The 54,550-nt window shown below is 72.0% G+C and carries 53 protein-coding genes and 2 pseudogenes (1 of these 55 cut by a window edge); 20 read left to right on the top strand and 35 right to left on the bottom strand.

Annotation, left to right across the window (positions count from 1 at the left end; genetic code table 11):
• Together ACTWPW_RS32745 and ACTWPW_RS32740 are read right to left on the bottom strand one after the other, a co-directional pair.
• Nucleotides 1-1,007: the 5' portion of an alpha/beta fold hydrolase gene (locus tag ACTWPW_RS32745; protein WP_443170876.1), read on the bottom strand. It extends 487 nt beyond the left edge of the window; only the first 1,007 of its 1,494 coding nucleotides appear in the window; its start codon is at nt 1,005-1,007; its stop codon lies off the left edge, out of view.
• 115 nt (nt 1,008-1,122) lie between these two features.
• Nucleotides 1,123-1,946 (bottom strand): annotated as a pseudogene (locus tag ACTWPW_RS32740) (SDR family NAD(P)-dependent oxidoreductase).
• Nucleotides 1,947-2,028: 82 nt separating this feature from the next.
• Here ACTWPW_RS32740 and ACTWPW_RS32735 point away from each other — a divergent pair.
• On the top strand, nt 2,029-3,594 hold the full coding sequence (locus tag ACTWPW_RS32735; protein WP_443170875.1) for a hypothetical protein: 1,566 nt from the start codon (nt 2,029-2,031) through the stop codon (nt 3,592-3,594).
• A 142-nt stretch (nt 3,595-3,736) separates the two neighbouring features.
• Here ACTWPW_RS32735 and ACTWPW_RS32730 read toward each other — a convergent pair whose 3' ends face one another.
• Nucleotides 3,737-4,618 carry an arginase family protein gene (locus tag ACTWPW_RS32730; protein ID WP_443170874.1) on the bottom strand — a complete coding sequence of 294 codons (882 nt, stop codon included), beginning with the start codon at nt 4,616-4,618 and terminating at the stop codon, nt 3,737-3,739.
• 28 nt (nt 4,619-4,646) lie between these two features.
• Between ACTWPW_RS32730 and ACTWPW_RS32725 the strand changes: the two genes are divergently transcribed.
• The 5 genes from ACTWPW_RS32725 (at nt 4,647) to ACTWPW_RS32705 (ending at nt 7,871) form a co-directional block, all read left to right on the top strand.
• A complete protein-coding gene (locus ACTWPW_RS32725) occupies nt 4,647-5,405 on the top strand; it encodes a CGNR zinc finger domain-containing protein (RefSeq protein WP_443170873.1) in 759 nt (252 codons plus the stop codon).
• An 88-nt stretch (nt 5,406-5,493) separates the two neighbouring features.
• A complete protein-coding gene (locus tag ACTWPW_RS32720) occupies nt 5,494-5,904 on the top strand; it encodes a hypothetical protein (RefSeq protein WP_443170872.1) in 411 nt (136 codons plus the stop codon).
• A 125-nt stretch (nt 5,905-6,029) separates the two neighbouring features.
• Nucleotides 6,030-6,254, top strand: coding sequence for a hypothetical protein (locus ACTWPW_RS32715; RefSeq protein WP_375113092.1), 225 nt, complete (start codon nt 6,030-6,032; stop codon nt 6,252-6,254).
• A 79-nt stretch (nt 6,255-6,333) separates the two neighbouring features.
• Nucleotides 6,334-6,630 carry a hypothetical protein gene (locus ACTWPW_RS32710; protein ID WP_443170871.1) on the top strand — a complete coding sequence of 99 codons (297 nt, stop codon included), beginning with the start codon at nt 6,334-6,336 and terminating at the stop codon, nt 6,628-6,630.
• Nucleotides 6,630-7,871, top strand: a complete 1,242-nt coding sequence (locus ACTWPW_RS32705; protein WP_443170870.1) for a DUF6745 domain-containing protein — start codon at nt 6,630-6,632, stop codon at nt 7,869-7,871. The genes ACTWPW_RS32710 and ACTWPW_RS32705 overlap by 1 nt, the downstream gene beginning before the upstream one ends.
• A gap of 62 nt (nt 7,872-7,933) precedes the next feature.
• On the opposite strand, the gene ACTWPW_RS32700 is transcribed toward ACTWPW_RS32705, so the two are convergent.
• The 13 genes from ACTWPW_RS32700 to ACTWPW_RS32640 all read right to left on the bottom strand — a co-directional run bounded on the left by ACTWPW_RS32700 (nt 7,934) and on the right by ACTWPW_RS32640 (nt 21,892).
• Complete coding sequence (locus tag ACTWPW_RS32700; protein ID WP_443170869.1) at nt 7,934-8,761, bottom strand: STM4011 family radical SAM protein; 828 nt, start codon at nt 8,759-8,761, stop codon at nt 7,934-7,936.
• Complete coding sequence (locus tag ACTWPW_RS32695; RefSeq protein WP_443170868.1) at nt 8,755-10,020, bottom strand: STM4012 family radical SAM protein; 1,266 nt, start codon at nt 10,018-10,020, stop codon at nt 8,755-8,757. The genes ACTWPW_RS32700 and ACTWPW_RS32695 overlap by 7 nt, the downstream gene beginning before the upstream one ends.
• On the bottom strand, nt 10,007-10,822 hold the full coding sequence (locus tag ACTWPW_RS32690; protein ID WP_443170867.1) for an STM4013/SEN3800 family hydrolase: 816 nt from the start codon (nt 10,820-10,822) through the stop codon (nt 10,007-10,009). Before ACTWPW_RS32690 ends, ACTWPW_RS32695 begins: the two co-directional genes overlap by 14 nt.
• On the bottom strand, nt 10,809-11,870 hold the full coding sequence (locus ACTWPW_RS32685) for an STM4014 family protein (protein WP_375113098.1): 1,062 nt from the start codon (nt 11,868-11,870) through the stop codon (nt 10,809-10,811). The genes ACTWPW_RS32690 and ACTWPW_RS32685 overlap by 14 nt, the downstream gene beginning before the upstream one ends.
• Nucleotides 11,871-11,895: 25 nt before the next feature.
• Nucleotides 11,896-12,879 carry an STM4015 family protein gene (locus tag ACTWPW_RS32680; RefSeq protein ID WP_443170866.1) on the bottom strand — a complete coding sequence of 328 codons (984 nt, stop codon included), beginning with the start codon at nt 12,877-12,879 and terminating at the stop codon, nt 11,896-11,898.
• 1 nt (nt 12,880) lies between these two features.
• Nucleotides 12,881-13,837, bottom strand: a complete 957-nt coding sequence (locus tag ACTWPW_RS32675) for an STM4015 family protein (RefSeq protein ID WP_443170865.1) — start codon at nt 13,835-13,837, stop codon at nt 12,881-12,883.
• Nucleotides 13,838-13,963: 126 nt separating this feature from the next.
• The gene (gene efeB, locus ACTWPW_RS32670) at nt 13,964-15,355 is read right to left on the bottom strand and encodes an iron uptake transporter deferrochelatase/peroxidase subunit (protein WP_443170864.1); all 1,392 of its coding nucleotides are present in this window, start codon (nt 15,353-15,355) and stop codon (nt 13,964-13,966) included.
• Between the two features lie 15 nt (nt 15,356-15,370).
• Entirely contained in the window at nt 15,371-16,501 is a 1,131-nt protein-coding gene (gene efeO, locus ACTWPW_RS32665; protein WP_443170863.1) for an iron uptake system protein EfeO, read from the bottom strand.
• Nucleotides 16,502-16,512: 11 nt separating this feature from the next.
• Nucleotides 16,513-17,337, bottom strand: a complete 825-nt coding sequence (gene efeU / locus ACTWPW_RS32660; RefSeq protein ID WP_443170862.1) for an iron uptake transporter permease EfeU — start codon at nt 17,335-17,337, stop codon at nt 16,513-16,515.
• Between the two features lie 95 nt (nt 17,338-17,432).
• Nucleotides 17,433-18,800 carry a glycoside hydrolase family 5 protein gene (locus tag ACTWPW_RS32655; protein WP_375113104.1) on the bottom strand — a complete coding sequence of 456 codons (1,368 nt, stop codon included), beginning with the start codon at nt 18,798-18,800 and terminating at the stop codon, nt 17,433-17,435.
• Nucleotides 18,801-18,804: 4 nt separating this feature from the next.
• On the bottom strand, nt 18,805-19,653 hold the full coding sequence (locus tag ACTWPW_RS32650) for a carbohydrate ABC transporter permease (RefSeq protein ID WP_364120674.1): 849 nt from the start codon (nt 19,651-19,653) through the stop codon (nt 18,805-18,807).
• A complete protein-coding gene (locus tag ACTWPW_RS32645) occupies nt 19,650-20,609 on the bottom strand; it encodes a carbohydrate ABC transporter permease (protein WP_375113105.1) in 960 nt (319 codons plus the stop codon). The genes ACTWPW_RS32650 and ACTWPW_RS32645 overlap by 4 nt, the downstream gene beginning before the upstream one ends.
• On the bottom strand, nt 20,606-21,892 hold the full coding sequence (locus ACTWPW_RS32640; protein WP_364120669.1) for an extracellular solute-binding protein: 1,287 nt from the start codon (nt 21,890-21,892) through the stop codon (nt 20,606-20,608). Before ACTWPW_RS32640 ends, ACTWPW_RS32645 begins: the two co-directional genes overlap by 4 nt.
• Nucleotides 21,893-22,038: 146 nt before the next feature.
• On the opposite strand from ACTWPW_RS32640, the gene ACTWPW_RS32635 reads away from it, so the two are divergent.
• A complete protein-coding gene (locus ACTWPW_RS32635; RefSeq protein WP_443170861.1) occupies nt 22,039-23,049 on the top strand; it encodes a LacI family DNA-binding transcriptional regulator in 1,011 nt (336 codons plus the stop codon).
• Between the two features lie 15 nt (nt 23,050-23,064).
• Here ACTWPW_RS32635 and ACTWPW_RS32630 read toward each other — a convergent pair whose 3' ends face one another.
• From ACTWPW_RS32630 to ACTWPW_RS32620, 3 genes are read right to left on the bottom strand one after another with little or no spacing between them, the layout of a single operon-like run.
• On the bottom strand, nt 23,065-24,582 hold the full coding sequence (locus ACTWPW_RS32630) for a protein kinase domain-containing protein (RefSeq protein ID WP_443170860.1): 1,518 nt from the start codon (nt 24,580-24,582) through the stop codon (nt 23,065-23,067).
• A gap of 28 nt (nt 24,583-24,610) precedes the next feature.
• Complete coding sequence (locus ACTWPW_RS32625) at nt 24,611-25,423, bottom strand: alpha/beta fold hydrolase (RefSeq protein WP_375113109.1); 813 nt, start codon at nt 25,421-25,423, stop codon at nt 24,611-24,613.
• A gap of 45 nt (nt 25,424-25,468) precedes the next feature.
• Nucleotides 25,469-25,909, bottom strand: a complete 441-nt coding sequence (locus tag ACTWPW_RS32620; RefSeq protein WP_375113110.1) for a MarR family transcriptional regulator — start codon at nt 25,907-25,909, stop codon at nt 25,469-25,471.
• Nucleotides 25,910-25,950: 41 nt separating this feature from the next.
• Here ACTWPW_RS32620 and ACTWPW_RS32615 point away from each other — a divergent pair, with 41 nt between their 5' ends.
• Complete coding sequence (locus ACTWPW_RS32615; RefSeq protein WP_364120658.1) at nt 25,951-26,304, top strand: nucleotide pyrophosphohydrolase; 354 nt, start codon at nt 25,951-25,953, stop codon at nt 26,302-26,304.
• Between the two features lie 99 nt (nt 26,305-26,403).
• Here the strand turns inward: ACTWPW_RS32615 and ACTWPW_RS32610 are convergent, their stop codons facing one another.
• A complete protein-coding gene (locus tag ACTWPW_RS32610) occupies nt 26,404-27,906 on the bottom strand; it encodes an MFS transporter (protein WP_443170859.1) in 1,503 nt (500 codons plus the stop codon).
• Nucleotides 27,907-28,000: 94 nt separating this feature from the next.
• On the opposite strand from ACTWPW_RS32610, the gene ACTWPW_RS32605 reads away from it, so the two are divergent.
• Complete coding sequence (locus tag ACTWPW_RS32605; protein ID WP_443170858.1) at nt 28,001-31,198, top strand: BTAD domain-containing putative transcriptional regulator; 3,198 nt, start codon at nt 28,001-28,003, stop codon at nt 31,196-31,198.
• 24 nt (nt 31,199-31,222) lie between these two features.
• Here ACTWPW_RS32605 and ACTWPW_RS32600 read toward each other — a convergent pair whose 3' ends face one another.
• The gene (locus tag ACTWPW_RS32600) at nt 31,223-31,681 is read right to left on the bottom strand and encodes an SRPBCC family protein (protein WP_443170857.1); all 459 of its coding nucleotides are present in this window, start codon (nt 31,679-31,681) and stop codon (nt 31,223-31,225) included.
• 103 nt (nt 31,682-31,784) lie between these two features.
• Here ACTWPW_RS32600 and ACTWPW_RS32595 point away from each other — a divergent pair, with 103 nt between their 5' ends.
• The 4 genes from ACTWPW_RS32595 to ACTWPW_RS32580 all read left to right on the top strand — a co-directional run bounded on the left by ACTWPW_RS32595 (nt 31,785) and on the right by ACTWPW_RS32580 (nt 35,449).
• A complete protein-coding gene (locus ACTWPW_RS32595; RefSeq protein ID WP_375113114.1) occupies nt 31,785-32,999 on the top strand; it encodes an amidohydrolase family protein in 1,215 nt (404 codons plus the stop codon).
• A 22-nt stretch (nt 33,000-33,021) separates the two neighbouring features.
• On the top strand, nt 33,022-34,053 hold the full coding sequence (locus tag ACTWPW_RS32590; protein WP_443170856.1) for an alpha/beta hydrolase-fold protein: 1,032 nt from the start codon (nt 33,022-33,024) through the stop codon (nt 34,051-34,053).
• 85 nt (nt 34,054-34,138) lie between these two features.
• Nucleotides 34,139-34,753, top strand: a complete 615-nt coding sequence (locus ACTWPW_RS32585; RefSeq protein WP_375113117.1) for a hypothetical protein — start codon at nt 34,139-34,141, stop codon at nt 34,751-34,753.
• A 15-nt stretch (nt 34,754-34,768) separates the two neighbouring features.
• Nucleotides 34,769-35,449 (top strand): helix-turn-helix domain-containing protein, encoded by a 681-nt coding sequence (locus ACTWPW_RS32580; protein ID WP_443170855.1) that lies wholly within the window; start codon nt 34,769-34,771, stop codon nt 35,447-35,449.
• Here ACTWPW_RS32580 and ACTWPW_RS32575 read toward each other — a convergent pair.
• From ACTWPW_RS32575 to ACTWPW_RS32565, 3 genes are read right to left on the bottom strand one after another with little or no spacing between them, the layout of a single operon-like run.
• Nucleotides 35,433-36,092 (bottom strand): alpha-ketoglutarate-dependent dioxygenase AlkB family protein, encoded by a 660-nt coding sequence (locus ACTWPW_RS32575; RefSeq protein ID WP_443170854.1) that lies wholly within the window; start codon nt 36,090-36,092, stop codon nt 35,433-35,435. The two genes, ACTWPW_RS32580 and ACTWPW_RS32575, sit on opposite strands and share 17 nt — an antisense overlap.
• 4 nt (nt 36,093-36,096) lie before the next feature.
• A complete protein-coding gene (locus ACTWPW_RS32570) occupies nt 36,097-36,810 on the bottom strand; it encodes a 2OG-Fe(II) oxygenase (RefSeq protein ID WP_375113120.1) in 714 nt (237 codons plus the stop codon).
• Nucleotides 36,807-37,298, bottom strand: a complete 492-nt coding sequence (locus tag ACTWPW_RS32565; RefSeq protein ID WP_443170853.1) for a methylated-DNA--[protein]-cysteine S-methyltransferase — start codon at nt 37,296-37,298, stop codon at nt 36,807-36,809. The genes ACTWPW_RS32570 and ACTWPW_RS32565 overlap by 4 nt, the downstream gene beginning before the upstream one ends.
• Nucleotides 37,299-37,428: 130 nt before the next feature.
• Here ACTWPW_RS32565 and ACTWPW_RS32560 point away from each other — a divergent pair, with 130 nt between their 5' ends.
• A complete protein-coding gene (locus ACTWPW_RS32560) occupies nt 37,429-38,241 on the top strand; it encodes a lysophospholipase (protein ID WP_443170852.1) in 813 nt (270 codons plus the stop codon).
• Nucleotides 38,242-38,254: 13 nt separating this feature from the next.
• Here ACTWPW_RS32560 and ACTWPW_RS32555 read toward each other — a convergent pair whose 3' ends face one another.
• Nucleotides 38,255-38,566, bottom strand: a complete 312-nt coding sequence (locus tag ACTWPW_RS32555) for a hypothetical protein (RefSeq protein ID WP_375113123.1) — start codon at nt 38,564-38,566, stop codon at nt 38,255-38,257.
• 303 nt (nt 38,567-38,869) lie between these two features.
• Nucleotides 38,870-40,504, bottom strand: coding sequence for a CocE/NonD family hydrolase (locus ACTWPW_RS32550; protein WP_443170851.1), 1,635 nt, complete (start codon nt 40,502-40,504; stop codon nt 38,870-38,872).
• Between the two features lie 146 nt (nt 40,505-40,650).
• Between ACTWPW_RS32550 and ACTWPW_RS32545 the strand changes: the two genes are divergently transcribed.
• Nucleotides 40,651-41,754: a maleylpyruvate isomerase N-terminal domain-containing protein gene (locus tag ACTWPW_RS32545; protein ID WP_443170850.1), complete on the top strand. Its 1,104-nt coding sequence runs from the start codon at nt 40,651-40,653 to the stop codon at nt 41,752-41,754.
• Between the two features lie 366 nt (nt 41,755-42,120).
• On the opposite strand, the gene recQ is transcribed toward ACTWPW_RS32545, so the two are convergent.
• The gene (gene recQ, locus ACTWPW_RS32540; protein ID WP_443170849.1) at nt 42,121-43,941 is read right to left on the bottom strand and encodes a DNA helicase RecQ; all 1,821 of its coding nucleotides are present in this window, start codon (nt 43,939-43,941) and stop codon (nt 42,121-42,123) included.
• 207 nt (nt 43,942-44,148) lie between these two features.
• Nucleotides 44,149-45,348, bottom strand: a complete 1,200-nt coding sequence (locus ACTWPW_RS32535) for an MFS transporter (RefSeq protein ID WP_443170848.1) — start codon at nt 45,346-45,348, stop codon at nt 44,149-44,151.
• 69 nt (nt 45,349-45,417) lie between these two features.
• Between ACTWPW_RS32535 and ACTWPW_RS32530 the strand changes: the two genes are divergently transcribed.
• The 3 genes from ACTWPW_RS32530 to ACTWPW_RS32520 are packed head-to-tail and all read left to right on the top strand — an operon-like array spanning nt 45,418 to nt 47,410.
• Nucleotides 45,418-46,182, top strand: a complete 765-nt coding sequence (locus ACTWPW_RS32530) for an SDR family NAD(P)-dependent oxidoreductase (protein ID WP_375113128.1) — start codon at nt 45,418-45,420, stop codon at nt 46,180-46,182.
• 28 nt (nt 46,183-46,210) lie between these two features.
• Nucleotides 46,211-46,459 carry a type B 50S ribosomal protein L31 gene (locus tag ACTWPW_RS32525; protein WP_375113129.1) on the top strand — a complete coding sequence of 83 codons (249 nt, stop codon included), beginning with the start codon at nt 46,211-46,213 and terminating at the stop codon, nt 46,457-46,459.
• Between the two features lie 3 nt (nt 46,460-46,462).
• On the top strand, nt 46,463-47,410 hold the full coding sequence (locus ACTWPW_RS32520; RefSeq protein WP_375113130.1) for a DUF1152 domain-containing protein: 948 nt from the start codon (nt 46,463-46,465) through the stop codon (nt 47,408-47,410).
• 8 nt (nt 47,411-47,418) lie between these two features.
• Here ACTWPW_RS32520 and ACTWPW_RS32515 read toward each other — a convergent pair whose 3' ends face one another.
• Nucleotides 47,419-48,111: a TetR-like C-terminal domain-containing protein gene (locus ACTWPW_RS32515; RefSeq protein WP_443170847.1), complete on the bottom strand. Its 693-nt coding sequence runs from the start codon at nt 48,109-48,111 to the stop codon at nt 47,419-47,421.
• A 132-nt stretch (nt 48,112-48,243) separates the two neighbouring features.
• Here ACTWPW_RS32515 and ACTWPW_RS32510 point away from each other — a divergent pair, with 132 nt between their 5' ends.
• Nucleotides 48,244-48,483, top strand: coding sequence for a DUF3040 domain-containing protein (locus tag ACTWPW_RS32510; protein ID WP_375113132.1), 240 nt, complete (start codon nt 48,244-48,246; stop codon nt 48,481-48,483).
• Here the strand turns inward: ACTWPW_RS32510 and ACTWPW_RS32505 are convergent.
• The 4 genes from ACTWPW_RS32505 to ACTWPW_RS32490 form a co-directional block, all read right to left on the bottom strand.
• Complete coding sequence (locus ACTWPW_RS32505) at nt 48,454-48,711, bottom strand: DUF6343 family protein (RefSeq protein ID WP_375113133.1); 258 nt, start codon at nt 48,709-48,711, stop codon at nt 48,454-48,456. The genes ACTWPW_RS32510 and ACTWPW_RS32505 overlap by 30 nt on opposite strands.
• A gap of 13 nt (nt 48,712-48,724) precedes the next feature.
• Nucleotides 48,725-49,429 carry a maleylpyruvate isomerase family mycothiol-dependent enzyme gene (locus tag ACTWPW_RS32500; RefSeq protein ID WP_443170846.1) on the bottom strand — a complete coding sequence of 235 codons (705 nt, stop codon included), beginning with the start codon at nt 49,427-49,429 and terminating at the stop codon, nt 48,725-48,727.
• Nucleotides 49,430-49,446: 17 nt separating this feature from the next.
• Nucleotides 49,447-50,151: a DUF4344 domain-containing metallopeptidase gene (locus ACTWPW_RS32495; RefSeq protein ID WP_443170845.1), complete on the bottom strand. Its 705-nt coding sequence runs from the start codon at nt 50,149-50,151 to the stop codon at nt 49,447-49,449.
• A gap of 143 nt (nt 50,152-50,294) precedes the next feature.
• Nucleotides 50,295-50,987 carry a hypothetical protein gene (locus ACTWPW_RS32490; protein WP_443170844.1) on the bottom strand — a complete coding sequence of 231 codons (693 nt, stop codon included), beginning with the start codon at nt 50,985-50,987 and terminating at the stop codon, nt 50,295-50,297.
• A 236-nt stretch (nt 50,988-51,223) separates the two neighbouring features.
• Between ACTWPW_RS32490 and ACTWPW_RS32485 the strand changes: the two genes are divergently transcribed.
• Complete coding sequence (locus ACTWPW_RS32485; protein WP_443170843.1) at nt 51,224-52,096, top strand: sugar kinase; 873 nt, start codon at nt 51,224-51,226, stop codon at nt 52,094-52,096.
• On the opposite strand, the gene ACTWPW_RS32480 is transcribed toward ACTWPW_RS32485, so the two are convergent.
• Together ACTWPW_RS32480 and ACTWPW_RS32475 are read right to left on the bottom strand one after the other, a co-directional pair.
• Complete coding sequence (locus ACTWPW_RS32480; RefSeq protein ID WP_443170887.1) at nt 52,093-53,220, bottom strand: hypothetical protein; 1,128 nt, start codon at nt 53,218-53,220, stop codon at nt 52,093-52,095. The genes ACTWPW_RS32485 and ACTWPW_RS32480 overlap by 4 nt on opposite strands.
• A gap of 123 nt (nt 53,221-53,343) precedes the next feature.
• A pseudogene (locus ACTWPW_RS32475) lies at nt 53,344-54,398 on the bottom strand (CARDB domain-containing protein); the annotation flags it as partial.
• Nucleotides 54,399-54,550 lie beyond the last annotated feature (152 nt).

The following is a 54,550-nucleotide window of genomic DNA, read 5'->3' as shown; positions in this document are numbered from 1 at the left end:
GCGTCCACCAGCTCCTTCAGCACCTCGGTCACGTCCGGCCAGGCCACGCTCGGCTGTCCGGCGGCCTCCGCGATCATCCGGCCGTCGATGGTGACGTCGATGTCGGTGAAGGTCAACGGGTCGGCGTCGTACTTCTCGCGCAGCCGCGTCAGCGCCGAGACCACCTCCTCCTCGGTCGAGCCGAACCCGTACGTGTCGTCGCGCCCGGCGATCCACGCGGCCATCCGCCGGAAGTCGCGGTCGGTGGCCATGGCGCGTACCTCGGTGAAGACGTCCATCCTGGGCACGGGCAGCGCCTGGCTGTCCAGCCACATGCGCCGCACCTTCCCGGGGAACAGGCTGCGGTAGACCGTCCCCAGCCAGGTGCCCCACGAGACGCCCAGGAAGCTGAGCCGCGGCTCGCCCAGCGCGGCGCGGATCCGGTCGAGGTCGCGGGCCACGTTCGCGGTCGTGAGCTGGCCGACGAAGCCGGGGTCCGACTTGCCGCACTCCTGGTTGCCCTTGACGGTCTCGGCGTAGACCCTCCTGGCCTCCTCCTCGGTGACGGGGCCCGGACCCGGCGGCCTCTGCGGGCCCACCGCGCACTTGACCTTGGTGCTGTAGCCGACGCCCCGCGGGTCGAACCCGATCAGGTCGTGGCGGTCGTTCAGCTTCGCGCCGCCCATGACGAGCTCGATGGGCATCAGGTAGCCGCTGCCGCCCGGCCCGCCGGGGTTGACCGCCAGGCTGCCCACCCGCCGCTTCCGGTCGGTGGCCTTGAGCCTGGTCAGGGCGATGGTGATCTGCTTGCCGCCCGGGTCCGCGTAGTTCTGGGGGACCTTGAGCGTGCCGCATTCCGTACGGCCGAACAGGCGCCGGAACTCGGGGAAGTCCTTCTCGGCGAGCCCGCTCCAGCGCAGCACGTCGTCGGAGTAGGCCGGGCAGTCCCGCCACGTGATCGCCGGTGGCGCGGGGACGGCCAGGGCGCCGAGCGCCACGGCGCCCGCGATGAGAGTGTGAAGGATCATGCCCTCAGGCTGACCGCGGGCCGGGCCGGTCACATCCCCCGGCAGTGGGAGCCCGTGGCTCTCCTTCAGGGGAGGATCGCGCTCAGGGGAGGCTCTCCTTCAGAGGGTGTCGCGTTCAGGGAAGGATCGAGTCCACGTAGCCGCCGTCCACCCGCACCGCCGCGCCCGTCGTCGCGGAGGCGAAGGGCGAGCTCAGGTAGACCACCATGTTCGCGATCTCCTCGGGCTCGATCAGCCGCTGGAGCAGCGACTGCGGGCGGTGCCGCCGCATGAACTCCCGCTGCGCCCGATCCCAGGGCAGGTCCCGGTCCACCAGCTGGTAGACGAACTCCTCCACGCCCCGGTGTGCGTCGGCCCCGCGATCACGGAGTTGACCGTCACCCCGCTGCCCGCCGCCTCCTTGGCGAACCCACGGGAGACCGCCAGCAGCGCGGTCTTCGTCATGCCGTAGTGGATCATCTCCTGGGGGATGACGACGGCGGAGTCGCTCGCGATGTACTGGATCCGGCCCCAGCCGCGCTCGGTCATGGCGGGCAGGTAGGCCCGGGTGAGGCGGACCGCGGCCAGCACGTTGACCTCGAAGTAGCGCCGCCACTCGTCGTCGCCGATCTCCAGCGCCGGCTTGGCCCCGAAGATGCCCAGGTTGTTGACCAGGATGTCCACGTGGGGGAGCATGCTCACCACCCGCTCGCAGCCCTCGTCCGTCGAGACGTCGCCCGGCGCCGCGACCAGGTCGTAGCGCGGCAGCGCGCCGACGGTCCGCTCGGCCTCGATGCGCTCGTCGTCCATCCGCTCGATGGCCGCCGCGACCGAGCCCTCGCCGCGGCCGTTGATGCCCACCCGGGCCCCGGCCTGGGCCAGCCCGGTGGCGATGGCCGCCCCGATCCCCTGGGTCGAGCCGGTGACCAGCGCGGTCCTGCCACTGAGATCGATCCGCACGATGTCCCACCCCCTGCCGCCATTCTCCGCGATCACTCGACGGCGGCTCGCACCGGGGGTGTGATGCGTAGGCTGGGGGCGCGTGGAAGGGGCGTGGGTGCACCGGATCCTGTGGCTGGTCGTGGCGGTCGCCTTTGTGGTGGGCATGGTCATACCGGACGATCCGGAGACGGAGGAATGCCCGCCCCGCGACACCCGGGTGGCGGCCCCCTACGCGGTCACCGGCTACTGGGTCATGCCGCGGGCCGACAGGTGCGTCACGCAGCGCATGGTCGAGGCGATCCACACCATCGGCGGCGACACGCTGATCACGTTCGGGCCCCGGTTCGACACCCGGCCCGATCCCGACTTCGACGCCTGCCTCGTGGACGGCAGGCCGTGCGCCGAGGTGCCGGGCAAGCGGGTCCGCCAGGTCTACACGTACGCGACCAGCGAGGAGTTCGGGCCGGGCATGCTGCGCTGCCCCGGGCTCGACCGGCGGATCGAGAGCCGGGGGCGGATCTTCTACCGGCTGTCGCTGGCCGCCTCCTGCGCCGAAGCCGTGCACGACCTCGTGCTCGTCACCACCGACGGCGACGGGCTGGGGAACCTGATGCGCGAGGCGACCGCGTACGGCATGACGGTCTTCCCCGGGCTGCCCGCGGCGCCCCAGCGGGAGGGCAAGCCGTGGGAGCCCGACCACGCGCACACCGCGGCGCTCAACGCCTTCACGGCGCGGGTGCTGGCCGACTACCGGGAGCGGTTCACGGGGCTGTCGGCGTTCGGCGGGGTGTACCAGTCGTTCGAGCTGGCCGTGCGGGCGCGGGCGGACAAGGACCCGATCGTCTCGCTGTACGCGGCCCAGCACGCGGTCGTCGCCGCCGCGCTGCCCGGGAAGAAGATCGTGGTCAGCCCGTACATCGACGCGCGCAGGGGCCGCGGGTTCCCGCCGTCGCAGGTGGAGGAGGGCCTCGCGGACCTCGCCGGCACCCGGGCGGGGCTGCCGATGGCGATCGCCGTGCAGGACGGGCGGGGGACGGGCAAGGTCCCGGTGTACGGCGCGCACGAGGCCGCCGCGAAGGTGGCGCCCCGGCTGGTGCCGGTCGTGGGAGACGTGAGCAACGCGCAGGCGTACTACGGCTCCACCAGCGACTACGTCGAGGCGGCGGCCCGGCGCGTCCCGGAGGGCGTGGAGCTGTGGGTCAACGTGGAGGGCTTCGAACCCTTCCCGGCGGCGGGGGAGTGCGGGCGGGTGGACCCGCTGCCGCTGCGCGGGCGGACCACGAAGAGCCGGCTCGACCAGCAGGTCATGGCGGCGGGGCGGCATGCCGTCAAGGTCATCTCTTACGGGTGGGACCCCTTCTTCACCTGCCAGGCCCGCTACGACACGCCGTCGCTCGCCGACGACATCGCGGCCGGGTGGCAGCAGCCGATCATCGTCGCCGCGTACCGGAAGGAGCTGAACGGGCGGCCCGGGATCCTCGTCGAGGGCCACAACCTGCACGGCGGCACGCTGCGCTTCGGCGACGTGGTGGTGAAGCAGGAATGGTACGGGCGGGAGCGGCTCGAGTCGGCCTGGGCACCGTACGCGCCCTCGGGCGCCTGGACCGCCATCACGGCCACCAACGCGGCCGGCCACTCCAGCACCAGCGCTTACGTGATCCGCTGACCCCGCCCTCATCGGAACCCGCCCTCATCGGGACCCGCCCTCATCGGGACCGCGCTTGTCACGAGCGGCGCTTGTCACGAGCGGGCCGAAACTGGGAGGCCAGGAGCGGCGACGTGCGGAGGACGGGGTCGGGGGTCGGGGGTCAGGTGAGGGCGGCCACCAGGATGTCGGCCAGCAGGGCCGCCTGGGTGCCGTCCGGGTCGAGGTCGGGGTCGAGGATCGTCACCTCCAGCCCGGCGGCTCCCGGCAGGCCCGCCAGCCCGCGCAGCAGCCCGGTGAGCCGGCCGGCGTCGAGCCCGCCAGGAGTCGGGGAGTCCACGGCGGACAGCACGGACGGGTCGAGCACGTCCGCGTCCACGTGGATCCAGAACCCGTCGAGCTCGTCCCGCACCAACACCTCCCTGGCCCGGTCGAGGGGGATGTCGTTCCCGGGCACGTACGACAGCCCGCTGTCGGCGATGTCCCGCAGGTCCTCCTCGTCCCGCACCCCGAGCACGATCACGTCCTCGTCCTTGACGTACGGCCGCAGCCCGCCGATGTCCGTCAGGTAGTCGTCACCCCGCCCGGTGACCAGAGCCAGATCCTCACCGGCCGCCGCGCCGACGTGCGGCGAGTTGCCCAGGTGCCGGAAGTCGGCATGCGCGTCCAGGTACGCCAGCCCGTACCGCCCCTCCTCGCGCAGGGCCAGGGCGGGCCCGAGCACGATCGAGCAGTCACCACCCAGCAGGATCGGGAACCCGCCGTCCCGCCTGATCACGCTCACCCGGTCGGCCAGGGCACGGGCGTAGGCCGCGATGGCGGGCCCGTTGCGCACGCCATCGCCCGGCTTCCAGGTGGTCACGTAGCGGGGCGGGACGAGCGCGCCCGCGTCGGTCGCGCCGAGACGCCCCACAAGTCCGGCGTTCCGCAGCGCCCAGGGGGCCTTGTAGCAGCCGGGGATCGTGCCGGGGGCCGGTGGGCGCAGGCCGAGGTTGGAGGGGGCGTCGAGGACCGTCAAGACTCTGTCAGGGGTTATTATGCTCATAGTCCTGACGGTAACAGGAGGGGTGCGGATGCGCCAGTTCGGTGAGACGGGGCTCGTGGCGATCGACCTGGCCAACACGTGGGACGAATACCTGGACGACCCGGAGCGGCTCCCGGACGTGGCGGCGTTGCGACGCTTCTGCGCGGAACTGGACGTGCCGGGCGCACCCGGCGGCGATGAGCGAGAGTCGGTCACCCCAAGTGCGTCCGACGGCGGCCGGGACGGCGCGGGCTCGGCGGGTGGGTCGGGCGGTGGCCGGGGCGATGCGGGCTCGGCGGGTGCGTCGGGCGGTGGCCAGGGTGGTGCGGGTTCGGCGGGTGGGTCCGGCGGGGGCCGGGGCGAAGCGGGCGAAGCGGGCTCGGTGGAGGAGGCTGGTGGCGGTCGGCGGGAGGGGGGTGAGGCGGGGGAGCTCGAGGCCGTCCGGGGGGTGCGGGGGCGGCTCCGGGAGGTCCTGAGCGGCGCGGACGCGCAGGCGCGGACGCGGGCCCTGGCCCGCTGGGCGGCCGAGCTGCCGCTGCGCGCGACCGTGGTCGACTCGGACGGCACCCCGGTCCTGCGGCTCGCCGCCCCCGAGGGCGCCCCGCTGGGCGAGAGGCTCGCGGTGCGGGCGGTGACGGAACTGCTGGACCTCGCGGTGACCGGCGACTGGGAACGGCTGCGCCTATGCGCGGCCCGCCCGTGCCAGGACGCCTTCGTCGACCGGAGCCGCCCGGGCCGGCGCCAGTTCTGCTCGACCCGCTGCGCCAACCGCGCCCACGCCGCCGCCTCCCGCGCCCGCCACCGCTGAGCTGCTTATCTGAACTACTTCAGATAAGCTGGTGGCCATGGTGACGAAGAGCTTTCCGTACAGCGCGTTCCTCCGAGGACCCTCAGAGGTGCTGCCCACGCTGGACAACGCCGACGTCATCCTCGAACGCCGCGACGACGAGAACCTCATTCTGATGCGCGCGGAACGGTTCGAAGCGGGGGCGTCCAGCCTGCGCATCGCCGCCCGAGCGCTCGCCATCGTGGCTCGCCGCAACGGCGATCTCGCGGAGGAAGTGCTGGCAGAGGAGCTTCCCTGGCTCACCTGGCTGCCCGATGCGGAGCGGCATGAGTGCGTGCGTGAGCTCCTCAACCACCTGATCGCCGGTGCGGACACGGGAGAGCTGCTCCCGTTCGCGCGGGCGCTGACGTCGTGGCGATCGACCGCGGTGGTCTGGAGCGATCCCCGGCTCGCCCGCGAACTGCAGGGGCCCTTCCCCGGCGACGGCGGAGAGGTAACGCGCCCGAACGGCGACGTCTGATGTCAGGGCGTGGCGACGACGTGCCGCGGCCTCATCCATGGCGCGTCCGCTTCGCCGACAGGCGCGCGGCTGAGGGCTGGCGGCACCTTCTCGCCCAAGCGCCGGAGAACCTCGACCGGGCATGGGTGGCCATCACCGCGGACCCGCGACGGGTGGACTGCCGCCAGCACCCGCTCAAGGGTGCGCTCGGTGTGGTCAAGGTAGGCGGCCAATCGCTGGAACAGTGGCAGTACGAAGCCACGTCCGGCGGTCGGTTGTGGTACGCGATCGACGATGAGGAGCGCACCTTGTGGATCACGCGCGCCGGCGCCGGTCATCCGAAGCAGACCGACCAGCGGCGTGGCCGGTAGGGCGGCGCGGGTGAGACCGGGAATTGTCGGTGGGCCCGGTTAGCTTTCGATCATCCCCCCGATCGATGGAGGTTGGTCGATGTACCGACAGGGCGACATCCTGCTCGTGCCCGTTCCCGAGGAGTCCGCGCCCGGCGTGGCGCGTCCCGAGCCGAGGGATGCCCGTGGGCGGCTCGTGCTGGCGCACGGTGAGGCCACCGGGCACTGTCACGCCATCCCCGGTCCCGGCACGTTGGCCCGGGGCTTTCTGCACCTGCCCGAGGGCGGGCGGCTCGTGCATGAGGAGCATGAGGCGATCTCGTTGCCGAAGGGCTGGTATCGCGTGGTCCGGCAGCGTGAATACGTGCCCGGCTCCTACCGGGTGGTGGCCGACTGATGGCGACCTTGACGTGGGAGCGGGTCGCCCTCGCCACCGGGCCGGGGGAGGATGCCGAGGAGGCTGTGCGGCAGGCGTACCGGGAGGCGGGGCTGGCCGAGCCCGAGCTGGTCGTGGTGCTGCCGTCGCCCGCCGCCGGAGCCGAACTGGCGGCTCGCCTGGCCGGAGGTGCGGAGGCCGGTTCCGGGCAGGGAAGCGACGGTCCCGATGGGAGCGACGGTCCCGACGGGCAGGGGGGCGACGGTCCCGGCGGGGTGGGAAGTGCCGGTCCCGGCGCGCTGGGAAGTGCCGGTTCCGGGGTGGGGAGTGGTGGTCTCGGGCTGGGGGGCGGTGGGGCCGGGCGGTGTGTGCGGGATGAGTTGCGTACCAGGCCCTGGGAGCGGGCCAGGGCGGCGGCGTACGGCGAACTGGGGCCTGTCGGGTGGGCGGAGCTGTGGGCCGAGACGGGTGGGCGGCTCTGGCCGCAGGTCGATCGGCTCGTCGGTGACCTGCGGCGGGCGATCGCCGACCGGGGCGGCGAGAGCTTGCGGCAGGTGACCCTCGACGCCGTGCTCGGGCAGCACGACGCGCCCTGGCTCTCGGCGTTCGACGCGCTCGACGCGCCCGGGCCGGCGGCGCTGGGCGGGCTCGACGGGCTGGGCGGGCTTGACAGGCTCGACGCGCCCGGGTCGGCGGCGCTGGGCGGGCTCGATGGGCTTGACGGGCTTGACGGGCTCAAGCGGGTCGCCGAGCGCGCGGGGTGGTGGTGGCCGTACGAACGGGTCGCCATCGTCACGGAACGGCCCGTCGAGCTGCACCTCGACGACCAGGGGCGGCTGCACCGCGCGGACGGGCCGGCCATGGTCTACGCCGACGGGTTCGCCCTGCACGCCTGGCACGGCATGCCCGTCCCGGCCGGCTTCGGCGCCGCGATGACCGGGCTCACCCCCGAGCGCATCCGCTCCGAGGAGAACGCCGAGTTGCGCCGCGTCATGCTGGAGCACTTCGGGTTCGACCGCTACCTGGCCGAGTCGGGCGCGAAGCCGGTGCACTCCGACGAGACCGGCGTCCTGTGGCGGGTCGAGCTGGCCGATGACGAGCCGCTGGTCATGGTGGAGGTGGTCAACTCCACGCCCGAGCCCGACGGCACCCGCCGCACCTACTTCCTGCGGGTGCCGCCGTGGACCGAGCGCGCCCGCCAGGGGGTCGCGTGGACGTTCGGGCTCGCCGAGGACGCCTACCTCCCGCAGCGTGAGACCTGAGGTCATGGCGCCCCGGAAGGGCCGGGCGGTCATGGTCCGGTACGGCGGTTCGCTCGCCGAGGCTAGAAGGTGGTGGGGATGCGTTCGAGCACCCCGCCGGTGAAGACGTCGTAGAGACCGAGCGGCTCCAGGTGGACATACCCGATATGGCAGTCGCAGGCCGTGGCGGGGCACCCTCGGGGCCGCAGCGCGCCCCGGTACGAGCCGTCATACAGGTTGCCCAGCACCTCCGGCACGAAGTGGCAGCGGCGCACGGTGCCGTCGCCGTTCACCGAGATCACGCTGTCTCCCGTGCGGCAGGGCAGCCCCGCGCTGGCGTGCGGGAAGCGGCTGTGGTGGAAGAGCGGGTCGACGGCCGACCACTCGGCGGCCTCGGCGTCGGTGTAGAGGCGACCCTCCTCGGCGTTGACCCACACGTACGTCTCGGGCGGCAGGTCGGCCCGGAGCCTCCTCGCGTACGACAGGTGCGCCGGGTCGCCGACGATGCCGACGCTGTGGCGCACCGGCAACGAGCGGACCTTGGCCAGGAACCGCTCGTACGGCACCTGCGTCGGGTGGTAGGTCACCCACAGCGCGGCCCGCTCCGACGCCTCCGACAACCACCCCGTACGGCAGCTCAGATTCGTCTGGATGGCGACCTTCGCGACGTTCGGCAGCCAGGACAGCTCCACGAGGGCCCGCCGGTACCAGGACCTGACCAGGCCCTCACCCCACGGCGTGAACAGCACCGAGACCTCGAACGCCTGCTCCGCGACCCACCCGGCGAACCGCTCCAGCGCGGCCCTGTCGGCGCGCAACTGCTCGGGCGTGTCCCGGCGCTTGGCGAACGGGCAGTAGGCGCAGTCGTAGTCGCAGCTGGCGAGTGGGCCCCGGTAGAGGATGGTCAGCATGCCTCGTACCCGTCCATGAGCCGCCGCACCTCGGGCGAGAACAGGGCGGGGCCGACCGCGTCCGAGTGGGCCAGGCCCTCCGGGGTGAGCGTGATCGTCTCGTCCGTGATCGTGAGCCAGTGGCCGAGCCCGTCCATGGGGAAGTCGTCCAGGACGTCGATGCCGAACCGGTCCGTGTAGAGCCGCCGGGACATGCCCTCCGCCCGCAGCAGCGACTGGATGAGGTGCCGCCGCCTGCGCTCGTCCGGCGAGAGCGCGAAGCCCACGTTCGCCACGTCGAAGTCGGCCCTGGCCACGTAGTCGTCGATGATCGAGCGCACGTGCCGGGCGCCGACGGCGTACTCGAAGGAGTAGTGCAGGCCGCTCGTGTACGACCGTGCGCCGCAGCCCAGGCCCACCATGCCGTCGGTCTGGCAGCAGTAGTCCGCCTCCGCACCGGAACCGGGGAGCCGGAACATGCGCATGGACACCTGCTCGTACCCGGCCGCCAGCAAATGGTCGCGCCCGGCCCGGTAGAGCTCCAGGCGCTGGTCGTCCCATGCCCGCCCCTGCTTGCCCAGCCCGGTCAGCGGCCGGACGTAGAGCGGGTAGAGGTACAGCTCCTCCGGCCGCCACCCGAGTGCCGTGTCCAGCGAGTACCGCCACGACCGGGGCGTCTGCCCGTCGATGCCGTAGATCAGGTCGATGTTCAGCACCGGCACGCCCGACGCCCTGATCGCGTCCAGCGCCGCGTCCACCTCGGCGCGCTTCTGCGGGCGCACCGCCGAGCGGGCCTCCTCCGGCACGAAGCTCTGCACGCCGATGGAGATCCGCGACGTGCCGCGCTCGGCGAGCACGGACAGGCGGTCGGGCGTGGCGGTGGCGGGGGAGGTCTCCACCGACAGCGGGATCCGCGCCAGGTCCACGCCCATCGTCCGCTCCGTCAGGTCGAACAGCCGGTCCAGCTCGCGGGCGCTGAGGTACGTCGGCGTGCCCCCGCCGAAGGCCGCCGTGCCGAAGGAGGTCTCCTCCAGCGCGTCGCGTACCTGCCCGGCCTGGCGTTCGAGGGCGTCCAGGTAGGCCGTGACCAGCTCCTCCGGCGCGCCGGTGCGGGTGAACAGGTTGCAGAAGCCGCAGCGCATCTCGCAGAACGGGATGTGCACGTACAGCGCTCCCGGCCGTTCCCCGGCCCAGACCTCCTTGAGGTGCGGGCGCGGGTCGAGCGGCCGGTACGCGGTCTTGTGCGGGTAGGCGTAGACGTAACTCTCATACGGCCGCATGGTTCTCCAGGACGAAATGGGTGTAGGGGACCGTCCAGACCACCTCGTGGCCGATGCGGTGGCCGACGTGCCCGTCCTCGCCGTACGCCGTGCCGTGGTCGGAGCACACGATCGCCAGGCAGGGCCGGCGGCGGCTCATGAGCGCGTAGAGCCGGCCGATGTGCTGGTCGACGTAGCGCAGGGCGGCGGCGTGGCTGTCCAGGGAGTCGCCGGTGGTGCCGGGCAGGTAGAAGTGGTTCGGCTGGTGCAGGGCCGAGACGTTGAGGAAGAGGAAGACCGGCCCGCGCGCGTCCCGCAGCACCTCGGCGGCGCGGTCGATCTGGCGCTCCAGCGAGGCGGGGTTCGTCACGCCGAACTCCGGCTCCCAGTGGCTCTCGGCGAACAGGCCCGGCAGCGCCGACCCGAGCGGGGTGAGCTTGTTGAAGAACCCGACGCCGCCGACGCACACCGTGTGGTAGCCGGCCCGCGCCAGACCCGTGGGCAGGTCGGGAGCGTCGAACACCCACGTCCCCGCCGCCGTGCTCTCGCTCCCGGGGAACGTGGCCGCGAACAACCGGGGATGCGGGCCGGGGGTGACCGGCGTGGGCAGGAAGCCGGCGAACATGGCGGCGTGGGCGGCGTACGTGAAGCTGCCCGGGCTGTGCCGCCGCTCCCAGCGCGCGCCGGGCGGCAGCAGGTTCGGCAGTAGCCCCGCCTCGGCCTGGGCGGCGGCCACGTCGTAGCGCAGCGTGTCGAGCGTGACCAGGAGGACGTCGTGGCTGCCGATGATCGCGTTCATGTCGAGCCCGTCACCAGCGGCCATCGATGACCGCCTCGACCTGCTCGGCATAGGTGTCCCGCCCATGTCCTGAAAAATCCCCCAGCCCCGGCAGCAGGTCCCCGAACGCGTTGACCTCCGCCACCGCCACCGACCGCCAGTCCGCCCCGACCATCACGTCCACGCCCGTGCTCAGGCTGCCCGGGAAACACGCGGCCGCCCGGGCACACACCTCCAGCACCCGCTCCCACAGCCCGGCCCGGCCGCGCACCGTCTCCAGGTCGCCGCGCGAGCCGCCGAGGTGCAGGTTCGTCATGGGGCTGCGGCTCGTACGTACGACGGCGTGCGTCGGAGCCCCGGCCACGGTCACCACCCGCAGGTCGAACACCCGCCCGCCGCTCGACGCCTTCGGGAACCACCGCTCCACGTGCAACCCGTCGGCCGCCAGGAAGTCCACCAGCCGCCGCGCCTCCGCCTCCTCCGTCACGGTCCTGACCCGCAGCGAGTTGCACAGCACCCCGCCGATCCAGGTGGCCGAGGTGACCGCCCGCACGCGGCCGGCGTGGGCCTGGAAGGCGATCACGCCGGAGGCCGAGGAGCCGTGGGCGGGTTTCACGAACACCCTGGCCCAGCCGCGCCGCGCCATCTCCTCGCGCAACTCCTCGTACGACCCGGCCTCGAACGCGCCCGGCACCGGCACCCCGGCCCCCGCCAGCACCGCATGGCAGCGCCGCTTGTCGAACATCACCCCGATCTCGCCCACGTCCCCCAGCAGCCGCACGCCGGGGATCGCCGCGACCCGCTCCAGCCCGGCGGTGAACGCCTTGTGCCAGGCGGCGCCCCCGCCCACCCGCGCCGGATCGCCCGGCCCGCGCAGCAGCTCGTCGGCCCGAGCGTCCTCCCCGGGGGAGTCGACGCGCAGCAGCGACCCCTCGGGCGCGCCGACCTCGCGCCCGGCCAGCACGTCCGGCCACGAGATCACGTACGGCTCCGCGAGCCCCCGCCCGACCACGGCGTCCCGGAACATGGTGACCCGCCGATCCCCGGGCGTTCCGACCACGCCGAACCGCACCGGCGTCCCCGACGTCGTCACCCGCCCACCGTCACCTTCGGGGCCGTCACTCGGCCACCGCCACGTACATCCAGTCGTCGACCTCGGGAACCCGTCTCTCGTGGAGGTCGACGATGCCGGGCAGCGCCGCCCGCATCCGGGAGATCATGGCGTCGCGGAGGAAGTGGTGCCGCAGGTCCAGGACGCGCAGGTGGGTCAGGGGCTGCCCGCTGAGCAGCGCCTCCGCGCCCCGGTCCGTGAGCAGCCCCATGCCCAGGCTGAGCTCCTCCAGCCGGGCCACCACGGGCGCGGCGGCCACGGCGGCGGCCACCTCGTCCTGCCGCTCGCTGTCGCGCAGCCCGAGCCGCCTGAGCGCGGGCAGCCGCACGCCCGACAGGACGCCCTCCAGGTCGGCGATCGTCGCGTCGCCGCCGTAGTCCTCGACGCCGAGCCACAGCTCCAGGTGCTCCAGCGCCGGGAACGTGCTCGCACTGACCGCCCGGACCACCTCGCCCGGCAGCCCGCCGCACTCGAACCGCAGCACCCTGAGGTGCTCGTGCTCGACCGGCCGCAGCACGAGCCCCTCAGACCCGCGCACCTCCAGCCGCTCCAACTCCGGGTACGCCGCCAGCAGCGGCGTGATGTCGCCCTGCCGGATCCAGGAGATCTCCCACGTCTCGGTCTCGGTGAACCCGAGGAACACCGAGCGCAGCGCGGGCAGCCGGTCGGCGTACGCCGCGAGCACCCCGGGCGCGTTGGTCGAGCCGTAGCCGGTGACCGCGAGGGCCTCCACCCGGCCGGGGTCCACGCTCGCCAGCAGGCCGTCGAGCTCGTCGGCCAGGCTCGTCTCGTTCCTGTCCGCGTCGTGGTGGCCCTCGTCGTACACGAGCCAGGCGACCCGCTCGGACGGGTCCGCGCCCTGGCCCGGAGCCCTGACCGGCAGACCGGCGAAGTGCTCGCGGCTCAGGCCGAAGGAGTGGTCGTGGTGGGCCGGGTCGCCGGGCCGGAACGTGTCGCCGGGATCGGCGAACGCCACCTCGTACCGGTCCATGTCACTCGCTCACCTGGACGTAGCGCCAGTCCTCGTCGCGGCTTCGCGGCTCGGACAGCCGTACCTCGACCCCGGGCAGCGCCTCGGTGAGGCGGGCCATCATCGCCCTGCTCATGTAGTGGTGTTCGAGGTCGAAGCGGCGCAGGTGGGTGAGCGGCTGGCCGCTGAGCAGCGCCGCCGCGCCCTCGTCGCCGAGCGAGCCCATCGACAGGCTCAACGACTCCAGCCGGGCCACGACGGGCGCGGCCGCCAGCCCGGCGGCCAGCTCGTCCGCGAACGGGCAGTTCTGCAGGCCCAGGTGGCGCAGCGCGGGCAGCCGCTCGCCGCTCAGGATCCCCGCCACGTCGGCCGCCGTCGCGTCGCCGCCGTACTCATCGACGCCGAACCACAACTCCAGGTGCTCCAGCGCCGGCAGGTCGCTGCCGCCGACCCCGCGCACGACCTGCGCGGGCAGGCCGCCGGTCTCGAACCTGAGCACCCGCAGCGCCTCGTGCCGCACCGGCGCCAGCGCGAGCCCCGTCCCGCCCCGCACCTCCAGCCGCTCCAGCTTCGGGTACGCCTCCAGCAGCGGCGTGATGTCCGACTGCTGGATCCAGGAGATCTCGGCCTGCTCCGGCGAGATCGCGCCCAGGAACAGGGAACGCAGCTCGGGCAGGCGGCCGGCGTTCTCGGCGAGGCGGGCGATGACGGGCGCGTTGTCGGTGTCGTAGCACTCCTCCCACTCCCCGATCACGATGGCCTGGACCTTCGCGGTGTCGGCATTTTCGAGAAACCAGTCGAAACTTTCGGAGATCTGGTCGGGGGCGTCGTCGTCCCACTCGCTCGCCTCGATCCGCCAGGCGACGGCGGACAGGTCCGGTCCCGGCTCCCCGTCCTCCGGGGCGGCCGCATAGGCCAGGGGGTACCCGGCGTAGGCGTCGAGGTAGCGCTCGTAGTGGGTCGGCTGGTCATCGGTCACGGGGCGGTCCTAGGTCATGGGGGGATACGGCTGTCCTGTCCTACCAGACCAACCTGACATTTCCGCCAACCTTTCGTGCCCTGGAAGCACAGCTCCCGCGGCTGCGACTCCCGGCCGCCCGGGGACTCAGGTTTCGAAGAGGGTGCGGCCCCAGTAGTCCCCGGCGTCCCGGACGCCCGGTGGGCAGGCGAAGAGGGCGCTGGAGACGTGCTTGATGTACTCGTTGAGCGGATCGGTGCGCGCCAGGCTCATCTGCACCGGTACGAACTGCTTGCGGGGATCCCGCTGGTAGGCGATGAAGAACAGCCCCGCGTCCAGGCGGCCGAGCCCGTCCGAGCCGTCCACGAAGTTGTAGCCCCGCCGCAGCAGGTGCGCGTTGCCGTGCGAGCTCGGGTGTGCCAGCCGTACGTGGGCGTCCGCCTTGATGTACGGCTGCCCGTCCGGCCCCTTGGCCGCGAAGTCCAGCGGGTCGAACTCGGCCTTCTTGCCCAGCGGCGCACCCTCGCCCTTGTCCCGGCCGAAGATCTGCTCCTGTTCGGCCAGCGACGTGCGGTCCCAGGTCTCGATGGTCATGCGGATCTTGCGGGTGACCAGGTAGCTGCCGCCCGCCATCCAGGCGCTGCCGTCCTCGGCGGAGGCCCAGAGCTGGTCGCGCAGCAGGTCGGAGTCCTCCAGCTTGAGGTTGTTCGTGCCGTCCTTGAAGCCCATGAGGTTGCGCGGGGTGGTCTGGGAGCGGGAGGTGGACGACGTACGGCCGAAGCCGAGCTGCGACCAGCGTACGGAGACCTTGCCGAAGCCGATCCTGGCCAGGTTGCGGATGGCGTGCACGGCGACCTGGGGGTCGTGGGCGCACGCCTGCACGCAGAGGTCACCTCCGGAAATTTCCGGAATGAGCTGCTCTCCCGGAAATTTCGGCAAGTCGGCGAGAGCGGCCGGACGCTTCCCCGCCAGCCCGAACCGCTCGTCGAACAACGACGCCCCGAACCCGACCGTCAGCGTCAGCCCCGACGCCGGCAGCCCGAGCGCCTCACCCGTGTCGTCGGGCGCGGCCTCGGGAGCGCCGCCCACCGCGCCGAACGAGCCCGCCTCCTTGCCCTGGGTCAGCCGCGCCGCCGCGGCCGTCCACTCCTGCAGCAGCTCCATAAGCTCGGCCCGCTTGTCCGTCGTGACGTCGAAGGACACGAAGTGCAGCCGGTCCTGCGCGGGCGTGACGATCCCGGCCTGGTGCTCGCCGTAGAAGGGGAACGGGTCGGAGGTGGAGGAGGCGTGCGCCCGGGGCGGCTCGTCCAGCAGCGACCGCGCCGCCACCGCCCCGGTGCCCAGCACGGCGGCCCCCGCCGCGCCGAGACCGAACAGCTTCCTCCTGCTCACCCGAGCCTCCCGCCCCTTAGCGGGCGACCCCGTGGTGTCGGGCCCGGTGGCGGGCCCATCGGCGGGGGCGTCCGCGGCGCCCTGCCCGCCGGCCGGGACGGGCGTACGCTCCCGGTCGTCCGCGGCGCCCTGTCCGTTGGTCGCCATCGTGCCCACCTCCCGCTACTTCGCCACGATCGGGGCGATCTTGCTGATCGGCTCGCCCAGGGCGTTGATCGAGTCGGACAGCGCCTTCAGCTCGGCCTTCGACAGCTCGTTGTGCAGCTGCCAGCCGTCGCCCTTCTGGTGCACGGCGAGCGCCGCCTCGGCCGCCGCGAACTTCTCGTCCAGCGTCTTGACCAGGTCGGGAGCCCGCTCCTCCAGCACCGGCCGGAGCGCCTGCACGGCCGCCTTGGAGCCTTCGAGGTTGGCGTCGAAGTCCCAGAGGTCGGTGTGCGACCAGATGTCCTCCTCGCCGGTGATCTTCCCGGTGGCCACCTCGTCGAGCAGTTCCTTGGCGCCGTTGGCCAGGTTCAGCGGAGTCAGCTCGGTGGCGTTGGCCTTGGCCACGATGGTCTTGATGTCGGCGATCAGCTTGTCGGCCATGGGGCCGCTCTTGCTGATGTCCTTGTGGATCCACAGATCCTTCTCGATCTTGTGGAAGCCGGTCCACTCCTCGCCCTCGGCCAGGTCGGCCTCGCGGCCGTCGATCGCGGGGTCGAGGTCGCCGAAGATCTCCGCGACCGGCTCGATGCGCTCCCAGTACGTACGCGCCACCGGGAACAGCTCCTTGCCCTTCTCGATGTCGCCCGCCTTGACCGCGTCCACGAACTCCTGGGTCTTGACCAGCAGCGTGTCGGTCTGCGACTTGACGTAGCGCTGGTAGCTCCTGGTGGCCTCGGCCAGCTTGGCGTCGGCGTTGAGCGGTTTGTGCTGGCCGGTCACCTTGAGCGCGTTGCGGATGCCCTTGCCGACCATGCCGGGCTTGCAGGCGGTCTCGTACGCTCCGGCCGGCAGCTCGGCGATGAGTTCCCTGGTCAGGCCGGGCACGATGTTCTCCACCTCGGCCATGACCCGGTCGCCCGGCGCGTACACGTAGAACTCGGTGACCTTGGTGCCGCCGTTCGTGATCGCGAACGTGGTGGTGCCCGCCGCGACCTCGGTGGCGGCGACCTTGCACTCGGTGTCGTTCGCGGCCACGGCGACCTTGCCGGGTCCGGCGGAGCCGGAGGGGGCGGGGGTGCCCCCCGAGCCGCAGGCGGCCAGCGCCGCCAGGGCGAGCGCGCCGGCGGACATGCTGATGGCGGTACGCATGATGCTCCTGTTCACGCGGCCGAGGGCGCGGTGGACTTGGCCTGCTGCGGGCGCAGGAAGAGGAAGAGGGTGGGAACGAGGTACGCGGCCCAGGCCACGACCTCCAGAACGCTGGGCTGCGGGGTGATGTTCAGCATCCCCGCCAGCACGGCGCCGTGCGGGGAGTCGGCGGGCAGGACGGCGCTGATGTCGAAGGCCTGGGTGTTCAGGCCGGGAAGCACGCCGGCCTCCTGGAAGTCGTGCACGGCGTACTTGAGGATGCCGGCGGCCACCAGGATCAGCAGCCCGCCGGTCCAGGCGAAGAACTTCGTCAGGTTGATCGTCAGGGCGCTGCGGTAGATGCCCCAGCCGATCAGTACCGCCGTGAGCAGCCCCAGGCAGATGCCGATCAACGGTTCTGCCGAAGCGATGGCGCCCTGCACGGAGGCGAAGAACAGCAGCGCCGTCTCCAGCCCCTCGCGCGCGACGGCCAGGAACGCCATCACGACCACCGCGATCGACCCCAGCTCCAGCGCCTCGGAGAGCTTGCCGCGCAGCTCCTTGGAGAGCGCGCGGGCCGCCCGGCGCATCCAGAAGATCATCCAGGTCACGAACACGACGGCGAGCAGCGAGGTGATCGCCTCGAACAGCTCCTGCCCGGTGTAGCTGAGGCGGGCGGCGGTGAAGGTCAGCAGCGCCCCGAACGCCACCGACAGCACGACGGCCGCGCCGACCCCGCTCCAGACCTGAGGGAGCTTGTCCTTGCGGTCACTCTTGACCAGGAAGGCGATGAGGACCGAGACGACGAGCGCCGCCTCGAGTCCTTCACGCAATCCGATGAGGTAACTGGCGAACACGATTGCCTACCGCCACTCGCTGAGGGAAGCCTTGCCTAAATTAGGGCAGGCGAAGCATACCTACGCAAGCATCCGGAACGACAGGGACCCCCCACTCACCTCTTGAGGTTGTCGGCCAGCAGATCGAGCAGGGGTTCGCGGCGTACGCACCGCTCCAGGCGGAACGAGTCCGCCAGCGCGACCAGGTCGTCGTCGCCGAGCCCGCGGAACAGCTCCGCGTACTCGGGGAGCAGTGCCTGGGCCAGCAGGATGTGCCTGATCAGGTCGTCGGCCTGGTAGCGGGCGCCCCACGGGTACGGGTCCCAGCCGGGGAACTCGGTCTCGACCAGCGCGTGCAGCGGGGCCAGCACGTCCGTCGACTCCTCCATCGTCGAGCCCCAGCGATCGGCGCCGAGCCGCCGCTTCTTGGCGATGAAGTCGCCGAACCGGTCGAGGTAGGCCCCCGAGGCGTGCACCAGCCCCTGCAACCCCACGTCCTTGTACGTCCACAGCGACCAGCCCGCGCCGTGCTCGTCGTAGATCGCGAGCTGGTCGCGCAGGATCTGGTAGCGCTGCCCGTCCACGACGGGGTCCCCGGTGTAGACGGGCCCGAACTCGCCCACCCACAGCGGCGTGCCCGTCTCGCGCTGGAAGCGGGAGCGCTTGTCGAACGTCCGCTCCAGCTGGTTGCGGTCGCACCACTCGCCGCGGGTGTACCCGGGGTACGGGCCGCCGTGGGCGAAACCGGCCAGCGCGTAGTCGTGAAGGACGAAGACCGTGTTCTCATACACCTCCCGAAATATCGAGAAATCGGTGGAGTAGGTGTTGCCGTCGAGGAACAGGACGTGGCGCGGGTCGGCGGCCCTGATCGCCTTCACCAGGCGGTCGTAGAACGGGCCGATCACCTTGCCCGACACGTCGCCCGGCTCGTTGACCGGGTTGTATCCGGCCACCCAGGGATTGTCGCGGTAGTGGTCCGCGATGACCTCCCACAGGTGCACCGCCCGGTCCTGGAAGTGCCGGTGCTGCCAGAACGCGGCCACGTGGGTGGGATTGTCGGAGTGCCAGTGCTGGTTCTGCGAGCCGGGCAGCGCGTGCAGGTCGATCACGCTGTGGATGCCGTGCGCGCCCAGCAGGCCGATCACCCGGTCCAGGTGGCGGAAGCCGCGCTGGTCGATCTCCAGGGGGCGCTCGTCGGACTCCCAGTGGCGGTAGTTGACCGGGATGCGGACGCAGTTCATGCCCAGCCCGGCCAGCAGGGCCGCGTCCTGTTCGGTGAAGAACGAGGTCAGCAGCCGGTCGAAGAACAGCTCCGCCCGGTCGTCGCCCAGCACGGTGCGTACGGCGTGCCGCATGGAGGACTCGTTCGCCGGGTAGCCGGTGATGAAGTTCTCCATGTTCATCCAGCCCCCGAGACCCACCCCCCGCAGGCGTACCGGCGTGTCGTCGTCCGTGAGGAGATGGGTTCCGGACACGTGCAGCATGAAGTCACCCCTTCGTGGCACCCGCGGTGAGGCCACCGACCAGGTGTCGTTCCGCTATGGCGTAGAACCCGAGCGCGGGCACCATGGCCAGGATCAGATAGGCCAGGATGCGGGCGGTGTCGGAGGCGTACTGGCCCTGGAACTGCTGGATGCCGAGCGGCAGCGTCCAGCTCACCTCCTCGCTGAACACCACCAGCGGCAGCATGAAGTTGTTCCAGCTCCCGACGATGGCCAGGACCGAGACGGTGGCGATCGCGGGCCGGGCCATCGGCAGCAGGATCCGCCAGAAGAACCCGAACGGCGTGCACCCGTCGATGGTGGCCGCCTCCTCGATCTCGCCCGGGATGCTGCGGAAGAAGCCGCGCAGGATGATGATCGTCAGCGGCAGCCCGAAGGCGGCCTGCGTCAGGATCACGCCGAGCGGGTTGTCCAGCAGCCCGAACGTGCGCAGCAGCACGAAGATGGGCAGGATGGCCACCGCGAACGGGAACATCAGCCCGGCGGTGAACATCGTGAAGAACAGCTCCCTGCCGCGGAAGGCGAACCTGGCGAAGACGAACCCCGCCAGCGCCGACAGCGCGACGGTCAGCACGGTCGTGGCCACGGCGATGAACATGCTGTTCCACATCTGCCGCCAGAACGACCCGGAGCCCAGCACGTCGGTGTAGTTGGCCGTCACCCACGTCTCGGGCAGGCCGAAGGGGTTGGCGGACAGCTCGCTGTTCTCCTTGAAACCGCCGATCAGCGCGTAGACCACCGGGATGACCATGAACGCGCCCACGATCAACGCGATCACGTGCAGGGGCAGCGTCTTGCGCCGCCGCCTGGCCGGCTTGATCTTCCCGTGGTTCATCTGCGGCCTCCCAGGGAGGTCGTCGCGCCCTCCAGGTCACGGCGCATGACGAAACGCTGGTAGATGAGGGCGAAGACGAGGCTGAGCGCGAACATCACGACGCTGATCGCGCTGGCGTAGCCGACCTGGGAGCGCTTGAACCCCCAGTCCATCATGGTGACCGCCATCGTCTCCGAGGAGTGCGAGGGCCCGCCGCCGGTGAGGATCCAGACCAGGTCGAAGAGCTGGATCGTGTAGATCACGGACAGGAAGATGCTGATCCGGATCGTCGGGCCGAGCAGCGGCAGCGTGACGTACCTGAACGTCTTCCACCCCGTGGCCCCGTCGATCTGGGCGGCCTCGATGAGCTCGTTCGGGATGTTCTGCCGCCCGGCGAGATAGATCATCATGTGGAAGCCGAAGTACTTCCAGGTCATGACCAGGAAGAGCGACGGCATCACGGTGTCGGGATTGGCCAGCCACTCCGACTCGAACCCGACGATCGACAGGAGCTGGTTCGCCATGCCCGCGTCAGGGGCGAGGATCAGCGAGAACAGCACGCCCGTGATGACCTCGGACAGCACGTACGGGGCGAAGAACAGCACCCGGTACAACGCCCGCCCGCGCATGCGCTGGTTCAGCAGCATGGCGATGGCCAGCGAGAACGGCAGCTGCACGAAGATCGACAGCAGGACGAGGACCAGCAGGTGCCACAGGTCCTGCGCGAAGATCTCGCTGCTGAACAGCCGGGTGAAGTTGTCCATCCCGATGAAGTTGGTCGGCAGGCCGCCGAAGCCGTTCCACCTGAACACGCTCGAATAGAGGGCCACCAGCATGGGGGCCACGACCAGCATCAGGAAGAGCACCATGGCGGGCAGCAGGAACAGGGCGATGGTCACCCAGCGACCGCGACGCCTGCCGACAGGGGTGGGGGCCGGAAGCTGGACCGCCTCCGGCCCTCTCGTGAGTGTCGTCATCCCTCGCTCTTGGCCACTTCTGTGATGTCCGCGCCGACCTCTTCCGGTGTCTTCGTACCGGCGATCAGCTCGGCCACGCTGTCGTTGACCTGCTGGCCGACGGCCGGCGGGTAGGCCTGGTCCAGGTAGAGCTGGTAGCCGCTGGCACCGGCCAGCAGCGTCGCCACCTGCTTGAGGTTGGGGTCCTTGACCGCGCTCTCCTCGCCCTTGAGCACCGGCAGCACGCCACCGGACTCGACGGCCTTGGAGTGGTTGCCCATCTCGGTCATGAACTTGACGAAGTCCAGGGCCTCCTTCGGCGCGTCCGCGCCCACGGCCAGCCCGCCGCCGCCGCCGAAGGCGTCACCGGCCGAGCCCTTGCCGCCCTCGACGGCCGGGAAGGGGAAGAACCCGAGATCGTCGCCGAGACCCTTGCCCGAGTCGGCCTGCACGCTCGGCGCCCACTGGCCCATCAGCTCCATGGCCGCCTTGCCGTTGCTCACGGTGGCGGACTGGCCGTCAGGGGTGGAGTACGCCGCGCCCAGGAAGCCCTTCTGGAACGGCTGGAGGTCCGCCAGCGCCTTCACCTGCTGGCCGGCCGCCACGAAGTCGGGCTTGGTGAAGTCGTGGTCGGTGGCCGCCTGCTTGAGCGCGTCCAGGCCGGCGATGCGCAGGGCGAGGTAGGCCCAGTAGTAGTGGCCGGGCCACTTCTCCTTGCCGGCCAGGGCGATCGGGGTGACCCCCGCGGCCTTGAGCTTCTTGACGTCCTCGAGGAACGCCGACCAGGTGGCCGGCGGCTCGGTGATGCCTGCCTTTTCGAAAAGTTTCTTGTTGTACCAGAAACCCACCAAGCCGATGTCGGTCGGCAGACCGTACGTCTTGCCGTCGATCTGGTACGCGCTGAGCGCCGCCGGCGTGAAGGTGGGCAGCACGTCCGCGACGTCGCCGGAGATGTCCTTGACCAGTCCCGCGTCGATCTGCTGCTTGAGCACGCCGCCGCCCCACGAGGCGAACACGTCCGGCGCGTTGCCCGACTGCGTGATCGTGGTGAGCTTGGCCTTGTACGCGTCGTTCTCCAGAACCGTCGCCTTGATCGTGACGTGCGGGTTCTTCGCCTCGAACTCCTTGGCGCGCTGTGCCCAGAGGGACTTGAGCGGCTCGGCGGTCGACAGGTGCCACCACTCCAGCGTGACCTTGGCGGGGGAGCCGCCGCCGCTCTGCTGTGGGGCCGTCTCCCCGCCGCCGCCACCTCCGCAACCGGCCACGAGCACGGCGATGGCGACTAACACCAGACTGCGTTTCATAGGGGTCCCTTCCTCAGCGATTGACGAAAGTTTCGTGAACCCCCCGATAATTTCTTTGCCGTGATCGTAGGTAAACGCCATGTAAAGCGTCAACACCTCCAGGGCGAGCGATCCCAAACCGAAACTTTCGGATACACTCCCGATTTGTGTCAGCGAAGAGGCGGGTCACGATCGCACTGATCGCGGAGGAGGCCGGGGTCTCCATCCCGACGGTCTCGAAGGTCATCAACGGGCGTCCGGAGGTCGCGCCGGCGACCCGCCACAGGGTGGAGCGGCTCCTGCAGGAGCACGGCTACCAGCGGCGCATCAGCCAGGACGACACGCCGGCCGGCCTGGTGGACCTCGTCTTCGCGGAGATCGAGTCGCCCTGGGCCATGGAGATCGTCCGCGGTGCGGAGAGCGCCGCCCACGATGCCGGGGCCAGCGTCGTCATCTCGGTCCTGCACACGCACGCGGGCCCCGGCCGTGACTGGCTGGAGCGCCTGGCGGCCAGGCGGACGGACGGCGTCGTGATAGTGGCCTCGCGGCTCTCGACCGGCATCCAGGCCCAGCTCAGCGCCCGCTCCCTGCCGTTCGCGGTGGTGGACCCGGAGGGCGAGCCCGCGCCTGGGGTCGTCTCGGTCGGGGCGACCAACTGGAACGGCGGCCTGGCGGCGACCCGGCACCTCCTGGAGCTCGGGCACCGGCGGATCGGCATGATCAGCGGCCCGGCGGACATGTTGTGCAGCCAGGCCCGGATAGACGGTTACCGGGCGGCGCTGGAGACGGCTGGGGTGCCCGTGGTGCCCGACCTGATCAGGCGCGGCACGTTCCTCGTCGACTCGGGCCACGACCAGGGCCACGCCCTGCTCTCCCTCGCCGACCCGCCCACGGCCATCTTCGCCGGGAGCGACCTGATGGCGTTCGGCGTGTTCGAGGCGGCCCGGCAGCGCGGGCTCCGGGTCCCGGAGGACCTGAGCGTGGTGGGCTTCGACGACCTGCCGCTGGCGAAGTCGGCCTGGCCCCCGCTGACGACGGTACGCCAGCCGCTCCAGGAGATGGCGGCGCTGGCCACCCGTACGGTGCTGGCGATGGGCCACGGCGACGTCCCGGAGACCAAGCGCGTGGAACTGTCGACGGAGCTGATCGTCCGGGAGAGCACCGCCCGCCACGTGTAGGCCGCGCCCAGCCGGTCAGTGGAAGAAGGACCTGCGGGGTTCCTGGCCGTTCAGGCCGGCGACGCAGCGGTAGAAGCGCACCCCGTCCTCGAACTGGGCCTGGGACGGCGGCATGACATCGGCCCGCCACCGGGTCGCGCCGATGGTCCTGGCCGTGCCGGTCCGGGTGGCCAGCAGGACCGAGCGGCTGCAGACGCGCTTCACCGTCGGGTGCTTGGCGAGGTCCTGCTGGACGTACGTCTCGGCGTCCTGCGGGATCGGGGCGACCGCGAACGTCTCCCACGCATGCGTCTCCTCGCACCCGAGCCGCCTGGCCTTCGTGTCGCCCGTGATGATGACCAGGCCACTCCAGCACTCCGACTCCCGCACGCAGGCCGCCCCGCCGCCGCGTACCTTGGCCGCCGGGCAGTTCTCGGTGTAGGTGTCGAGCCCTTGGAAAGCGCCGGCCTCCTTGGGCTTCGTGGTGCCGGTGTCCGGTGCGGCCTGCCTGGTCTCCGGGGTCCGGGTGACCTGGCCGTGGATGAACACCCCGGCGCCGGTCGCGATCACCAGGGTCAGGGCGGCGATGATCGCGAGCAGGGCCTTGTTGACCCCGCGCGGCGCGGGCGGCCTGGTGTCCGTCGGGGTGCCGGGCGGCGGGTTCGTGGCCTGCGGGGGGAAGGCGGGCCGCTGAGGGCTCACGTGGGAAGGGACGGGCGCGGCCACGTGGCTTCCGGAGGGCTGCTCGGGGGAGCGCGCCAGGGGGACGGCGGCGAGGGCGTCGCGGAGGGCGGCCGCGCTCGGGGTGCGCTCCCGGAGGTCGGTGGCCAGGGCCCGCCGGAGCACGGCGGTCAGGTCCGGTGGCACGCCGGGGATGTCCGGGACGGGGAGGCGGTGCAGGGCGAGGATCATCGCCACGTTGGGCACGCCGCTCTCCGGGAAGCGGGGCGGGCGGCCGGACAGCAGCGCGTAGACGGTGGCCGCCAGCGCGTACACGTCCGCGGCCGGCGACGGCTCGGCCAGTTCGAACGCCTCGGGCGGGGCGTAGGAGGGGGTGAGCGACTCGCGGGTCACCGAGGCGTCGGGGCCGGAGGCCGGCATGGTGGCCAGCCCGAAGTCGGACAGCGCCACCTGGCCGTACCGGTTGAGCAGGATGTTGCCCGGCTTCACGTCGCGGTGCAGCACCCCCTGAGCGTGCGCGGCCGCGAGCGCGTCGGCGATGCGCACGCCCACGTCGCGCGCCTCGGCCGGGGAGAGGCGCCGCCCGGCCAGCGAGCCCCCGGGGCACAGCTCCAGCACCATGTACGGCCGCCCGTCCGGCAGCAGCCCGGCGTCATAGACGGGCACCACGTGCGGATGGCCGGACAGCGCGCCCGCCGCCGTGACCTCGCGCATGAACCGGCGCCGGTCGCGGTCGGACAGCAGCACCCGGTTGTCGACCTTGAGCGCGACCTCGCGGCCGACGGCCGACTGCAGGGCGAGGTAGACCACACCGAAGCCGCCCTGACCGAGCACGCCCTTGATCTCGTAACCGGGCACGGATAAGTCGGACACGCGTCGGAAGCGTACACGGTGGGTGCGCCTAGGCGGCGGACTGGACGACCTCGCGCAGGCGGGCGGCGTACGCGCGCGGATGGCTGAGGTTGCCGTTGTGCCCGCCGGGGAACTCGGCGACCTCGGTGCCCAGCAGCCGCGCCAGCTCGACCGCGCACCGGTGGTCGAAGACGGTGCGCGGCGTGGCCCGGCCGGCCGCCGGCACGATGCGAACCTGGCGGCCCGGCAGGTCGAGGTCGTCCTCCATGACCGCGCGGAAGTCGTGGCGGATGAAGAAGTCGAAGCCGGCCCGCCGCTGGGGCGTCATGGGCTGCGGGGTCAGGCCGGGCTCGGCGTCGTCGCCGGTGATGCCGAGGACCCGCGCGATCTCCGCGAGCGCGGCCGGGAGACCGGCTGCGAGGTAGAGGTCGCGGAGCTCGGCCAGCTCCGCCACGTGCCGCGCCCGCTCGGCGGCCGGGAGCAGCCAGGGCGAGACGGGCTCGTGGGCGACGAGCAGGCTGAGCTGCTCGGGGTGGCGGGCGGCCAGGTGGAGGCCGATCGAGGCGCCCATGCTCTGGCCGAGCATGATGACGGGCCGGTCGGTGAGGTGGGCCAGCAGCCGGTGCACGTCGTCGGCGTGCTGCCGCACGCTCACGCCCGGGTGGGGGGCGTCGATCGTGCTGCGGTTAAGCCCGCGCCGGTCGTAGGTGATGACGGTGTGGTCGTCCGCGAGCCGGTCCACCAGATCCACGCTCCGGCCGGCGTCGCCCTCGCCGCTCTGCGAGATGAGCAGGTACGGCCCGGTGCCGCGCGTCTCGTAGTAGAGGCTGGCTCCGGGCACGCGCAAGATGTCGGCGTTCATGCCGACAATCTAATCCATCATTTTCGATGTATCAAGTTTGATGGATTAGTCCCGTAGCTTCGGGATGAGCTGATCCGCCAGCTCCTCCAGCGCCGCCACGGCCCGGCCCACCCGCTCCGGGTCGTCCGTGCCCAGCGCGGCGGCCAGCGCGGCGTCGATCGGGGTGTCGCGGACCCGGGTCACCCGCTCCGACACGGCGGGCGCCTCGCGGATGATCGTGCGCCGGCGGTCCCGGGGGTCGGTCTCGGCCGTCACGGCGCCCGCCGTGCGCAGCCGCGCGATGGCGGCGGACACGGCGCTCTGCGGCAGGCCCGTACGGGCGGCGATCTCGCCCACCGTGGTGTCGGGGTGCCCGCGCAGGTCGCTCACCACGATCAGGACCGTACGCACGCTCGCCGAGTGCTCGCCGATGCCCTCGGTCGGCATCGCCTCCTCGCCGATCTTCATCAGCGTCCGGCCCAGCAGGAACAGTTCGACCCCATTCACGAGCAGCAACATACAGGCGCGGGTCGGTAGGGTCCTGTGGCGTGACGACGGAGTTGGAGTGCCTTGCCGAGCGGCTGCGCGAGTTCGCGCGGGTCAGGGAGTGGGAGCGGTTCCACACGCCGAAGAACCTGGCGATGGCGCTGGCCGGGGAGGTCGGGGAGCTGGTGGCGGAGTTCCAGTGGCTCACGGCCGAGGAGTCCGCGGACCCCGATCCGGAGACGCTGGCCAGGATGCGTACGGAGCTGGGCGACGTGACCCTCTACCTGGTGCGGCTGGCCGACGTCCTGGGGGTGGACCTGGTGGCGGCGGCGCGGGCCAAGCTCGACGACAACGACCGCCGCTACGACGCCGAGCGCTACCGCGGGTCGGCCAGGAAGGCGCCGCCGTCCCCGTGACCCAGGTGCAGGAAGGCGCCACCGTCCACCTGACGCAGGTGCAGGAAGGCGCCGCCGTCCACCTGACGCAGGTGCAGGAAGGCGCCGCCGTCCCCTGACTCAGGCGGCGGTGTCGTGTCGCCGGAGGATCACGAAGGCGGCGGCGGCCAGGACGAGGAAGGTGAGCGCGCTGATCGCGGCCACCGTGTTCAGGCCGGTCGTGAAGGCGGCACGGGCCACTTCGAGCAGGCCGGGCAGGTCCTCGGCGGCACTCACCGCGGCCGTGATGCTCTCGCGGGCCGCCTCCACCGGCAGGTGCTCGGGCAGCTCGCCCCGGTAGACGGCGGTGCCCAGGCTGCCCATCGCGGCCACGCCCACCGCCACGCCGAACTCGCCGCTCGTCTCCGTCACCGACGCCGCCGACCCGGCCTTCTCCGGCGGCGCGGCCATCATGATGATGCCGTTGCCCACGCCCATCGGCAGCGCGATGCCCGCCGAGGCCAGGACCAGCCCCGCCACCACCAGGCCGGTGCCGCCGACGCTCGGGACCTGGGTGTGCAGGAACAGCCCCGCCGCGCCCAGCGTCAGGCCGGCGGCCATCACGTACGCGGCGCCGACCCGGCGGGCGATCGCCGGGGCCAGGGCCAGGGCGGCGATCATGGCCAGGTTCTGCGGGACCAGCCACAGCCCGGTCGCCAGCGGTGACAGCGCCTCGACGGTCTGCAGGTACTGGGTGGTCATCAGCGTCGTACCGGACATGACGACCCCGCCCAGCAGCATGATCCCCAGCGTGGCGGAGAAGGCCCGGTGGGCGAACAGGCTCAGGTCCAGCAGCGGGTCGGCGAGGCGGCGCTGGCGCCGGACGAACAGCGCGCCGAACGCCAGCCCGGCCACGATCGCCGCGACCGGCACCGGGTCCCAGCCGCCCCTGGCGACCTCCTTGAGGCCGTAGATGACCGGCAGGATGGTGGCGAGGGACAGCGCGACGCTGGCCGGGTCGAGCCGGCCGGTGGCGGGCTCGCGGTGCTCCGGCAGCAGCGTACGCGCCGCGACCAGCACCACCACCATGACCGGCACGCTCAGCAGGAACACCGACCCCCACCAGAAGTGCTCCAGCAGCACCCCGCCCACCAGCGGGCCGACCGTCATGCCGAGCATGAAGCAGCCGTACCAGAGCCCGATCGCCGTGCCCGCCTGCCCGGCGTCCCGGAACATGTTCCTGATCAGCGCCAGCGACGACGGCAGCAGCGTGGCCCCGGCGATCCCCAGCAGCGCCCGCGTGGCGATCAGCATCTCGGCGCTCACCGAGTACGCGGCCAGCACGGACGCCACCCCGAACGCCACGGCGCCGATCATCAGGAGCCGCCGCCGGCCGATCCGGTCGCCCAGCGTGCCCATGGTCACCAGGAATCCGGCCAGCATGAACGAGTAGATGTCCACGATCCAGAGCTGCTGCGGCCCGCTCGCCCCGAGCTCGGCGCTGAGGTGCGGGAGCGCCAGGTAGAGGACGCTGCCGTCGATGGAGAGCAGCAGGGCCACGGCGGCCAGGACCGCCAGCCCGATCCATTCGCGCCGCCCGGCAGCCGGTTCGGCAGCCGGCCCAGCGGTGGTTGCGGTGTTCATGTCGTGCCCCTTTCGGTTCCGGTGGCTCCACGGTGCGGGAAGGGGCTTCAGGAGCGCTTCTCGCGGGCTTACGACCGCGCATAAGGTGACGAGCATGCGATTTGGGGTGCTTGGGCCGCTGGCCGTCTGGACGGACGCCGGGGAGGCCGTCACGATTCCGGGTCTCAAGGTCCGGGCGCTGCTCGTGGACCTGCTCGTCCACGAGGGCCATCCGGTGTCCGTGGACCGGCTGGTCGACGACCTGTGGGGGGAGGACCCGCCGGCCAACCCGGCGGGCGCGCTGCAGGTGCGCGTCTCGCAGCTGCGCAAGGCGTTCGAGGACGCCGAGTCCGGCGGGAAGAACCTCGTCGTCTCCAGGGCCCCTGGCTACCTGCTGCGTACCGACGACGGCGCGGTGGACGCCATGCGCTTCGCGGAGCTGCTGGCCCGGGCCGAGGCCGCCGACAGCCCCAGGACCAGGGCGGGGCTGCTGGCCCGGGCCGAGGCCGCCGACAGCCCCAGGACCAGGGCGGGGCTGCTGTCGGACGCGCTGGCGCTGTGGCGTGGCCCCGCGTACGCGGACTTCGCCGACGAGGAGTACACCCGGTCGGCCGTCCACCGCCTGGAGGAGCAGCGGCTCTCGGCGCTGGAGCAGCACGCCGAGACCCGGCTGGAGCTCGGCGAGCACGGGCTGCTGGTGGGCGAGCTGGGCGACCTGGTGGCCCGGCATCCGCTCAGGGAGCGGCTGCGCGCCGTCCACATGCGGGTCCTGTACCGGGCGGGGCGGCAGAGCGAGGCGCTGGCCAGCTACGGCGAGCTGCGCGAGCGGCTGGCCGACGAGCTCGGTCTCGACCCCGGGCCGGAGCTGGTCGCGCTCCACCAGGCGATCCTCGGCCAGGACCCGGCGCTGAGCGTGCCCGCCGAGCGGCCCGTGACGAACCTGCCCGCCTCCGTCAGCAAGCTGATCGGCCGGGACGAGGCCCTGGCCGAGATCCGCGGGCTGGTCGAGGAGGAGCGGCTGGTGACGCTCACCGGCAGCGGCGGTGTCGGCAAGACCAGGCTGGCGGTGGAGGTCGCGAACCGGCTGGTGGACGGGTTCGCGGACGGGGCCTGGCTGGTCGCGCTGGACCAGGCGTCCCGCTCGCCCGCCGAGGCGATCCTGGCGGCCCTGGACATCAGGGAGGACGCCGCCCCGAAGGGGCCCGCCGACGGCGATCCGGCCGCGCAGCTGGCGGTCGTGCTCAAGCCCAGGCGGATGCTGCTCGTGCTGGACAACTGCGAGCACGTGGTCGAGCAGGTCGCCGAGCTGGCCGAGGTGCTCCTGCGGGCCTGTCCGGGCCTGCGCGTCCTGGCCACGAGCCGGGAGCCGCTGGCCGTGGCCGGCGAGGTGTTGTGGAGCGTCCCGCCGCTCGACGTGCCCGCGAGCGCCGACCTGGCCGCCATGGCGCGCTCCGACGCCGTACGGCTGTTCGTGACCAGGGCCGCCGCCTCCGCCCGCGGGTTCGCGCTCGAGGCGGGCAACGCGCAGGCCGTCGCCCAGCTCTGCCGCCGGCTCGACGGCATCCCATTGGCGCTGGAGCTGGCCGCCACGCGGGTGCGGGCGCTCGGCGTGCAGGGCGTGGTGGCCCGGCTGGACGACAGGTTCCGGCTGCTGGCCTCCGGCCAGCGTGGCGCGCCCGCCCGCCAGCAGACGCTCACCGCGGTGATCGACTGGAGCTGGGACCTGCTGTCCGAGGACGAGCGCGTGGTGCTGCGCCGCCTGGCCGTGCACGCCGACGGGTGCACGCTGGAGGCCGCCGAGTCCGTCTGCGCGGCGGACGACGACCTCGCGCTCGACGTGCTCGACCTGCTGGCCCGCCTGGTCGACCGCTCGCTGGTGGTGGTCGTGGACACCCCCGCCGGGGTCCGCTACCGGCTGCTGGAGTCGGTGTCCGAATACTGCGCGGCCAGGATGGCCGACGCCGGCGAGCTCGACCGCGTACGCCTCGCGCACCTGCGCCACTACCTGGCGCTGGCCGTACGCGCGGAGCCGGAGCTGTACGGGCACCAGCAGCGCGACTGGCTGCTGCGCCTGGACGCGGAGGCCGCCAACATGCGGGCGGCGCTCGACACGGCGGCGGCGCACGAGGACGCGAACAGCGCGGCCCGGCTGGTGAACGCGCTGGCCTGGCACTGGTTCCTGCGCGGCCGGCTGGCCGAGGGCCGCCGGGCTCTGGCGGCGGCGCTGGCGATCCCGGGGCCGCGGGACGGCGTACGCGCCAGGGCGGCGGCCTGGGCGGCCGGGTTCGCCCTCACCCTGGGCGAGCAGACCGACTGGAGACCCGTCCTGGAGGCGGTCGAGGACCCGGGGGAGCGCGCCAGGGCCGCGCTGTTCATCGCGCTGCACGTCGAGGACATGCAGACCGGGCAGGAGCTGAACGAGCGGGCGCTGGTCACGTTCAGGGAGCTCGGCGACCGGTGGGGCATCGCCACCGCGCTCAGCAGGCAGGCCATGGACGCCTTCACCCTGCGCGACATCGAGGCGCTGGAGCGGATCGGCGGGGAGAGCGCCCGGCTGTTCACCGAGCTGGGCGACCGGTGGGGGCTGCTGCGGGCGACCGAGTGGCTGGCGTCGGTGGCCGAGATGGCGCACGACTTCGACCGGGCCAACCGGCTGTTCGGCGAGGGCCTGCGGATGGCGGAGGACCTGGGGCTGTGGTCCGAGGTCGCCACGCACATCGCCTGGCTGGGCTGGGTCGCGATGCAGAGCGGCGACTACGACCGCGCCGTCGAGCTGTCCGGGCGGTCGCTGAAGATGGCGATCGCCCAGGGTTACATGCTGGCCTCGACCATGGCCGAGATGGGCCTGGCCTACGCCGCGCGCCGGTCGGGGGACCTGGAGCTGGCCGAGAAGCACCTGAACCACCTGCTCGAAGGGCTGTCCCGCGACCCCGACGCCGAGCCGGCCATGCACCTGCCGGACACGCTCATCGAGCTCGGCCACCTCATGGAGGCGCGGGGCGACCTGGCCACGGCCATGGAGCTGCACGCCGAGGCACTGGCCGCCATCCGGAAGATCGGCGATCCCCGGTCGGCGGTGGCCGCGGTGGAGGGCGCCGCCGCCGCGGCCGGTCCCACCGACCGGTCGGCCAGGCTGCTGGGCCTGGCGGCCGCGGCCAGGCAGCAGCACCAGCTGCCGGCCGGGCCGTCCGAGGCCGACCACGTCGAGCGGGTCACCGCGCGGACCCGCGACGGGATCGGGGAGGAGGCGTTCGCGGCCGCGTACGCGGAGGGGGCGACGTACAAGCTCGACGACGCCGAGCAGCTGTTCTGACCCCTGCTCCGGATCCGTGCCGCGTCACGCCAGGCGGGCGGGCGCCACGTGCTCGGCCAGGCGGTCGAAGAACTCGAGCCAGCCCGCCTTGGCCTGCTCGGCGTGCTCCTGGTCGGTGTTGACACCGTACTGGTGGAAGCACATCTCGGTCCTGCCGTCCACCTCCGTCAGGCGGATCGTCACGACGGACGCGGGCCCGTCACCGGGGGCGTCGGGGTCGCCCGTCGTGAACACCAGCCGCTCCGGCGCCACCACCTCCCGGTACGTGCCGTCCATCGTCACCTCGAACCCCTCGTCGCCCACCAGCGTCGTCCGCCAGATCCCGCCCGGCCGCGCGTCCAGGGTGATCCGGCCCACCGGCGTGGCCAGCGACGCGGGCCCGAACCAGCGGGAGAACCGCTCGGGCTCGGTCCAGGCGGCCCACACCAGCTCGCGGGGGGCGTCGAAGAGGCGGATGAGGTCGTACTCGGCGGTCTGGATCATCGTCCCGGTCCTTCCTGTTGGGCTCTGCGATGTCCTCAAAGGTGCCGCGCCCGGCTTACGATCCCCTTCTCGCGGCCTTTAGGCGCGTGGCAGGGTGGAGCACATGAGGATCATTCGCGCGGCCAAGGTGCTCACCGGGCGTCCCGGAGAAGTGATCCCGGACGGCGAGGTGCTCGTCGACGGGCCGCGGATCGTCTCCGTGGGGCCGCGCGGCAGCGCCGGCGAGGCGGACGAGGTCCTCGACCTGCCCGGCCACACGGTGCTGCCCGGGCTGGTCGACGCGCACGTGCACCTGGGGTTCGACGACAAGGTCGACCCGGTGACCCGGCGCAGCCCCGAGAGCGACCACCACCTGCTCCTGCGCATGGCCGAGAACGCCCGCAAGCTCGTCTCCGCCGGCGTCACCACCGCCCGCGACCTCGGCGCGCGCGGCTTCCTCGACCTGGCGTTACGCGACGCCATCGAGGAGGGCCTGACCGTCGGCCCGCACCTGGTGGCCGCCACCAGGCCGATCACCATCACCGGCGGCCACTGCTGGTACATGGGCGGCGAGGCCGACGACGAGCCCGCCATCCGCCGCGTGGCCAGGGAGAACCTGCGCGCGGGTGCCGACTGCCTGAAGGTGATGGCCTCCGGCGGCCAGATGACGCCGGGCGCGCCGCCGAGCTGGGTGCCGCAGTACGGCACCGAGCAGCTCCGCGTCGTCGTCGAGGAGGCCGCCACGCGCGGCAAGGGCGTCGCGGCCCACGCCCACGCCCACGCGGCGATCCGCAGCTCCGTCGAGGCCGGCGTCACCACCATCGAGCACTGCACGTTCTTCACCCCGTCGGGCCACCGCTACGACGCCAAGCTCGCCGACCTGGTCGCGGCCAGCGGCACGTACGTCTGCCCCACGGTGCACGGCGCGTTCTGGCGGATCCGCGAAGTGCACGGGGAGGAGATGCTGGACACCTGGCTGGCCGGGATCTCCGCGATGCGGGAGGCGGGCGTGCGGCAGATCGCGGGCACCGACTCCGGATTCGCGGTGGGCGGCATCGAGAACCGGACCGATGGGTACGTCGGGGGTCTGGAGGTCTTCGCGATGGCCGGCTACGGCAACGCGGAGATCATCGAGCTGGCCACCATGCTGGCCGCCGACGCCTGCGGGGTGGGGGAGGTGGCCGGCAGCCTCGATCCCGGCAAGCGCGCCGACCTCATCGCGGTCGCGGGCGACCCGCTCGAACGCATCTCCGACCTGCACAACCTGTCACTCGTGCTGGTCTCCGGCCGGTCCGTCGGCCAGGCGGACGTCGACACGGTGACCACGTCGGTCGGCTGACCCGTCCCCAGAAGGAGATCCCATGCTGCCCTGGTCCGCCGAGCTGGCCGGCCGCCTCGACCACCACGTCGTCGACAGCGCCCTGCTGCGCGGCAACCCGCTGGGCGACCCGCACGAGAGGCCGCTGGTGGTGTACGTCCCGCCGGGCTACGACGACGAGCCCGGCCGCCGCTACCCGTCCATCTACGTGCTGCTCGGCTACACCGGGCACGTCGCCATGTGGTTCAACCGGGCGCCGTTCCGGCAGCCGTACCCGGAGCTGGCCGACGCGATGTTCGCCGCCGGCGACGTGCCGCCCGCCATCGTCGTGTACGTGGACGCGTGGACCTCGCTCGGCGGCAGCCAGTATCTCGACTCGCCCGGCACCGGCCGCTACCACTCCTACCTGCGCGACGAGATCGTGCCGTACGTGGACGCGCGCTACCGCACGATCGCCGACCGCGACCACCGGGCCGTCACCGGCAAGTCGAGCGGCGGCTATGGCGCCATGGTGACCGCGATGCTGGCGCCCGACGTGTTCGGCGCGCTGGCCACGCACGCCGGGGACGCGCTGTTCGAGGTCTGCGCGCGGCGGTCGTTCCCCGAGCTGGCCCGCAGGCTGCGCGACATGTACGGCGGCTCGTACGACAAGTTCCTCGCCGACTTCCGCGGCCGGCTGGCCGGCACCAAGGAGGGCGACCTGGAGCTGCTGGAGATGTACGCCTACGCGGCCGCCTACTCCGCCGACGAGGACGGGACCGTGCGCATGCCGTTCGACGACACGGGCGCCGTCGTGCCGGAGGTGTGGCAGCGCTGGCTGGCCCGGGACCCGGTGGTGATGGCCGGGGAGCCGCGGCACGCCGAGGCGCTGCGGTCGATGCGCGCGATCTGGGTGGACGCCGGCAACCGGGACGAGTACTTCCTCGACTTCGGCGCCGTGGCGTTCCACCGGGCGGTGCGGGCGGCGGGCGTGCCGGGCGAGCGGGTCCACTTCGAGCTCTTCGACGCCGGTCACGGCGGCATCGAATACCGCTACCCGCTGGCCCTGGCCTGGCTCGCCCGCCGCCTCACGTAGCCCGCCGGGCGGCCCGCGATACTGCGGCAATACCTCCACATTTATCGGGCTGCCTCTGCACATGTGGTTCCTAGGCTGGGTTGCCGTGAGATGGCGGATCATCTGCGGGTTCCTGCTGCTGGGGATGGGTGTGCTGGGTCTGGCGCTCGTCGGCCTGGTCCTGCACTCCGGCTGGCTGCACACCGAGCTGTGGATCCTGGCGCCGTTCGTGCTGGTGGCCGCGATGTCCGCGTTCGTGGTGCTGACCGCCCCCGCGGTGGCCTTCGTGGCCGTTCGGGGACGGTCCGGTGTGATCAGCGCGACCTGCCTGCTCCTGGTCGCGGGCGTGGTGGCGCCCGCCGTCCTGGCGGTCTCTCCGGACCTGCGCGCCCGGGCGCGGTTCTACCTGGAACGGCCCGCGTTCGGCCGCGTGGTGGAGCTGGCCCGCGCGGGCCGGCTGGCCTCCGGGTCGTACCACGGGGCGCGGCTGCCCGGCGAGCTCTGCTTCGTCTCCGCGACCTGCGGCGTGGTGACCTGGCGGGCCGAGGACGGGGGACGGGTGCTGTTCGTGCCCGACCGGGTCGGCATCCCGGACGACGCCGTCGGGTACGCCCACTTCACCGGAGCGCCGCGCGGCGCCTACGACGGCTTCGGCGTGCGCGTCTGCCCGAGCTTCGAGCTCGCGGACGGCTGGTGGTGGCTCGATGCGTGTGGCGGGTGAGGCTAGGCTGCCCCAATGGAACTGATGGACCAGGTACGCGAGCTGCGCCGCCAGGGCAAGTCGCCCAAGGAGATCGCCCGCGCGCTCAAGGTCTCGCCGTCGGTCGTGGCGCCGCTGGTGCGGGCCGTGGCCGCCGAGACCACGGGCGCCGAAGAGGCCGAGGTGGCCGGCTGCTGGATCAACGTCGGCTGGAGCGAGGGGCTCGGCGTCGATCCCGCCCGCGGATGGGTGGACCAGGCCCCCGCCAGCGGGGTGGGCGGCATGGTCAGCGTGCTCGTCGCCCGGCGGCACACCTGGGACCGGCTGTCGGTCTGCGGCTACCTGGCCGACGTCTACTGCCTGGGCGTGAAGAACGCCATCGGCCCCGACGTGCTCGACGACCGCGACCTGGCGCGCTTCCGCGAATACTTCTTCGGCGAGTACGCGGGCTGGCAGGAGGCGCCGATCGAGCTGGCCAGGCACCTGCTGTTCGGCTCGATCGACTACGCGCGCACGTTCGGGTTCGAGCCGCACGACGACTTCGGGCCCGGCGCCGACCTGCTGGGCAAGTGGGAGGGCGGCTCGGCGATCACGTTCGGCCGCGACGGCCGGCCCTTCTACGTCGAAGGGCCCGGCGACGACCCGGCCAAGGTGCTGCGCACGCTGCGGCGCACGCTCTCCGACGACGAGTTCGACTACGTCACCGTAGGCCGGTGACGCGCATCGTGAGGTTGAGGCGGCCGGAGGCCAGCCCGGTGGCGGGATCGCCGGTGCCCGGGTAGACCTTCGGCACGCCGTGGTAGGCGAAGCGGGACGGCCCGCCGAACACGAACAGGTCGCCCGAGGCGAGCCGGACGTCGGTGTACGGCCGCCCGCGCGTCTCGGTGTTGCCGAAGCGGAACACGCAGGCGTCACCGATGCTCAGCGACACCACCGGGGCGTCGGACTTCTCGTCCTTGTCCTGGTGCATCCCCATCTTCGCCTGGCCGTCGTAGAAGTTGATCAGCGCGGTGTCGGGCTCGTACGCCTCGGCGGGGTGCTCCTGGCCGTAGGCGTCGGCCAGGGCGCGGCGGCCCAGCTCGCCCAGCCACGCCGGGAACTCCGCCACCTGGCGCCCGTTCACGTCGTGGGCGAGCCGGGTGTACCTGTACGGCTGCCAGTGCCACCCCAGGCAGACGGTCTGCACCGACATGACCCCGCCCCTGGGCAGCACGGTGTGCCGGATCGGCACGGGCCCGGTCGCCCACTCGCGGCACGCCTGGACGAGGTGCCGCTGCTCGTCGAGCGTCAACCACCCGGGGACGTGGACGGCCCCTGGCGCGACCTCCCTCATCGGCAGTGGAATCACGATCTTTCCCATGAAGTCACTTGGCGTCGTGGAAGACCAGCCCCAGCGTATGCCGCAGCCCCGACCGTACGGTGCTCACCCCGTGCCGCACGGGCGAGGCCGACCACCCCCGCGAGGAGCGCACGGGCCGGTCCCGGGTGGTGAAGATCAGCCCGTGCCCCTGCGGCAACAGCGTCACCGTGCCCCGCGACTGGGCCCGGGGCCGCTGCTCCACCAGCAGGAACTCGCCCCCGGTGTAGTCCTCGCCGGGCCGGTCCAGCCCGATCACGACCTGCAGCGGGAACACCAGGTCCCCGTACAGGTCTCGGTGCAGGGCGTTCCAGTCGTTCTCCCGGTAGCGCAGCAGGATGGGCGTCGGCCTGGTCTGCCCGGCCCGGTGGCACATGTCCAGCCACTCGCCGAAGTCGTCCGGCCAGGGCGCGGGCTGCCCCAGCCGGGCCGCCCAGTCGCGGGCGATCGGCAGCAGCCGGGGATAGAACGCCGCCCGCAGCCGCTCGACCAGCGGCGGGAGCGGGTGGCCGAAATACCGGTACTGTCCGGCGCCGAACCGGTAGCGCTCCATGTCGATGGTGGCCCGGAAGAACCCGGTCTCGTCGTACAGGCCGGCGATCTCCGCGCACTCCTCGGCGGTGAGCACCGGGGGCGTCAGCGCGCACCCGTACGCGTCGAGCTCGCCCGCCAGCTTCCCCCAGTCTGCCGCGTCGACCCGCTCGGCCTCCATGAGCCTCATGAGAGCACGCTCCAGAGCTGCGGCTGCAGGGCGCCTTCGAGCGTGAGCAGCGCGTGCTTGCGTTCGAGGCCGCCCGCGTACCCGGTCAGCGCGCCGTTCGCGGCGACCACGCGGTGGCAGGGCAGGACGACGAGCAGCGGGTTCGCGCCGACGGCCGCGCCGACCGCCCGGATCCGGTCCGCGGGCGCGCCGACGCGGGCGGCCAGCGCGCCGTAGGTGGTCGTGGTGCCGTACGGGATCGTCGCCACCTCCGCCCACACCCGCTCCTGGAACGCGGTCCCGCGCGGGCCGAGGGGCAGGTCGAAGGAGGTGCGCTCGCCCGCGAAATACTCGCCGAGCTGCCGCTCCGCCGCCGCGAACGCGAGCGGCTCGCGCCGCCACCCCGCCCGCACCGCGGACAGGTCGAACGAGACGCGGGTCAGCGCCGTGCCGTCCCCGGCGAGCAGGATCTCGCCCACCGGGCTGTCGATCGTGGTGTAGATGTCCATACCATCTTCAACACCGCCGCCCCCTCGGAAGTCAGCGGTTTTCGGACATCGCGGCCACCCTTTCCGCGCCCGGTTGGACGATGCCCGGCCGGCGGCGTACGCTCACCGCAATTTCGAGGCGGGAGCGAACATGGCGCGATCACGTGAGCACACCTTCACCGGCACCAGGGGCCTCAACAAGGTCCGCGAATGGCCCCATGACCAGCCCCGATACCTCGCCCTGCTGGTCCACGGCTACGGCGAGCACATCGGCCGCTACGAGTACGTGGCCGACCGGCTCGTCCGTCACGGCGCCGCCGTCCTCGGCCTCGACCACATGGGCCACGGCAGGTCGGAGGGCGACCGGGTGCTCGTCGAGGACTTCGAGGACGTGGTCACCGACGTGCACTCGGTCGAGGAACGCGCCAGGGCCGAGCACCCGGGCGTCCCGGTCGTGCTGATCGGCCACTCGATGGGCGGCATGATCGCGGCCCGCTACGCCCAGCGGTACGGCGCGGGCCTGACCGCCCTCGTCCTGTCCGGGCCGGTGATCGGCGAGTGGGCGGTCGTGCCCCAGCTGCTGGCGTACGAGGAGCCGCCGGACGTTCCCATCGACCCGGCGACGCTCTCCCGCGACCCGTCGGTGGGCACCGCGTACGCCGCCGACCCGATGGTGTGGCACGGGCCGTTCAAGCGCGCCACGCTGGAGGCGTTCGCGGCGATGCTGGCCACGATCGCCAAGGGCGGCACCTTCGGCGCGCTCCCCACGCTGTGGGTGCACGGGGAGGACGACCAGCTGGTGCCGCTCCCCGGCAGCCGCATCGGCGTGGCGGCCGTCAAGGGCACCGACCTGACGGAGCGGATCTACCCGGGGGCCCGGCACGAGGTCTTCAACGAGACGAACAAGGACGAGGTCCTGGACGACGTGACCGCCTTCATCGACCGCACCCTGCCCCGGGGATGACCTGGGGATGACTTCATTTCACCGACAACCAGACGTGCCCTGACCCCCGGGTGCGGGTGAGCTCGACCTTCCAGCAGCCGCGCTTCGGGAACACGAACCCGGTGCCCCACTCCTGCCCGGGCCGCCGCCAGTTCGACCCGCCGTGCTCCTTGGGTCCCCAGGCCGGCTTGGCGGCGGTCCCGTCCGCGAGCGTGGCCCGGACGCGCAGCGGCCCTTCACCGGTCATCCGCCACACGATCTTGACCTCCTCTCTCCGGGGGAGCGGCGGCGGCGCCCGCAGGAACAGCAATCCCCACAGCTCCGCGTCCCGAGCCTCCCCCTTCACCTCCGGAAACCCGCTCCCCCGGAGAACCTGCGTGCCGTTACAACCCGCACCGGTGACCACGGGCGCCGCCGTCGGCGTCACCGGCGCCGGAACGGATCCACCCGTCGGCACGGATCCACCCGTCGGCGCGGATCCACCCGTCGCAGCGGGTCCACCCGCCGGAACCGCGGCCCCGCACCCAGCGGCGAGCGCCATGACCACCACCGGCCCGAAAATCTTCAGACCGTCCGAAAACAACATCGTCGAGAACCTCCTCGCCCTCATTACCCGCATCCCGGGCAGGAGGTTCCAGACGTCAGGGGCCTACACCGGCGGCCGCCGCCCCTCGAACACGGGCAGGGTCAGCGACGTGGGGTGCTCCGTGTCGTGGAAGACCTCGAACCGGGTGGGCCGCGTCCGCACGGCCTGCCCCACCGGCTCGCCGGTCCCGTGGTTGCGCGCGTACCGGGGGAACGCCCCGCCCGCCACCTGCACCCGCAGCCGGTGCCCGCGCCGGAACCGGTACGCGGTCGGGTGCAGCTCGACCTCGGCCCTGACCACGCCCTCGCTCCCGGCGGGCAACCGCAGAATGCCGTCCGTGACGTTGCGCGAGACCCCGGCGGTGTCGACGTCGCACAGCCGTACGAACACGTCGCCGTGCCCGGTGTCGGTCCGCACGTGCACGGTGGCCGAGACGGGCCCGATCAGGTCGAGGGGGCGGGGGAGCGGCGTCCCGGTGTGGACGAGCACGTCGGGGCGGGCCTCGACGTCCCGGTTGTCGCGCTGCTTCGACTCGCGCATGTCGAGCAGCGCCCCGCCGCACGACCGCGTGGGATGGGCGGGATCGTACGTGAACGTGTCCGTGCCGCCCTCGTCCGGCGGGTCCCAGCCGAGCCCGCGATGCGCCAGCAGGTACAGCGGCGTGGGCACGGACTGCGGCGGCGGCCACTCGTCGAAGTCCAGCCACCGGTCGGCCCGCTGCAGGTAGAGCCGCACCGGTGCGCGCTGGAGCTGGGCGGTGTCGCCGAGCAGGTGCGCCGACAGCCACGACACCTCGTCCGACAGCAGCGCCCGCATCGCGCCCAGGTCGTGCCCCCAGGGGCCGATCACGATCCGGCTGCGCCGCCCGGCCTCCCGCAGCGCGGTGAAGTCACGGAGCTGGGCCGGCAGCAGCAGGTCCCACCAGCCCGTGACCATGCTGGTGGGCGTCGTCATCTTGACCGCGGCGGCGCTGTTGTCGGTCTCCACCCAGAAGGCGTCACCCGCCTCGGAGTGTGCCGCCGCCTCCCGCAGGAACGGCACCCGCGTACGGATGGCGGCCACGTCGGACGTGCCGATCGGGACGTGGGCCATGGCCCGGCGTACCCGGCTGTCGAACCGCGGATTCGGCAGCAGGCCGCCCAGCGGCGCCGTCTCCTGCGTACCGATGAGCGACGCCCAGGTCAGCAGGTTGTTCAGGGCGAACACCCCGCCGGGATAGAACGTGCTCCGGAACTCGCTGGCCGTCACCCCCAGGCACATGGCCTCCAGCGGCGGGTCGAGGTAGGGGCCGACCGCCCACTGCGTGTATCCCAGGTAGCTCGCCCCGGCCATCGCCAGCCGGCCGTCGCACCACGGCTGCTCCCGCAGCCAGGCGGCCGTGGCCAGGCCGTCCGCCTTCTCCTGGTGGAAGGCCGTGAACTCGCCGCCCGAGCCGAACGTACCCCTGGCGTTCTGCACGACGACCTGCATGCCGCGCCTGGCCAGCACGCGGGCGGTGCCCTTGGCGTCGAACTTGTGCTTGCCGTACGGGGTGCGCATCAACACCACCGGCATCGCCCCCGACCCGCGCGGCCGGTAGCGGTCGGCGAGCAGCACGACCCCGTCGGGCATCGGAACCCGCAGGTCACGGGCCACGTCGATGTCTGGGGTGGTGGCTTCGGGCAGGCCGAGGAATCGGTCGAACAGTCTGCTGAGCATGCCCATGGCAGATCCTTTCGCTCCGCCCTCAGCGTACGGCGCACCCACCGTACGAACGGGGACGGATGCCACCCCTTCGGAGAAAAGCCCTATACGAGGCGATGATTTTTCACCTGCCGGTGGGTCTCCATCCATGAGGAGGCGATATGAGCGAGCATGATCGGGCGCTGGCGGCGGGCGTGGCGCTGCTGGAGCGGGCCATCGACTACACACTCGGCAGCCTGCGCGTCGTGACCCCGGCCGCCCTCTGCCGCGCGACGCCCTGCACCGGCTGGAACCTCCAGCGCCTGCTGGCGCACATGGACGACTCCCTGCGCACCCTGCACGAAGCCGCCGCCGGTCACATCCCACCCACCCCCACCCACCCCCTTCGTGCCCGGACCGGCGACCCATCGGCGGATCCGTGGCAGGCCACACCGGGCGAGGCCGGCGGTCCCCCCGCGGGTGCGCGGCGCATCACCCCCGACCCGCCGGGCAGCCCGCCGATGGCCCCATGGCAAGCCGCCGCGGGCCCATGGCAGGGCATCGCGGGAGGACGACACGGCACTACGGGAGGACGACACGGCACTACGGGAGGACGACACGGCACTACGGGAGGACGACACGGCACTACGGGAGGACGACACGGCACTACGGGAGGACGGCAGGGCTTCACGGGCGGAGAGCCGGGCGCTGCGGGACCACGGCAGGGCTTCACGGGCGGAGAGCCGGGCGCTGCGGGACCACGGCAGGGCTTCACGGGCGGAGAGCCGGGCGCTGCGGGACCACGGCAGGGCTCCGTCGGCCGCCTCGGTGGTGCCGCGGCTTCCGGGGTGGGTGCGGGGCCGGGGCGGGCCGCGGGACGGCCGCCGCGTCCACCGGCGTGGGCGCAACCCTCCACCGCACGGGGCTGCAACCCGGCCCTCCTGGTCAGGGACGGCGCCACGGAGGTGCTCGGCCGGTGGACCGCCATGATCACCGACAATCTGGTCTTCATCGACGACCGCCACCTGACCGGCCCCATGGTCGCGGCGGTGGGCGCCATCGAGATCGCCGTACACGGCTGGGACGTGGCCAGGGCCTGCGGCGAGCACCGCCCGATCCCGCCGCTCCTGGCCGAGGAACTGCTCGACCTGGCCCACCTGTTCGTCACCCCCCACGACCGCCCCACCAGGTTCGCCCCACCGGTGCCGGTCGCCCCCCACGCACCCGCCCAGGACCACCTTCTCGCCTATCTCGGCCGCCACCCGGACTGGTATCTCGACAACTGAGGGTCCACCCACCCGTCATCCAGCGCCCACACGTCGTACGATCACTCTGTACGACCAAAGTCAGACCACCGATCCCGGCACGCCTCCCCAGCGAACCCACGACGCCCCAGCCGATACGGTGAGAAGATCGGTAACGGGAACCCGACCACAGCCGGGATGACCACGCAGACGACACCGTTCCAGGGGGGGACGGAACCCGTCCGGCCGGATCCGCGAGGCAGCGCGCCCGCCCACCGCGGACAGGCCGACCAACGTGGTGGCGACGACCGTTCTTCGTGCGGCCGTCGCCACCACCACGCCTTCAACGGCGCTCGAACCGGCTCCCGCTGCCCCGGTGACCAGCCGCAAGGGTCGGGTGCCCACGGTTCAGGGCGTTGCGATGTCCTGGTGGAGGGTTTCCAGCACCTGCTCCCCGTATTTCGCCAGCTTGTTCTCCCCCACCCCGTTGACCGTGCCCAGCTCGGCCAGCGTCGACGGCGCCCGGGTGGCGATCTCGCGCAGGGTCGCGTCGTGGAAGATGACGTAGGCGGGCACGCCCTGCTCCTTGGCGGTGGCCGCGCGCCACGCGCGCAGGCGCTCGAAGACCTCGGCGGCCTCCGCGGGCAGCTCCACCACGGCCTTGGCGGCGGAGGTGGCGGCGACCTTGGCGCGGGCCGGGCGCAGCGTGTCGCGGCGCAGCAGCACCTCCCGCTCCCCCCGCAGCACCGCCGCGCTCTCGTCGGTCAGCACCAGCGCCCCGTAGTCGGACTCCACCGCCAGCAGCCCCTGGGCCAGCAGCTGCCGCACGACCCCGTGCCACTCCGCGTTGCCCAGGTCGTCGCCCACCCCGAACACCTTCAGCGTCTCGTGCCCGTGCTGCAGCACCTTCGCGGTCTTCTTGCCGAGCAGGATGTCGACCACCTGCCCCACCCCGAACTTCTGCCGCCGCTCCCGCGCCAGCCGCAGCACCGTGGAGAGCACCTTCTGGGCGGGGACCGTGCCGTCCCACGACTCGGGAGCCGTATGGCAGGTGTCGCAGTTGCCGCACGGCTGCGAGCCCTTCTGCCCGAAGTAGTCGAGCAGCATCATCCGGCGGCAGCCCACGGCCTCGCACAGCGCCAGCATCGCGTCCAGGTGCAGCACCTGCCGCCGGCGGTGCGCGTCGTCGCCCTCCATGGCCATGCGCCGGTGCTGCACCACGTCGTTGAGCCCGTAGGCCATCCACGCGGTGGCGGGCAGCCCGTCGCGCCCCGCCCGCCCGGTCTCCTGGTAGTAGCCCTCCAGCGACTTGGGCAGGTCGAGATGGGCCACGAAGCGCACGTCAGGCTTGTCGATGCCCATGCCGAACGCGATCGTGGCCACCACGATCAGCCCGTCCTCCCGCAGGAAGCGGGACTGGTGCAGGGCGCGGGTGCGGGCGTCGAGCCCCGCGTGGTAGGGCACCGCCGCGATCCCGTTGTCCACCAGGAACTCCGCGATCTTCTCGACCGAGGAGCGCGACAGGCAGTAGACGATGCCGGAGTCGCCGGGGTGCTCGGTGCGCAGGAACTCCAGGAGCTGCCGCTTGGGCTCGCTCTTCGGCGCGATGCGGTAGTGGATGTTGGGCCGGTCGAAGCTGGCCACGAAGTGGCGGGCCTGCTCGAGGCCGAGCCTGGAGGAGATCTCGGTGTGCGTGGCGGGCGTGGCGGTGGCGGTGAGCGCGATGCGCGGCACCTCGGGCCACAGCTCGCGCAGCCGGGACAGCTCCAGGTAGTCGGGGCGGAAGTCGTGACCCCACTGCGCCACGCAGTGGGCCTCGTCGATCGCGAACACCGAGATCTCGCCCTTGGCCAGCAGCCGCAGCGTGGCGTCGACGCGCAGCCGCTCGGGGGCGAGGTAGAGCAGGTCGAGCTCGCCGGCCAGGAACTCCGACTCCACGAGCTGCCGCTCGTCGAAGTCCTGCGTCGAGTTGAGGAACCCCGCCCGCACGCCGAGCGCCCGCAGCGCGTCGACCTGGTCCTGCATCAGCGCGATCAGGGGCGAGATGACCACCCCCACGCCGCGGCGCACCAGGGCGGGGATCTGGTAGCACAGCGACTTGCCGCCGCCGGTGGGCATCAGCACGAGCGCGTCACCACCGGCCACGACGTGATCGATGATCTCCTGCTGGCCCTCCCGGAACGAGTCGTAGCCGAACACGCGGTGCAGGACGTCGGTGGGGGTATCCATGCGGCTACCTTACGTGTTCGCGGGTGAACGGATCGTCAGTTCCGCCGATGGCGGATCGGGCCGGGGCGGGCAGCGGCGGGCAGCGCCGTGCTCGTCCCGAAGGCCGCCCCGAAAGGCCGGTACGCCTACGGTACTAAGGCCGGGCGACTGTTCGTACGGCCAAGGCCGCGCGGCTGTCCATGCAACGCGGGGTCACTCCCCGCACGGTCAAGCAGCGGCCTCCGACGTGCCGCGGGCGCCGCGTTCGTAGGCCACCAGTGACAGCGCGCCGAGCACGCACGCCCCCGCCACCGCCCCCATCACCGCCGGATACCCGGCGACCTGCGCGATCCCGGCGGCCAGCAGCGGCGCCACGGCCTTGGCCACGGTGATCGGCAGCGCGAGCGCCCCGCTCAGCGACGCGTACGCGGCCGTGCCGTACCGGTCGGCCAGCAGCGCGGGACGCGCGATCGTGGCCACCCCGAACCCCAGCCCGAACAGCACCACCGCCACGACCGCCCCCACCCCGCCCCGCCCGACCAGCGGCAGGAGCACGGCCGCCAGGCCCTGCAGCACGAACATGACCGCCGTGATCAGCGCCACCGGCCACCGCGCCTGCAACCCGGTGGTGACCAGCCGCCCGGTCACGGACAGCACGCCGAGCAGCCCGGCCACGCCGGCGGCGAACACCGGCGAATGCCCGAGCGTGATCAGGTACGTCACCAGCAGCACCCCCATGACCGCCACCGCGCCGGTCTGGGTCAGGAAGGCCGCGGCCAGCAGCCAGAACGGCCGCCCCCGCACCGCCGCCCGGACGATCTCCCGCCGGCCGGCCTGGGGCGGCGCCCGCCGGCTCCGCACGGCCAGCCCGTGCAGCGGCACGGCGGTCAGCGCGTAGCCGACGGCCAGGACGACCAGCGCCTGCCGCCACCCGTACAGCTCCACGAGTAACCCGGTCAGCGGCAGGAAGATGCTGGAGGCGAACCCCGCCACCACCGTCACCGCCAGCAGCGCCCGCGCCCGCCGGCGCGCGTCGAACCAGGCCACGATCACCGCGAACGCCGCCTCGTACAGCACCATGGCCGACGCCATGCCCAGCACCCCGCACACGAGGTAGAGCTGCACCACCGACCGCACCTGCGACCAGGCCAGCACCGCCAGCGCGCCCAGCGCGGAGCCCACGGTCATCAGCCCGCGCCCGCCGTGCCGGTCCAGCCAGCGCCCGATGAGCGGCGCCACGAGGCCGGACACCAGCACGGCCAGCGTGATCGCCCCGGTCAGCTGGGCGACCCCGGCGTCCAGGTCGCGCGACATCGGCGGGATGAACACGGAGAACGCGTAGTAGAGGATGCCGTATCCGGCGGTCTGGGTGATCGCGAGTGCGCCGATCATGCGCGCGGGGGACTTCAGTTCGGCGCCGGCGATCACGCCTGTTTCTTTCCCGTTCACCTCCCGGAAATACGGTGATATAGGTCACTGGGGACATAGCGTCGGGACATGACTCTTTCCTATGTGGTGACCGGCGGCGGGCGTGGCATCGGAAGAGCCGTGGTGGAGCGGCTCCTCCTCGGTGAGAAGGACACCGTGGTGGCCGTCGAGCGCGACCCCGGCGCCCTGGACTGGGCCGGCCCCCGGGTCATCCCCCTGATCGGCGACGCGGCCGACGAGGAGGTCGCCGCGTGGGCCGCCGACCTGGCCCAGGAGGCGGGCACGCTGGCGGGCTGGGTGAACAATGCCGCCGTGTTCCGGGACGCCTCCGTGCACTCGTCGCCGATCGCCGAGGTCAGGGCGCTGATCGCGGCCAACCTGGACCTCGCCGTGGTCGGCTGCGCCACGGCCGTACGCCACTTCCTGGCGTCCGGCACGCCCGGCGCCATCGTGAACGTCACCTCCCACCAGGCCACCAGGGCGGTGCCCGGCAGCCTGCCCTACTCGACGGCCAAGGCCGCCACGGAGGGGCTGACGAGGGCGCTGGCCGTGGAGTACGGCAGGTACGGCATCCGGGTCAACGCCGTGGCCCCCGGCTCGGTGGCGACGGAACGGTACGAGGAGTTCCTGGCCGGGCAGGCCCCGGAGGACGCGGCGGCGGTGGTGGCGGAGCTGGCCAGGCTGCACCCCCTGGGCCGCGTCGCCGCCCCGTCCGAGGTGGCCTCCGTCGTGGCGCACCTTCTCTCCCCGGACGCGGCCTTCGTCAACGGCGCCACGATCCCGGTGGACGGCGGTCGTACGGTGCTCGGTCTGGATCCCGAATCCAGGGAATGAAAACCGTTGTCTCCTGGTTGCAAGGGCCATGAGAAAGAACCTGCACCCCGACTACCGTCCGGTCGTCTTCCGCGACCCGAGCGTCGGCTTCGCCTTCCTCACCCGCTCGACCCTGACCAGCGACAGGACCGTCGAGTGGGAGGACGGCAGGACCTACCCGGTCGTCGACGTGGACGTGTCGTCCGCCAGCCACCCCTTCTACACGGGCCGTGGCCGCGTCCTCGACACCGCCGGCCGTGTCGAGCGCTTCAAGCAGCGATACGGTGGCAAGATCTGATGCATGTTCGATTCGCCCCTGTCCGCCCGGCTTGATCGTTCGAGCCGCATCCTCGTCGCCGGCGCGGGCGGGGGATCGGACGTGTACGCCGGGTTACCCCTTGCCCTGACCCTCCGGGAAGCAGGCAAGGAGGTGCACCTGGCGAACTTGTCGTTCAGCCACCTCGACGCCCTCGACCTCGACGTCTGGCTGCACGAGGACGTCGCCGAGATCCACCCCGACACGCCCTCCCGCGACTGGTACTTCCCCGAGGGCTGCCTGTCGCGCTGGCTGGCGGCGCACGGCCAGCCGTCCACCGTGTACGCCTTCCCCAAGGTCGGCGTGCGACCGCTGCGCGCGGCGTACGCCAAGCTCGCCGAGCACCTCGGCCTCGACGCGATCGTCCTGGTGGACGGCGGCACCGACATCCTGATGCGCGGCGACGAGGCCGGGCTCGGCACCCCGGCCGACGACATGACGAGCCTGGCCGCCGTGCACGCCCTCGACGTCCCCGAGAAGATCGTGGCCTGCCTGGGCTTCGGCGTGGACGCCTATCACGGCGTCAACCACGTACAGGTGCTGGAGAACCTGGCCGCCCTGGAGCGCGACGGCGCCTACCTGGGCGCGTTCTCGGTCTCCAGGGCCACGAAGGCGGGCGCCCTCTACCTCGACGCGGTCGCGCACGCGCAGGCGGAGCTGCCCGCCTACCCGAGCATCGTCAACGGCTCGATCGCCGCGGCCGTGCGCGGCGAGTTCGGGGACGTGCGCTTCACCGACAGGACGCGCGGCAGCGAGCTGTTCGTCAACCCGCTCATGGCCCTCTATTTCGCCGTGGACCTCGACGCGCTGGCCAGGCGCTCGCTCTATCTCGACCGCCTGGCGGACACCGTGCTGATGCGGCAGGTGGTCTCCGTCATCGAGGCGTTCCGTGACGAGATCACGCCACGCCCGCCCAAGGCGTTTCCGCACTAGAGACCGGGCTAGAGGCCCATGGTGTCGGCCAGCGAGTCCATCTCGGCCGTCAGCAGCGTGGCGGCGCGGTGTCCCATCCCGGTGAACTGCCCCTGGACCTCCAGGCTCAGGATGCCCTGGAGGCGGGTCCACACCATGACGGTCCCGGTCAGCGCCGTGCCTGGATCGCCGTCCGGCGCGTACGCGCGCACCCATTCGGCCACGTCGGGCGTCTCCTCCACCCAGCGGAGCAGCTCCTCCCGCAGCGGCGCGGCGGCCGGCCCGCACCGCCCCCGACCGAACACCGGCAGGAACGGCCCCAGCACCTCCCTGGCCTGCCGGACGCTCTCCGGCGGCGCCCGGTATCCGGGCGACGGTGTCCCGGCCAGCAGGTGGAACAGGTGCGGGTGGGCCACGACCCAGGAGAAGAACGCCCGCGCCAGAGCGTGCAGGCGCTCGCGCGGCTCGCCCCCTGAGCCCTCCGCCGGGACCTCCGCGCGGACGGCCGCCGCCACCTCACCGAACCCGTCGAGGATCAGCTCGGTGAGCAGGCTGTCGCGGCTCTCGAAATACTTGTAGATGGCCGGTCCGGTCATCCCCAGGTGCCTGGCCACCGCGTTCAGGCTGAGGGCCGCTGCCCCGCCGGCGCCGATCTGAGCGAGCGCGGCCTGCTTGATCTCGCTCCGGACCTGCTCGCGGTAGCGCTGTCGCGGTGTGGACATCCCTTCATTATCCTGAGTTCCGATCCCAGCACACGGTGTCATCACGTGACGGTCGCCTTCGTCAACGGCCGGGCATGCCCCGGCTACCGGTGGGTAAAAGGTGGGCACCGGCGTGGGAGCGATGGTGGTGCGATGGGTCTCTCCGGAAGGGAACGCCGCATTCTCGCCGAGATCGAGCGCGCCCTCGAGCGGGAGGACCCCGAGCTGGCCAGGCGGGTCGCGGCGATCAACCGGATCGAGTCGGGTGGAGACGCCTTCCCTCAGGGCCACGGCGACCGGCTGCGCATGTGGGCCCTGGCCCACGTGTGGGCGATCTTCTGGCTGGGCGCGGTGGTGATCCTGCTACTGCTGGTGGCGGTCCTCACCACGTGAGCGCCGGTGCCGCAGCACCAGCAGGTCGATGGCGGCGATGACGGCCACGGCGGCGGCGATGGCGGCCTCCCAGCGCCACACCTCCTCGCCCGTGTTCATGGCCTGCACGGCGAAGAAGACCGCCGCTATGACACCGAGCACCAGGGCGACGAGGGACAGGACGCGGCGGGCGCGCAACGGGCTGCGCGCGGTCAGCGGCTCGGTGCCCTCGCGGTTACGCAGCCACATGACGGTTCCCCTCTCAGGCGAGGCACCTCAGGGTCGAGACGACGCGCGGATCGACCTCGTGGGAGGCGGGCAGGCGGCCCACCGTGGCCTCGACGAACTCCGGATACGACAGGGCGGCGGTGACCCCGTCCACGGCCGTCCACATCTCGTCGGCCGTCTGCTCCACCTGCACCTTGGCGTCCTGCTCGGCCAGCACGAACCGGCCCACCGCCACCCGCCACAACGTCCTGTCGTCGATCTCGTGGTCGGAGACGGGCGCGCCGACGTCGTCGGCGTGGGTGGCGTACTCGGAGTCGTAGTGGAATGTCTGCAGGCCCACCGGGTAGGGGCCGGCCATCGTGTCCAGCAGGGCGTCGCGGCCGAGTGCCCGCATGCGCTCGCGCGTCTCGCCGTTCTTGGTCCGCCACTCCGCCAGGACGTCCTCGACGGGCAGGTCGCGGCGCTCGCGTACGCACCACTCGTTGAAGTCGTTGAACCCGGTCACGCCCACGTCGGCGACCTGGGCCATCAGGTCATGGACGGTCCCGTCGAGGCAGGCGTGGTTGTACAGCTCCTCGCCCGCCAGGTGCGCCAGCACGTCGCGCACCGACCAGCCCTCGCACCGGGACGGCCGCCGCCAACCGGCCTCGTCGAGACCCGAGAAGTACCGGTCGAGCCGGGCGGCCTCGGCGTCGAAGATGTCGAACGGGTTGAAGTCTTTGAGCAGGTCCTCGGCCATACTTCGGACGCTACCCCTCACGTGCCGACTTTCACGACCTTGTCCCCGATGGTGGACTTGACCCTGCCGTACTCGGCGGCGCAGGCAGGTGCGCGCTCGGCCGGAACCCAGCCGCCCTTGGCGATGCGGGCGTGCTCGGCCGGGTCGGAGCCGTAGAGCAGGCAGGCGAACGTGGCGGACTCCTCCAGGCCGGACAGGTGGTCGATGCCGGCGTGGCCGGCGAGCAGGTGGCGGGCCTCGGCGGCGGCCGCCGCGCGCTTGGGCCGGTCGGCCGCGAGCGTCAGCGCCGCGAACTGGTCGGCCTGCGCGTCGCTGTCCTGCATGCCGTTGAGCGTGGTCAGGGCGTGGCCGAGCTGGTGGTGGAAGAGCACGGACAGCGCGCCGTCCAGGCGGGCCCGCGCGGCGTCCGGGCTGGTCTCCTCGGTCTGGGAGATGCCCTTGATCGTGCCGCGTACCTTGTCGACCAGCGAGTAGCAGAGGGTGATCTCGCGTCGCTCGTGGTCCCAGGTGGCCGTGGGGGAGTCGCAGTCGCGGGCGACGACCTTGACCGGCTCGGGCAGCCGGATCCCGGTCCGCAGCGCGCCGCTGTCCTTCAGCACCTGCCTGGCCTGCTCGGCGCGCGACGAGTCGGGGCGTTCGTAGCGTACGGACAGTTCCGGCGCGGGCGCCGCCCCCAGTGTGCTCGTCATGCTCAGGACGAGGGCGATCACGGGGTGCGGCATACCGGGGGCTCCTTCGGGGGTCGATCAGCGCAATGGGACTGTCCATGCGGCGATCGAGTGATCGATAAACCTCCGAGAGGTAAAAGATTCCGGAAAACCGGAGGCCCGGTCCCCAAAGGGAGACCGGGCCTCAGGCGAATGGATCAACGACGCCACCAGGAGCCGTAGACCCGCACGTAGTCCGTGCGGCTCTTGGCGCCCTCGAGCTCGTCGTCACCGGCGTACACGGCCCTGAAGGTGCCGCTCTTGTAGGCGCGGGTCTTGGCGTAGAACTTGCCGCCGCGGTCGGTCCAGTCGGAGGCGACCCACTTCCAGGCGCTCGAGCCGTTCGCACGGTAGTAGATGCTCACGCGCTCGCCGCGGACACCCTCCCAACCGTGGTCATCGACCAGGAGACGGCCGGAGAAGTAGATCGACTTGCCCTTGCGGACCTTGTAGGGGTCGGCGCTGAAGCGGGAGATCCGCGTGTCGGCCTTGCCCTTGACGATCTCGACCGAGAAGAACGCCTCGTCCTTCGCGATCTCCTTGCCGCCCTTGTCGAAGGCGACGGCGGTGGCCCGCCACTTGCCGGCGGGGTCGTTCTCGTTGAACCCGATGGCCCAACGCCAGCCCTCGAGGTCCTTGGCGTCCTTGCCGCGCATCGTGCGGAAGTTCGCGTCCGCGGGCGCGACGCTGAGCTCGACCTTCTCGACGTCGGAGCTGGCCCCGACATCGAAGTACGCGGTCGTCTCGGCACCGGCCTTGACCACCACGGGGTTCGGGCTGATGTCACGGATCTTGAGCTGGGTGTCCGTCTTGGTGGCGGCCGTGGCGGCTCCCGCGCCAGACACCAGCATGGCCCCGCCCACAAGGGCGGAAAGGATACCTACTGCGATCTTTTTCATGAGGGTGCTGATTCCTCTCCCCGTATTGACTCAGAGCCGGCCCGGGGTGCCGGCTCCCTCTACTACTTTGAGCCACCAGATGGGGAAAAGGTTCGCTAAAGTTACAGAAAATATTTGATCACGGCTTTAACCAGGGCTTATGCAAAAAAATCACTTTTGCGGTGACTTGACCTACTACAGTCTGCCTCATGACGGACGTGTACACGCTGGGCGAGCCGCTGGGGGTGGTCTCCAGCGGCCGTGTTCGCCATGAGACCGAGGCCAGGCTGGACGTCTGCGGGCCGGAGTTCACGCTCGCCATCGGCCTGGCCCGGCTCGGGCACCGGTGTGCGTACCTGGGCAAGGTGGGCGACGACGAGCTGGGCGCCCGGGCGCTGACCGTGCTCAGGGGCGAGGGCGTGGACGTCGAGGACGTGCGCGTGGCCGGTGGCGTGCGTACGGGACTGGTCCTGCGGGAGTCCCGCGTCGCCCGCGAGCCCAAGGTGACGCACTACCGCGCCGGCTCGGCGGGCTCGCTGCTGGCGCCGGGCAACGTACCGATCGACCGGATCGCCGCCGCGAAGATGCTGCACGTGAGCGGCGTCACGGCGGGCCTGGGCAGGGACGCGCAGGACGCCGTGCTCGCCGCCGTGAGCGCGGCCAAGAACGCCGAGGTGATGATCTCCTTCTCCGTCGAGTACGTCCCCGAGCTGTGGCCGTCCGTGCGCGAGGCCGAGGAGGTGCTCAGCGAGCTGGCCTGCGACTCGCACCTGCTCTTCCTCCGCCAGGACGAGCTCGACCTGGTCAAACCGGCTCTCACGCCGGAGCGGGAGGTCGTGGTGGACCGCGGCGCGAAGGGCGCCAGCGTGCGGGCCGACCGGATGCGGTACGACGTGCAGGGCTGGCAGGTACCCGTGGTGGACCCGGCAGGGTCGGGGGAGGCGTTCGCGGCCGGTTACATCAGCGCTGCGCTCGACGGCCTCATCCCCCAGGAGCGCCTGCACCGCGGGGCGCTGTTGAGCGCCGCCGCGGTGACCAGCGTGAGCGACTGGCAGGGGTTGCCCACCAGGGACGAGGTCTAGTTCACGGTCAGGGTGAAGGTCGAGGTCGTGTTCTTGATGTTCTGATGGTTGTTGCTGAACCTGACGTTGTTGATCGTGGCCGACCCGACCGCCGGGCCCTGGCCGGGCTCGGGCATCTCGTTCACCCAGATGCCGAACCCGGACTTGGCGTCGAAGGCGTCACCGCTCTTCTGCGCCCCGCTGATCGACACGTTCGTGAGGATCGTGTCCTTGACCGGGTTCAGCGGGGTCGAGGGGCTGGAGTAGCCGGTCTGGAACATGATCCCGCTGTACGTCGGGTCCACGATGTCCAGGTTGCTGACGCGGATGCCCTGGAACACCTTGGAGGAGGAGAACAGCCACATCGCCGGGAACGTCTGCTGGCCCCAGAAGTGGCCGCCGGCCCTGACCAGCGAGATGTTGTCGAACGTGGTGGGCGGGCTGGCGCCGAAGCCGTGCATCGGGATCCCGAAGTCCAGCGAGCTGATCGTGACGCCCGAGTACACCAGCGTGTCGGCCACGTAGATGTTCCGGAAGGTGTTGTCGTAGCCGCCGTACACCGCCAGGCCCGCCGCCCGCCACGTCAGCAGCGAGGTCAGGTTCTCGTAGACGTTGCCGAACTGCTCGCCCGAGTTGTTGTCGATGGCCGAGAACAGCGCGAAGCTGTCGTCGCCCGTGGACCTGGTCTCGATGTTGGTGACGTGGTTGCCGGTGCTGCCGTTGGTCATGTTCAGGCCGTCGGCGAACACGTTCCTGATCCGCGAGTTCTTGATCGTCAGGTTGTCCGTGTTCGTGCCCCACAACATACATATCTGGTGCTCGACCCAGATGTTGTCGATCGTCATGTTCGCCACGTTCGTGAAGTCGAACACCTTGCCCGGCCCGTCGATGCGCTCGACGTAGTTGCCGAAGTAGGCGAAGTTCGCGAACGTCGAGCCGTTGGCCGTCGCGTCCGCCCGGAAGCCGACGTCGGTGTTCTGCTGGCCGGCGGGCGCGTGGAACCGGGTGAACCAGGGGCCGGCGCCGACGACCCTGATCGCCTTGCCGTACACCTGGAACTTGCTGGAGGTCTGGTAGTCGCCCGGCGGCAGGTAGACGCCGGTCAGGTTGGCGTCCATGCGGGCCTTGTCCAGCGCGTTCTGCACGTCCTGGTGCGAGAATCCGGCCGGTACGGCGTACTTCGCCGGGTCCGGGTTCCCGAGCTGCGCGACCTGCTCGAAGTCGACGAAGTCGATGGCGTAGTTGTGGGCGTTGGCCGCGTCCTTCTGCAGCCTGATCCTGCTGCCCTCCGGGAGGTCCTGCCGAGCAGCAGGTTCGCCTCGTCGTAGATGTGCCTGGGCGGGCCGGAGCCGGGGTTGTTGTTCGGGCTCGCCTCGGGGCCGTACAGCCAGGCGTAGCGGGAGGTCAGGTTGATGGTCTTGAGGAAGGTGCCGTCGACGTAGACGTTCAGGGTGGAGTCGATCCCGCCGCCGCCCGGCGCGTCCGGCATCGAGAAGCGGGTGACCAGGGTGTTCGTCGGGGCCCTGGTGGTGAACTCGACGTAGGCGCCGGTCTGGTTCAGCGTCACCGCGCGCCGCCCGGACGCCTCGCCGGCGACCGTGCCGATCTCCCTGCTGGGGCCGACGCGGGTCGCGCCGCCGCCGACCGCGGCGTCCTCGGCCTCGTACGTGTCGTACGGCATGTTCGCGCCGCGCCCGACGAACAGCGGCAGCGTGCTGGTGTTGTTGGCGCGCTTGACCGGCAGCTCGTTGGCGTCGTCGGCGAGCACGGTCCGGACCGTGTACCTGCCGTTGGCCGCCGTCCACGTGCCCAGGCTCACCGGGCCGGTCGTGGCGCCGGGGGCGATGGCGCCGCTGGTGGAGCCGGTGAGCGTCCTGACGACGGTGCCGGCGTCGTTGAGGACGGTGAGCGTGATGCCGTGCGCGCCGCCGCCGGACGCCACGGTGCCCTGGTTCCTGATCGCGACCGAGAACGTCACCGTGCTGCCCGCGGCCGGGTTGCCCGGCGTCCAGGCGACGGGGGAGGCGATCAGGTCGGCCGTGTCGACCGGCCGCACGGTGAGCGTGCCGGTGGCGGTGTTGTTGGCCTCGTTCTGCTCGACGACCTTGCCGTCCTCGTCCACCTTGGCCGAGAGCTGGTACGTCCCCGCGTCCCTGGCGCCGATGTTCGCCGAGACGGTGGTGGAGGCGCCGGCGGCCAGGGCGCCCACGGCGGCGGTGCCGACCTTGGTGGTGCCGGCGTAGAAGGTGACCGAGGTCGCGGCGGAGCCCGCCGTCCCCGCGTTCCGGACCGTGGCCGACAGCGTGATCGCGTCGGTCTCCACCGGACTGGCCGGGGCGGAGGTCAGGTTCGTGACGGTGAGGTCGGGGTTGGCGGCCGGGGTGCCGAAGATCTGGAACTCGGCGATCTGGCCGCCGGGGGCGCCGGAGTTGGCGGTGATCTGCAGCCGGAGGTCGGCGGCCTTGGCGGTCACCG

Origin of the sequence: Nonomuraea sp. KM90 (assembly GCF_052246675.1) — a bacterium.
Lineage (GTDB): Bacteria > Actinomycetota > Actinomycetes > Streptosporangiales > Streptosporangiaceae > Nonomuraea.
Note: the sequence above shows the minus strand (reverse complement) of the source record. Positions and strands in the feature narration are given on the sequence as shown.

What these genes read in the sequence shown, in the direction of transcription:
- ACTWPW_RS32690 (WP_443170867.1), bottom strand. Translation starts at nt 10,822, where the DNA reads ATGGCCGCTGGTGACGGGCTCGACATGAACGCGATCATCGGCAGCCAC.
- ACTWPW_RS32655 (WP_375113104.1), bottom strand. Translation starts at nt 18,800, where the DNA reads ATGCTGCACGTGTCCGGAACCCATCTCCTCACGGACGACGACACGCCG.
- ACTWPW_RS32705 (WP_443170870.1), top strand. Translation starts at nt 6,630, where the DNA reads ATGGCGACCTTGACGTGGGAGCGGGTCGCCCTCGCCACCGGGCCGGGG.
- ACTWPW_RS32485 (WP_443170843.1), top strand. Translation starts at nt 51,224, where the DNA reads ATGACGGACGTGTACACGCTGGGCGAGCCGCTGGGGGTGGTCTCCAGC.
- ACTWPW_RS32580 (WP_443170855.1), top strand. Translation starts at nt 34,769, where the DNA reads ATGGAACTGATGGACCAGGTACGCGAGCTGCGCCGCCAGGGCAAGTCG.
- ACTWPW_RS32605 (WP_443170858.1), top strand. Translation starts at nt 28,001, where the DNA reads ATGCGATTTGGGGTGCTTGGGCCGCTGGCCGTCTGGACGGACGCCGGG.
- ACTWPW_RS32565 (WP_443170853.1), bottom strand. Translation starts at nt 37,298, where the DNA reads ATGGACATCTACACCACGATCGACAGCCCGGTGGGCGAGATCCTGCTC.
- ACTWPW_RS32730 (WP_443170874.1), bottom strand. Translation starts at nt 4,618, where the DNA reads ATGAGCATAATAACCCCTGACAGAGTCTTGACGGTCCTCGACGCCCCC.
- ACTWPW_RS32550 (WP_443170851.1), bottom strand. Translation starts at nt 40,504, where the DNA reads ATGCTCAGCAGACTGTTCGACCGATTCCTCGGCCTGCCCGAAGCCACC.
- ACTWPW_RS32510 (WP_375113132.1), top strand. Translation starts at nt 48,244, where the DNA reads ATGGGTCTCTCCGGAAGGGAACGCCGCATTCTCGCCGAGATCGAGCGC.
- ACTWPW_RS32640 (WP_364120669.1), bottom strand. Translation starts at nt 21,892, where the DNA reads ATGAAACGCAGTCTGGTGTTAGTCGCCATCGCCGTGCTCGTGGCCGGT.
- ACTWPW_RS32500 (WP_443170846.1), bottom strand. Translation starts at nt 49,429, where the DNA reads ATGGCCGAGGACCTGCTCAAAGACTTCAACCCGTTCGACATCTTCGAC.
- recQ (WP_443170849.1), bottom strand. Translation starts at nt 43,941, where the DNA reads ATGGATACCCCCACCGACGTCCTGCACCGCGTGTTCGGCTACGACTCG.
- ACTWPW_RS32520 (WP_375113130.1), top strand. Translation starts at nt 46,463, where the DNA reads ATGTTCGATTCGCCCCTGTCCGCCCGGCTTGATCGTTCGAGCCGCATC.
- ACTWPW_RS32505 (WP_375113133.1), bottom strand. Translation starts at nt 48,711, where the DNA reads ATGTGGCTGCGTAACCGCGAGGGCACCGAGCCGCTGACCGCGCGCAGC.
- ACTWPW_RS32560 (WP_443170852.1), top strand. Translation starts at nt 37,429, where the DNA reads ATGGCGCGATCACGTGAGCACACCTTCACCGGCACCAGGGGCCTCAAC.
- ACTWPW_RS32530 (WP_375113128.1), top strand. Translation starts at nt 45,418, where the DNA reads ATGACTCTTTCCTATGTGGTGACCGGCGGCGGGCGTGGCATCGGAAGA.
- efeO (WP_443170863.1), bottom strand. Translation starts at nt 16,501, where the DNA reads ATGCGTACCGCCATCAGCATGTCCGCCGGCGCGCTCGCCCTGGCGGCG.
- ACTWPW_RS32490 (WP_443170844.1), bottom strand. Translation starts at nt 50,987, where the DNA reads ATGCTGGTGTCTGGCGCGGGAGCCGCCACGGCCGCCACCAAGACGGAC.
- ACTWPW_RS32575 (WP_443170854.1), bottom strand. Translation starts at nt 36,092, where the DNA reads ATGGGAAAGATCGTGATTCCACTGCCGATGAGGGAGGTCGCGCCAGGG.
- ACTWPW_RS32600 (WP_443170857.1), bottom strand. Translation starts at nt 31,681, where the DNA reads ATGATCCAGACCGCCGAGTACGACCTCATCCGCCTCTTCGACGCCCCC.
- ACTWPW_RS32590 (WP_443170856.1), top strand. Translation starts at nt 33,022, where the DNA reads ATGCTGCCCTGGTCCGCCGAGCTGGCCGGCCGCCTCGACCACCACGTC.
- ACTWPW_RS32645 (WP_375113105.1), bottom strand. Translation starts at nt 20,609, where the DNA reads ATGACGACACTCACGAGAGGGCCGGAGGCGGTCCAGCTTCCGGCCCCC.
- ACTWPW_RS32725 (WP_443170873.1), top strand. Translation starts at nt 4,647, where the DNA reads ATGCGCCAGTTCGGTGAGACGGGGCTCGTGGCGATCGACCTGGCCAAC.
- efeB (WP_443170864.1), bottom strand. Translation starts at nt 15,355, where the DNA reads ATGGCGACCAACGGACAGGGCGCCGCGGACGACCGGGAGCGTACGCCC.
- ACTWPW_RS32515 (WP_443170847.1), bottom strand. Translation starts at nt 48,111, where the DNA reads ATGTCCACACCGCGACAGCGCTACCGCGAGCAGGTCCGGAGCGAGATC.
- ACTWPW_RS32595 (WP_375113114.1), top strand. Translation starts at nt 31,785, where the DNA reads ATGAGGATCATTCGCGCGGCCAAGGTGCTCACCGGGCGTCCCGGAGAA.
- ACTWPW_RS32570 (WP_375113120.1), bottom strand. Translation starts at nt 36,810, where the DNA reads ATGAGGCTCATGGAGGCCGAGCGGGTCGACGCGGCAGACTGGGGGAAG.
- ACTWPW_RS32610 (WP_443170859.1), bottom strand. Translation starts at nt 27,906, where the DNA reads ATGAACACCGCAACCACCGCTGGGCCGGCTGCCGAACCGGCTGCCGGG.
- ACTWPW_RS32525 (WP_375113129.1), top strand. Translation starts at nt 46,211, where the DNA reads ATGAGAAAGAACCTGCACCCCGACTACCGTCCGGTCGTCTTCCGCGAC.
- ACTWPW_RS32700 (WP_443170869.1), bottom strand. Translation starts at nt 8,761, where the DNA reads ATGCTGACCATCCTCTACCGGGGCCCACTCGCCAGCTGCGACTACGAC.
- ACTWPW_RS32680 (WP_443170866.1), bottom strand. Translation starts at nt 12,879, where the DNA reads ATGGACCGGTACGAGGTGGCGTTCGCCGATCCCGGCGACACGTTCCGG.
- ACTWPW_RS32710 (WP_443170871.1), top strand. Translation starts at nt 6,334, where the DNA reads ATGTACCGACAGGGCGACATCCTGCTCGTGCCCGTTCCCGAGGAGTCC.
- ACTWPW_RS32695 (WP_443170868.1), bottom strand. Translation starts at nt 10,020, where the DNA reads ATGCGGCCGTATGAGAGTTACGTCTACGCCTACCCGCACAAGACCGCG.
- ACTWPW_RS32495 (WP_443170845.1), bottom strand. Translation starts at nt 50,151, where the DNA reads ATGCCGCACCCCGTGATCGCCCTCGTCCTGAGCATGACGAGCACACTG.
- ACTWPW_RS32625 (WP_375113109.1), bottom strand. Translation starts at nt 25,423, where the DNA reads ATGAACGCCGACATCTTGCGCGTGCCCGGAGCCAGCCTCTACTACGAG.
- ACTWPW_RS32650 (WP_364120674.1), bottom strand. Translation starts at nt 19,653, where the DNA reads ATGAACCACGGGAAGATCAAGCCGGCCAGGCGGCGGCGCAAGACGCTG.
- ACTWPW_RS32545 (WP_443170850.1), top strand. Translation starts at nt 40,651, where the DNA reads ATGAGCGAGCATGATCGGGCGCTGGCGGCGGGCGTGGCGCTGCTGGAG.